Below are 52,995 nucleotides of genomic sequence, written 5' to 3' on the forward strand. Positions count from 1 at the left end.
TGGCCCTCGAATGGCCTTGGCAACATGGTGAAGCCAGTAGCAGGTCGTGACCGGGAACATGTTCCCAGCGGGCCTGATGCAAATCCTGGCAGATGTGTTGTGTGCCTGGATGATTTGCGGCATGCCACTCGACCGCAACCGGCCAGTGGTTGGCGGCCCAGAGAACCTCGACACCCGCATTGCGGGCGCCTGTGGACCATCCGCCGAGACCGGAGAACAAATCGATAGCTGTGGTCATGTTATTCTGCTCTGCTGTTTAAAAGGAGTTTTGTAATGGCAAAAGTTTTGGCTTGGGTAGGGGTGATTGCGACCACTGCCTATCTCCTGTGTATCTGGTGGTTAGTCGGTGACCGCATCCATTGTCTAAAGGTCATGGAGTTGAACGAGGTTGGTGATTTTCTGGCCGGTGCGTTTGGCCCGCTTGCGATTCTCTGGCTGGTACTAGGCTTCTTTCAACAAGGAGTAGAGCTTCGTCAGGGTACCCAGGCTTTACTTCTGCAAGCTAAAGAACTAAAGGAGTCTGTGAACCAGCAGACTTATCTAGTGGAGGCACAGAATCGCAGCCTCCAAAATCACGAGCAGTCTCTAGAACCTCTTTTGTCGCTGACTTACGTTGGAGAAGTTGGCGGGGAAGGCGAAATGCTTGAGCGTTTCAAACTGACCAATGATGGACAGTATTGTGAGGCGATCACGGTACAAGCGAGCGCTGGGGAAAGAGAGTGTAAAGTTGCTCTAGAACCGCTTATTAAGGGCGAGAGCAGGGAGTTCTATTTGGATTACGAGATGGGGTCAGAAATCAATGTCTCCGTGTACTACAACCGCGGGAGCGGCCGACAGGGTATGCAGTTATTTACACTTACATTGGATTATGATGGAGGAGATTACTGGTACTCCGTCTCGAAAAAACCAACCCAGGTATTGATTTAATATTGAGCTATACAGCTAAGCTCGACCAGCTTACGTGTGTGTTTAAATCGTAGACGTGGGGGGGACGCTAAGCGCTAAAAAGGCTGAGCTGCTGTTCTTGCAAGTGCTGCTCTTGCTGCTGGCGCTGACTCTTTGCTTTGGCGTAGGCGATTCGTGCAGTGGCGATCGCCATGTACGCGGCGTCCTGCTCGATCCCGATGAAGTCGAAACCCTCGAGTACTGCTGCCTTGCCGGTACTGCCCGAACCCATGAAGGGGTCAAGCGCTTTGCCACCTGGTGGAGTGACGAGCCGGAGCAGGTAGGCCATCAGTTCCGTGGGCTTTACCGTGGGGTGGTTGTTGCCCTTTGTGTCAGTGGTTTCGACCTTTCGAAGTGTGGTGCCCTGTTTGAACTGTGGGCCGGGATCGATAAGGCCTTCGTGGCGATCTGCCCGACTGGTCTTGGCGCAGTAGTAGAAGCGGGCGGCGCTGCCTGTATCGCCGTGAAATGCCCCCTCGACGCGGGAGTACTCGCCATACGTGTACTTGTCCGGCGAACTGCTCTCTGTTCCTTTAACTGGCGCTGCTGCTCCCGCCTCGGCTGGGAACATGGCGACAACCACGTCGCTTCCGTCGTGGATTAGGTTCGCTGGCCATCGCCCTGGCTTCATGACTCCAACGAACTGGACATCCTGCTTGTAAGATCCTGTCGCGTTTACCACATGACCCGGTGCCATTCGCTTTTGGGAGTACTCGCCGCCCTTGGCGTCATCCGCGTGAATGCGGCATGCATCGATGTTAATTGCGCCGGTTCCGTGCTCGGCCACGTTGGCAGCGGCAGTGCCGGGGAACGGCTTGCGCGCCATGCAGATCGGCTCATGTGCTGGCTTGAGTGCGGTGCCCCAGCCTGCGCGATCGCCTTTCAGGTTGTGCGACTTCGGAAAGCCGGAGCCGAAAACCCACATGATCTGGTCGCGGATCTCAAACCCCGCCATTTCGATGCCCACCGCCATGTGGTGGTAGGTGCGTGCTGCGGCGAAAGAAAGCAGGTGCCCGCCAGGCTTGAGCACTCGCAGCGCTTCGGTGGCCCATTCAAATGTGAAGGCTTGAAAGGCGCGCATGCCCGCTGGCGTCAGGTCATATTTACCAGCCTCCGCCGCGATCGAGCGGTGACCGCCATTCGGCCCGCAAGCCCCTGCGTGTGACGGCATGCTTGCCCGGTAGTTAGCGCGGTCCTCGATGTCTTGGCCATCCCAGCTTTTGCCCATGAATCGGATACCGTAGGGCGGGTCCGTTATAACGCTATCAACCGAGTTTGCGGGCAGTCCGCGCATCACCTCCAGGCAGTCGCCCAGGTGCAGTTCGTAATCCATGGTCGATCTCCATGCATGCGCCGCCCTCCGTGTTCGGATACGACATAGTGGCTATTTGGATTGAGTTGAGGTATTACGGGGAACCGGCATGGAGCCGGAAATTACAGGAGCTGGATTGTGAGAGCTGACACGCCGAGCATTGAAGACTTGATGATGTCGTTGCAGTACTACGTCCCTACAGGAACCGCGGAGGGTGAGAAGTACATTTTGCAAGAGGCGTTTGTACAGACGCATGAATATGCGGATATCATCGCTCCTCCAATTGGCAGTCCTAGGCTCCTTGTTGGGAAGAAAGGCTCTGGCAAGAGTGCAATTCTTGATTTCACACTCCGATTTCTCAAGGATGCAGGTCTACCAGGTCTCCTGATCAAACCTCTAAACCTAGAGTTATCGGCGATGGGCGATAATGCGTCCTCCGGAGAACTGACGCGTATAGCTTACAATGCCATTATGAAGGCGGTATCCGAAGAGATTGCTAAGCAATTACCTTTAATGGTTACCGGAGAAAATGCCGAGCTATTGGAGTCGGCTATTGCCTCCGGCGTAGTCAAACCCGACTTTGTGTCGAAATTCGTCCGTGTTCTTAATGGATTTTCAAAGCCGTTCACTGGTTACGATTTTTCGTCGTTACTGCCCTCAGCTACAATCACTAGCTGTAAGCGGCTTGAGAGGTTAGTGAAATCTAATATCGATACATCGAAAGAAGCTTTTTATATTCTAATCGATGATACTGATCAAGTGGCAAATCCGGGAACAAAGAATCATCTTAATCGCATTTGGGCATGCATTTTAGCAGCCCGAGAGCTTACTTTGAATAACGATAGGATCCGCTGTGTCATCACCCTGCGAGATGAGGTTTGGCGAGCTCTTGAGAAAGAAGGGTCCGGGCAAAGAGATCAGATAGACCATTTTCGCCCACTAGTCTATCAGGTAAACCCCTCGCTAGAGCACGTACAAAGCATAATCGAAAAACGACTTATATTGGCTGCCAAGCGCGCTGGGCACGAAACAATAGACGCGAACTACTCACTTTTTTTTGAAGGCGACATGCCCAGAATGCCTTTCAGTGAAAAGCGAAGTAGCTGGCCTGATCTAATTAGATCTCGATCGCGTGAAAGACCAAGGGATGCAGTGCAACTGGTGAACATGATGGTAAAGGTTGCGCTCAAAGACGACGCTAAAAAAATTGATGATGATATTTTGTCAGCTGTGATGCCTATTTATTCTAAGGAGCGAGCTGAGCTTGTGGCCGGTGAGTACGAGGCTGAGTGTCCCCAATTGATTCACGTTATACGTTCGCTCCATAAAATCGACTACAAACATGGGTCTTTTTTAGCCGATACCGAGGCGGTCAGGACACACTTGATCCAAATGCAAAGCGGTTTCACGGTTGTGATTAATGGAGTCGCGCTTAAGCCGTCACGTGAAGAAGATGTATTATCGCTTTGGTCGCTTCTATTTCAAGCAGGTGTCTTTTACCCCCGAGTTTCTGACTCTCGCCAGAAAGAGGGATATCGTTTCGTGTTCCCCCATGAGGAACCTGGGCTCGTGACCAAAGCCCGATGGAATGATCTTCAACAAATTTTATGGGAAATACACCCAGCGTTCCGCGACTATCTGATCACCGAACAAAAAGAGCATGGCGCTCGCTTTGGCTTGGCTTCCAAGCCTAGTCGGTCAAAGGCGAAGCGTTAAACGATATTCTGCCTGACAACCGCAGCACTCGGCCACTGCAGTTATGCAGTGGTTGATGTGACTTGCTCTCGGTATAGAGGGAGTGTCTATACTCGGATAATCATTGCAGTACATCGTTCCGCGAATAGTTCCTTTCCAAAGGCTAAATCGTTCGTTGGTGCTGACTTAGTTATGTCCAGCGTGAAAAATACTCATATGTGTAATCTCCCACAGTGCGGTGTGATTCGGGGAGGTGACCTGTTAGGTGTGAGACCGACGCCGCTCCGGAATAACCGTTATAGCCATTAGGTTTAATGCGCAGCGCACTGCCGTTCTAAGCTCATATCTCAACCCAGGAGGGCATCGAGATGGAAGACATACGCGTGTACCAGTTGAAGCAGGCGCTGCTAGCTGTGTTCTCTACAGCGGCGAGCATGGGTATCGACATAGACGTGCTGGTCGAGGAGGCGGTGAGCAACCTGGTGGACGAGGAGCATCTGGGGTGGTTCGACATCTGCCCGTCCGGCGCGGTGTTGGAGCTGCTTTACTGCCGCGACCTGGTAGAGGGGGATGTGGATTAAGCAGCTTTGCGCATTTCCAACACTGCTTGCCGTGCTGCCTGAAGTTCGCTTGAAAGGATCTCTTCTGCGCCCTCGATTGATTCGCCGTCCGGTTTGAGCTGAAAGCCAAGGTGCAGATACACGATACCTTCGTGCTCGAAGAACACACCGCCACTGAGCCACACGCTCCCCCAGTCGACCCCGAGCAACTTCCACACATCGTCCTTGCTGATGCGTGGTGGGCAGTGTTCTTCCCACATAGCGGCGAGGCGGGCGTGCTCAACCTTGTATGCCGAGCGGGCCTCTTTGGATGCGCCTTTCTCTGGCTTGGCCGCGTTACGCAAAGCTCGGTACCCGTAGTCATCCGGCCGACGCCAGTAGACATCCAACTCGCGGCTGTCGCTGATCTTCACGCCACCGACATAGCTATCGTTGCCCGAGGACATCGGCGATCCATGGCCGCCGAAGACATCCTTTAGTTTCATGCGCTTTGCATCGAAGTCAGCGCGTTTCGCGTCCCACGCCTGGACGGCGGCCAGAACTGAGGGCGCTGTGGATTTGTAGAAGTAATCGCTCATGTCAATCTCCGTGCATATGGCGCGCCCGTCTTAACGGGTGCGATACTAAAAAATAATGATGGCGGATTGCTATTTTTGAATGGGCAGTGTTAGCATCAATGGATGTGGCCAACACTTGGCCCAACCGAGTCGATGCAAGCGGTTTTCAACGTGAAGTCCATCGATGTGTTATCTGTTCTGTCTGGCCTCGTAACCTTGTTTGTTTTCATTAATGACAATGCTTATTGGGGGATGTTTATGGCAGTACTACCAATGTTGACCTGTGCTGGGGCTGTGCTGCGGGACCATGCAATAGCAGAGAAGTATTGGCGGACGAATCGTTTTGCTTGATAGATAGCCACCGGGAAACCGGGCCCCGCGCCACAAATATGAAGGGCTGACTTGTTCAGCCCTTTTTTATGCTCGCGATTCGGCGCCTCCTCATCCGTAACCGGTTGCGAGACAGTGGTTACTTTGTCTTGGGTAGGCTATCTGTCGTTTAGAAAGACATCCTGCTAGGAGCAGAAATTGACGATAGAAAATATGGTAGTAACGTTGAACCGAGTCCCGGAGATACGAGCAATAGTGGATACCGGTACAGACTGGACGGTCGTGTTCGGTTTCGCGCTTACTGCAGTCGCGGTACTGGTAGGTGCCTGGGTTTCGATATATACATTCAAGCGCACCGCGCGTAGCCAGATGACACTCGCGAAAGCCGTGGCGCTCAAGGAGAGCCGTCAAGCTTGGATCAACGAACTGCGCGAGACGTGCGCTGAGTTTATAGCCACAATTAGTGCGATGCAGGCTCACGCGACTGGTGCTGAGACTCACGGGAAATTCATTCAGGCCGTAAAAGAGCACGATCAAGCGGCCGCCGCGGGTTTGAAAGAGTCGTGGGAAGCAGAGAAGAGAAAGCTATTGATGGCTGCCTTTTCACTAAACGCGAAAATACATCTCCTTTCCAATCCGAGCGAACCAGCCTTTCAGCGCCTAAACGCCGAAGCACTCAAGGCTTTAGAACTTGCCAACTCTCCAGGAAGCGATGCTTACCTGACCTGCGGAAGAATTGTCGAATTAGCTCAGCAAATTCTGAAAACCGAGTGGAATCGTGCAAAAGAGATGCAATGACCAGCCCTGACGACTAGGCTGGCCTTTCGATTTCGTCATCTTCATCCTGATCAGGGTTGTTCGAGATGCATCTGACGCCGTGATCGTAAATCTCACGCGCCACGGATTCGCTGACTATGATTTCGTGGCGCGGATATTTCAGAAACTGCGAAAGATCCTCATCACCCATCAAGTCCATCTTCAGGATGGCGACCTGCAGAAGCTCACTGGTTTCGATATCGTCGGCGCGAGCCCTGAGCCTTTTCAGGGCCTCCTCAATGCCAGGCCGAACCCTGTGGCGCAGTTCCTTCTCGGCGAATTTGGCTCGCTTGGCGGCGAGCTTCTCGTTCCGCTGGTTCTGATCCATAGCCATAACCTGACTCCTTCAAACCGCTTGGCGGCAGATGTATATGCTGCTGACGCAGGCCGTGCCGGACGCGAGATTTAATCCGCTTCATGCTGCTTTCACCTGGTGCCAGGCCCCGGCCGTGTAGAACAGACTTGCCGCCCGCGCCTCGTCCAGTAAAACCTGAGCAGGTACAGCAATCCAACCCGATGCCACCAAGTGGCTCTGATTGCAGCTATCGCGCAGCTCCAAGTAATAGTGCTCGATCGCATCCGTCAGGCTCTCGACCTTGTAGATGCCCTCGGGCGATATCTCTACTGACTTCACATACTCAACGCCGCGGTCGTCCCGACACATGGCGCTGATGTAGATCGTCCAGCGGTAGGAGAAGTCGAAGAGCGCGTTCGCGATCGCCAGACTGCGGATCTGCTTGTGGCTCTTCCAGTTCACCATGATCTGCAGGCCACTCGGATCGATGTTCACGACGGCGACATGGTTTGTGTTGACCAGGGCGCGGCAACTGCGCTCGGCGCGTGCAAAGCAGTTATTCGCTTTGCGCCGTTTCATATCGAGGCCGCCATCTTGCGCAGCGTGCCTCGCTCAGTGCGGCTGAGCCCTGGCTTCTTCCGCTTGAGCACCGTCTCAGGATCGATGGTGCTCTTTCGGATTGGGGGAAGTGGATGATCCGGAACGCCCGGGCCGATCTGCATCTGACCACCAGATGCAAAGAAGGCAGCTTTCGCCGCCTCCAGTTGAGATTGCCGCTGGTTGGCGGCAAGAATGAAGTTGTCTGTCACGCTGCCACCTGCTCCAGGGTTACCCCCGGCATTTTGAATTCCGAGCCTTGCGACTCGACAAGGTCGTCGAGGTTCTGCCAGTTGACCGTGAGGACCGAAATAGGGGCTTGCCCAGCGGCCACGGCTTTTACCAGTGCCTCCAAGTCAGTTACACGTGCTTCGAGGCGCGTAGGCTTGGGCTGAACCTTGGCGGATGGAACCGCGCTTACTCGTGCAACTGGCGGCGACTTTTCAACCACCGGTGCTGGCTTGGTAGCCACCGCTGGCTGAGCTCGCTGAGCGGCTGCTTGGCGCTGAGCCTCCTCATCGTCAAGACGTTTCTTCTCTTCTTGGCGGATTCGCTCGCGCTGGTCTTCCTCTTTCTTTTGCTCAGCCAGCTTGTGTTCGTTAATGCGGACCTTGATCAGGGCGACCAGGTCGTCATTAGCTTTCAGCACCAGTTGCTGGATGTCGTTGAACAGAAAGTTGTAGTCAGATGCGTGTTCGGCAAGGCTGGTCAGATTTAAGCGGATGCTGTCGGCGCGCTGACTTGCATCGATCTTTGCCCGTGAAAGCTCAGTGTCTACAGCGTCCTGCAGGCTCGCGATGGTGCGCTTGTTCTTCATTGCGCCCGCGAAATCGACCGGCGTAACTGGCAGAGTCACCCGCCCCAGAGTCTTGTTGATTGCGGCGATGTGATCAGCCAAGGCAAGCTCGGCTTTCTGCTTAATGCTGGTTTTGACCAGCAGTTCTTGGGCCTTGACCAACTTGTCTACCTTAAGCCGGGTTTCCCTGGCATGGCCGCTGATTCGATCCAGCGATGAGAAGAGTTCGGCAATGGTCGCGGTTTGTGACAGCGCCTGCTTTTTCGCCGCGGTCACAGCCTCTTCGACATCGCCGCACCACTTCACAGCTTTTTTTGCGTCCGCGAAGTCTTGATCGGTTTCCAGTGTGGTTTTCACCGAGTCGATGACGGCGAGAGCCGACTCTTCGAACACTTTGAGGTTGCTGGCGGTAACCATGCCTGTCAGTTCGATTTTCAACGCAGGCAGTTCGTCTGGTGCTTTACCGACAACTATCGATGGTGTGTTTGCCAGTTCAAAGCTGGCCAAGTCCTGTTCGAACTGTTTCCAGCCATCGACCAGTTGCGCAGCTCGGCCCGGCACCGGTCGGTACTCCATTGAGACGAAGTTCTGCTCCGTGCCGTCCGAGCAAACGAAGATGACGCGCTCTGCGCCGCTCACAAGCAACTGTTGCTCGAGCTGCCAGTAGTAATGGGGAGCTAGGTCTCCAGCGCGCACTTGGGCAGCCAGCGATTCATTCCAGAGCTTATGCTCGAACAATGTCTCGCCCATCATCGTCGCGCCGTCCATTGAGGCCAGCAGGTTGCCGCTTGTGCCCACGACCGGGTAAAGCTCTTCGCCGATCATGACCTCTACCAAAGGTCGGGCGAGGGCTTCAGTCGCATGCCCCTTATCGAAGATCCGCTGCGTCTGCGGCGTCACGTCCGGCGCAATACCGGTCTTCTTCAGGGTCAGCAGTTCGGTGCGGCTTTGATACTTGGAAGCACCCATCATGGCTGGCGCTTCTGAGGCGGTGAAATGCTCGGCGCGAAGTGCGAGCCACTCGGCGGAACCTTGCGCTACGTTATGGATTTTCATGCTGCGGCACCTTCGAGTGGATTCAGTTGATTGATGGCGTCGGTCTGCTCGTCAGTAAGCGTGTACTTGCTGCTGACGGTTGCGATTAGGTGTTCAGGTGACGATCTGCCTGCCTCGACGGCCAAGCGCCACTTAGGCAGGTTCTCGGCCAGTTTTTCGTCGGGGTAGGGTGGAAGGTCGCCGGGCTCAGCACCGCGTGTCGGCGATACGTCACGCACCCGCGGTGCGCTTTCTTCCAGTTCGTCAGGGCTGTAAACGCCGAGGATCACGTCAGGGCAGTACAGTCGCGACCAGCGTTTGGTTGCGAGGTAGGCGAGTTGCTGGCGCGGATCGTCAGCCCAAAGGGTGCTGTTGCGCGTCCGGGCCTGAGCGAGCAGTAACTCCAGAACGCGGGGCTCATCTTCGCCGCGGAACGTTGCCCAGACCTTCACGCCAAGGCCTTCTTCGTCGGCCATCTTCCAGCCCGGCTGGCGGTATTCGCCTTTGTCGCCAGTTTTGATAATGAATTTGCCGGTCACCTTTTCCCAGGCACCAAACCATTCGTAATGAAGGCGATCCACGACTGGCGCGCAGGTCGTGATCACTGCGTTAACCAACTGAGCTTCGTAGCCGAGCACGCCATTCACCAGGTGCGTTTTCTGGGCGACAGCGAAGGGATTCATCTTCCATTGCATCGACTGCATCACCACCGCGAGGCAGTCTGCCGAATTGCCGTTGAAGTGCTTCGGCAACGTTGCACGGCCCAGCGCCATGACTTCAGCCAGGCGCATCATCTTGTCGAGACTGTCGCCGTCGAGAACCAAAGCACTGGTGCTGGTTGCGGCATGAGGAAGCACATGGAGGTTCGACTCATGCATGACGGGTGCAACGTTTTGTGCAGACATACGAAATCCTTGCCGCGCTATACGCAGCCTGTTTGATTGAAAAGGGGACTTGAAACTGAACACCGCGCGCTACGCGGCCTGCGTCTTTGACGGTTGTTTGATCAGCCGGTGATGTGCCCGGCGTAAGCGCTGGCGAGCATCCAGATGGTTGAGCCCGTGATGGCGATGGCTGAGCCGCGCCAGATACAGATGCGACGGGCGCGCTGCAGGCGTGTCATCCCCAGCCCTTCATTGGCCGACGCTTCAACCAGTCCGCTTTGATCGGGTAGGGCAGATCGGCGACACGCATGCCGCGGGGCGGGGAGAAGGTGCCGCGCACTTGAGCGGGCTGGGCACGAGCATTGACCTCTTCGATCTGCTCGTCGATCAGCGACTTCACAATTGGCTGACTCATGCGCACCTCCGCATTCTTGCGAGCAGCTCTTCATTTGATCGAGCGCGGATAAACATCAGGCACTGGGTGTAGCGCGTGTACTCTTTGCATTCGATAGCGCTGAGTGCATACGCCATTTCAATCGCCATCTGCGTTTCACAGTGCAGGCTGTAGTCGTCGGCGTTTTCAATCAGCTTCTGAATCCGCGAGTCGATCATGCCGACCGCAATTTCGTACTTGGTCACGCGGCACCTCCTTTTGGTGGGCATATCAGCTCCATCTGAGCGATGCATGCCTGGATGTTTGCTTTCAGCTTCAGCCGACGATCCAGCTCGCGTTCGCGGCGGGCTGTGCGGTCGATAGGGTTGTCGTAGTCGTGGGCGAACTCGTCGTAGCGAGGCTTTTCGTTACCCCACTCATCACGACTGCGCACAGACGCCCGGCCCTGGGCGCTGTCCTGATAACGCTCAAGGTCAAAGTCGGGCATGGTCGCCTCTGTTGGTTGGATCAAATTCACTCGCTCAGCCCTCGGCCGCTCGCTATTGCCGGTGGGCGCGAGGGGAGGGCTGACGAGTGGATTCGGGATGGGGGTAACAGATGGCCGGAGCTGATCCCGGCATGACTATTAGCGGCCTTAGTGACACCGGAGTTTCACCGGGGCGAAGGTTTCAGCCGCTTATTCTTGGACTAGCCGTGGCCATCTGGGCGCTTACTCACTTTACCGGCCACGATTCCCGCGATCCCTCAGGTCTTACACTCGCCCGTCAGCCCGGGCATTCATCTGCTTTGTTGCGTTGATGCAGGGGGCCGCTTTCGCGGTGTGTACTCATCCGCATCGGGGTGTGATCTGCGCTTGTCATCGCAAGGACGCCCATTCAGTACCGGCTCGAGGCCTCAACGCGCTGACAACGCGCCCGGTATGGAGTCGCCTTTGCAGATCACACTCCGATGCAGCCTGGTTAGCATTGAGGCGTTCCAAGGATCGGGCAGTTAACGTCAGGCTGACGTGGCGCTGGTTGTTCATACTGCGGCTTTGCAGTCGGCAGCGGTCATGCGTTGACCGTCTTCCTGTTTAACGACGTGCACGCTGCTGACATAGCCGCGCTCAGCGTTTAGCCGATTGGCTTGGCTGATGCAGATGGCAAGGCCGTCATCGGTAAATACCTGCAGCTCGCCGCGCAGGGTGATGCGAAGGACTTTGTTCATGCTGTGACTCCCGTTGATTTCCAATGCCGCCTCTTAGAATCGGCATCAGTAAATCGCACGCACAAAAAAGCCCGAGCGGGTCGGGCTGTTTGTTATGCAGACGTTCTCAAAAAACTACAGCGAACTTCACCATGCACCAATCCAGATGCCAGTTCCATGCACCGCAGCGACGGGGAAGAAAATTGCTCCGGCAATCAGGAACCCCCAGCTTGCAGTCTTGAAGCAGACAACCACATGGGTAAGCCAAGATGCGACCAGCCAAATCATCGGTGCTACGTAGAATATGCCTTTCATGTGATTTCCTTGTGAGACGAACCGGCAATAATATCATTTTGATAGCTTCCCCATGGAACAGCTAAATGCCGATTTAGTGAAATCCGAAGAGTTGATTTCCCGTCAGCCCCTCGTGAGAAGGGCTGCCAGTGAAATCTGTTATTGCTCACTCCAAGTCGCCTATAGATGTCCTTTTGGCTGGACCTTTCAGGGAGACGGCTTTGAGCGCGCCCCTCGGCCTCACTCGCGTGGCTGATCCTGTGTTCCTGATCTGCTGACGCTTGCTCGGCTTCGAGTCGGCGGGTTCTCCCGCGATATCCAGTTCCAGAGCTGGCATGGCATCGACTATTTGTTGCTCGCACTTACCAGGTGATTCCCGGGGTAGTCGATGGCGAGGTTCTTGAGTTGTTAAAGAGCGGGCGGGCCTTTTCAGTCCCTGTCGCTGTGTTGCTGCGATGGATGAACAATACCGGCGGTATTGCATGTGGTCAATACCTCCGGTCATATATTTCATCGAGGGCGTAAAAAAGCCCGCAACGAAGGCGGGCAAAGAGGGAGTCTAATCAGTCTTCTTTCGGCACGGTCCAGAACAGCTGGATCAGGCCATCGTCCCGATGGGCAATGGTCACGTCATCGTTCTCGGCGATCTCGTCCAGGATGCGATCCCAGTCGGCTGGGTCGTCATTTGCGGACCGCTCCAGCAGTGCTGACTTTGACGTCTGCGCTTTGGACGTGTTGATTGCGCGCTGGATGCGCATCCCCAGCAGCTCGTAGGAGGAGGGTGGTTTCTGTGCTGTCTTCGCTTTCGCCATGAGAGTACTGTCCCGCTATTTCACTGTGTGCATAGACAGTATTTCATGTGAGGCATATAGGCAAGGTAAAAGAGTACGGGTGTACTCTTCTGGCGTTTTAGCAAGAAAAAGCCCGCGATGAGGGAGCGGGCTGACGCCTGATAGTGCCTATGACCAGGGCACGTGGCTGAGTTTGAAAAGTGCGTAAAGAAAGAATGAGAAAACCCTGCGAGTGGCCGAGCGTGCTAAAAAACAGCATTGCTTCTTTTCATGAACTCAAGGAAATCAACGCATACCACTGGTGGTTTTTTTAGATTGCAAACGGCAGGAATTTTGTAATTAGCCATTAGCTTAGGAAGGGATATTTGAATCTTCTCATTGGACACAAGAATGAGCCCATTACAGTCCGCCGAGGAGATAATGATCAAGTCATTTTCACCTACCCCACCACCGTAATGATCGCCATCGATTCCTAGTAAAGACTTAATCCGCGCAGCGGTCTGCAGTATCGCTGTGTTGGGGTGAAGAACATTCACGCCTCTTTCGCTAAGCCATTGCCCGCAATCTGGTGTTTTGTGAGTTATCTCGTCGTAGGCAACAAGCGGCACCGCCACGAGACCATGCGATATTTGATTACCCAACCAATTCCAAAGTCCTGGAAATTGTTTGAAGGGATAATTATCCCAGGCGTAAATCATCGAAGAAGCATCAAACGCCCACATAATATCCCTTAAGGTTGTGTATATCCTTTACCTTGATCCCATCAAGGTAGGTACTTGCCTTGGCTAACGTGATGTTCCTGGCTGTAAGAGAGTCCAGAACTACTCTTACAAAGCCATCTCCGAAAATATGTTTCGGCTCACGATACCTGTACCCGCGGCTTCCGCCACTTTCCTGCTCTGGAACTTTAATGCCGCTCCGCCAAGTTCGGTATGCGCCGTATTGCGCATCGCTCAACCTTCCCGAATCCAATAGCCGCCGTAGAATCACCTCGCCGCTTACCCCCCAGCGCCTTCGGTATGGCGTAAGCCATTCATCGTATTCTTCAGCATGCTCAGGCATGCCCCGATCATTGATCGTGTCTAAGTGGCTATCAGGCACCAAAACAAGGCCGGCAAATTCATTCGCTTCACGCTCTGAACCGCTGCCGTGATGAAGATCTGAATCATCATCAACCGAGCTCATTTTGTGCAGCAGAATATGCCCCAACTCATGCATCAGCGTAAACGTTTGCGAAGCTTCCCAGTATTGTTTTTTCACTAATATTAACGGACATTTATGGTCATAAAGTGAAAAGCCAAGAACGGGATTGTCTTTCGCTATCTGCCATTGCCCGTTATAGCCGTTACTGCGAAAGACCAAAATACCCTTGCGCTCAACAGCCGCCCGATAATGGTCGAAATCATTTTCGTTCGACAAGCCAAGCCAGCGCCTGGCAACGCTGGCCGCCTCTTTAGGGTTGCGGGGAAGTTGCGGCGGATCAAATTCCAGCTCGTCGTCCGAGCCGATCTCATTTCTCAGGCTCAGATAAATGTCTCGTTGGCGCTCTGCGCGCTCGATCAGAATTCTGAGTTTGGCCGAAATGTCTGGTTTTTGATTGGCAATACTTCTGAAGGCAGCTGTGTGTACTTTCGCAGGGTCCGCCGGCCCGGGCTCCATGAAGAAAAGTACGCCTCGCCCAAAGTGGTCGGCTATTTTCTTTAGCTGATTAAAAGTTAAGCCTCGTTCGCCGGACACGGCTTTATCAAGAGTGGCCTCAGACACCCCAGTCTCTACAGCGAGGTCTGACAGCGTTATCCCGCTGTCTTCGCAGCACCAGGCGATCCTGCCTTGATTGAAATCTATTCGCTCCATGTGCCCAAACCCTTCGGTAAGCCCCCATCAGTCTTACAGTTAGTCTACGTACGCTGTCGGCTCCGGTCGAATTAAGTCGACCGCCGACACCCTACAAATCCCCGCCGCGCCATATCACCTTACCGATGATTCGATGCTCATTCACTTCGCTACGGGTTAGCATGACGTCTGCATAGTCATCGCAGTCGTCGTTATCGCTGCGGATGATCCATCCACCCAGTGGTGTTTTGATCAGTCGCTTCACGATCGCGCCTTTGTCAGCGCTTGTAAGCACGAACACCTGGCCATCAGCCGGTTCAGTTTTGGACGTGTCGAGCAGCAGGACGTCGTGATCGTTGATTGTCGGATACATGCTGTCGCCGTCGGCGGATATTGCAATCAGATGCTTCGAGTTCAGCCCTTTCGCGCGAAGCCATTTCCGCTTAAAGGCGAGGGTAGTTACTGACTCTACGTGCGGGTTTTCATGGCCGAAGCCTGCCGCTGCCTTGGCGGTGTACTGAGGAATGAACGCGAAGCTTTCATCTTGTTCGTGATCAACCTCACCGTCTAACGGGGAGGGCGTATCCGTCAAGCTCTTGATCTCACCGGCGAGTCGAGGACTGAATTCCTCGATTGGGACCTTCAAGTGCTTGGCGAAAACTGAAGCCGCCTTGATATTCAGCGCGGTCCGACGATTCATGAAGTGGCTGACAGCTCCCTGCGATACACCCTCACCAAGATCCGCAGCGATTTTGTCTTGAGTAAACCCAAGCTCCGGCTTCTTGCGCGCATAGATAGCCTTCAGAAGATCGCTTTCACGAATCTGCTCTTCGGTCAGGGGTAGCTTTCGGCTTTCTTTTTTCATGCCGCGATCTTATTACCTGCGGTAATCAATTAACCAATAGCGGCGGTATTGACTGTTAACAATACCGGCGGTCATACTTAGTCCGTGTATTCACCTCGAGGGCGTCACCATGCGCCGTATCACGCTTACAGATTTCGCAAAAGAGCACGGCCACACAAAGGCCGCTCAGATGCTTGGCTGCACCCAGGGCGCATTGAGCAAAGCCATTAGGGTAGGTCGCGACGTGGTCGTCACCTTCAACGAAGACGGCACGCTATCAGCTCAAGAGCAGCGTCCTTTTCCATCTCAAAAATCAGCCGCTTAATCCCATTCCAACCACACAAGGAAGCCTTAGATGGCATACGACGATTCGCGCCACGTGAAAGACCGGGAGATCAAGTCCCGCTACGACGATGAGACCTATGAAGCGCTCAAGGCAGTGGCACGGCTCCACAAACTGCAATTGGCCGTATTCGTACGCATGTGCGTGGAAGAGAAGCTGGAGAGCATCGTTGAGCAGGATGTTAACGACAAACACCAGATGGCCTGAAGTCCCTGAAGGAGGCCAACGTGCCCGAAAACACGATCTGCCACGGGATCGACGGGAAGCTCTACGAAAAGCTTGAAAGGCTGGCAAAGGCTGCGGGTATGACCCCGGATGAGTACGCCACAAAGCTTGGAGCAGAGCGGATCTTCGAAAAAACCAGGCCCAAGGGAGCCGGAAAAATCCGACACCTGCCCACAACACGGCGTGACCCGCCGCAGGACTTAATAGGCCCTGAAAAAGGAGGGGCTGATGAAGGCTCCCAATAGCAAAACCCGAATTGCAGGCACAAAAAAGCCCGGCGGCAACCGGGCTTTTTCAACTACGTATTTCGTACAACACTGTGAGGCCGATTATGCATACCTCTAATACCGATGTACAGGCCCTCAATAATCCCGCGCCACATTTTACGAATCACGAAAACGTGGCGCGAACTATTTCAATGCGCAGCCTCGAATTGGCCAATTTGGTCGGGAAGGCCTGACATGCAATACACCGTCACGATTAACCAGGCGAAGGCATTGGAGTGGGGGCTGAATGCTCAGCAAGCTCTGCTGTTTGCTTTCGTCTATGAGTGCCCGAGCTGGGCCAATCCAATCAAGACGGATACCGGGATCTACTTCGCGTTGAGCAAGAGCAAAATCGTTGACGAATTGCCGTTGCTGACTGATAAGCCTGACACCGCTTACCGACTTCTGAAAGCCCTGCGAGACGCAGGTTTGATTGAGCTTTCCAGCACGTCAAGCATCACTTTGATTCGTCTCACTGAGAAGGCGAAAGAGTGGAATCGGAAACTGGATGGGTCGGAAAAATATCCGACCTCAGATGCGATTGATGGTCGGAAAAAAATCCGATCTACCTCGGAAAAATCTCCGAGCAAGGTCGGAAAAAAATCCGAGCCAGGGTCGGAAAAATCTCCGACAAATCAGGATACCAATAATCAGGGTACCAATCAGGTAACCAGTAATCAGGATTTGCAGGACGGCTCGGACAAGCCGAACCGGTCCAGCGGCTTGGTGCTGGTTGGCGGCATCGAAGCCCCCCGAGTTGAAATCCCCGCCGATATGCCCGGCCCCAAAGATCAGTCCTGCAAAACCTTCAAGACCTGGGCGAACTACGCCATGTCCTACCGCAAGCGCTACAAGGCGTGGCCGGTCTGGAACGCCAAGGTGGGAGGGCAGGTCGGGCTGTTGATTGGCCGTCTCGGTATCGATGTCGCTCACAGCGTGGCTGCGTACTACCTTGGCATCAACGACGCCCAACTGATCCGCAAATGTCACAGCCTCAACGAACTGCTGGCCAACGCTGAGGGCTACCACACCCAGTGGGTTACGCAGACCCAAATGAACGGCCGGACAGCCCGCCAGCAGGAAGACACACAGGCCAACATGAATGCGGCGCAGGAAGCTGGCCGCAAGATTCGTGAGGGAGGGCCGCGCAATGCTTTCCTCTGACAAGGTTGCAGAACTGGCCGGTGCGATCTGCGCCACTGCCGAAACTCTTGGGCAAACGATCAGCGCGACTGCTGCTGAGCTGATGGCCGAAGACCTGTCGGTGTATCCGCCCGGCGATATCCGCAAAGCACTTCAGTCGTGCCGCCGCGAACTGACCGGCCGCTTCACCCTGGCTGCTGTGCTGCAGCGTATCGAAGCTGAGGATGGCCGTCCGGGCAAGGACGAAGCATGGGCGATCGCCATGACCACCAACGATGAATTCGAAACGGTAGTGCTCACTGACGAGATCCAGCTCGCCCTGGCTGCCGCCAAACCTGTGCTCGATGCAGGCGACAAGATCGGCGCACGAATGGCGTTCATTAGCGCTTACGAGCGTCTGGTCAGTCAGGCCCGCGAGGATCACAAGGCGGTGAACTGGCACGCGTCTATCGGCTTTGACGCGAACCGCCGTGTGCAGGCCATCACCAAGGCTGTGCAGATGCAGCGCATTCCTCAGGAGCGCGGGCAGTTGTATCTGGCCGACCTCAACGTCGTACCAATCTGCCAAGACGGCCAGGCCATCGCAGGCCTTCTCACCGGGCAGGTGACACGGCCGAGCGCAAACGTCCGGGAAAGGCTCAAGGCAGTGAAGGACAGCATGGCTGAAATGAGCCGAGCGAGCGCTGAGCGCCGGACCGAATTGAAGATTCAAGCAGCCAATGATTTGGCTGACCGTCTGGCATTGCTTCAGCAGCAGGCCGAGGATTTGGAATTGAAGAGGGCTGCGCGATGACCGACAAGATCAGCGTCAACTGCCAGGCCAAACTGACCGAGGCAATAACCAGCCTGACCACCATGTTCCGCGACAAGCGTTTCGTGGTTGTGTCGATGCGCCCAGGCAGGGACCGCACACTGGATCAGAACGCACTCTGGTTTGCGATGTACAAGCGCATCTCCGAGATGACCCAGATCGGCGATCCAGCCGAGGCGCGCAAGTACTGCAAATTGCACATCGGCGTGCAGATCCTGCTGAACGAAGACGCCGGCTTTCAGGCTGACTGGTACCGGGTCATGCGTCACCTGAACTACGAAACGAAGCTGGACATGATGGGAGGGTGCCATTTGTTCGGGCCGGACGGCTTCCCGGTGACCAGTCTGTTCAATCGGGCGCAGGGCATCGCCTACACCGACCGCATCGTCGCGTACTTCTCCCGTCACGGCGTTGTGTTCTCGGATCTACTGGGCGAGGTGGCTGCATGAGGGAGGCCAAATCATTCACGTTCGCCGAAGCGTTCACCAAGTGCATAACCACCTGGTTACTCAACGATACGGCGATCATCAAAACGGCTGAAGACTCTCCGCCTAGTGTGGGCGAGACATTCCGTCTGGGCTTCAAGGATTACACCGTTGTCTCGGTGTGCGGGCCTTACTCCTACGAATACTGCTACGCGGTGATTGTTCCGAAGGAGGCTGCGCCATGCGTGTAGCTATCAAAGAGCGCAAGCAGAAGAAGTGCCGCGTCGAAATGTGCGGGGCCTCATTCGTCCCGCAGCGACTAGGCCAAGCGGTGTGCAGCCCTGCCTGCGCAATCGTTGATGCTCCCGCCAATCTAGACCGCGCAAGTAAAGCTATCGCCCAGCGCGACCGGCAGGAGATCAAGGTCCGCAAGGAGAAGCTGAAATCCCGCAGCGACCACATGCGCGACACGCAGCAGGCATTCAACGAGTGGGTGCGTGCTCGTGACGCCGATCTTCCATGCGTCAGCTGCGGTCGTCATCACCAAGGCAAGTATGACGCCGGGCATTACCGGACAGTGGGGAGCAATCCCGCGCTGCGCTTCGAGCCGCTGAATTGCCACAAGCAGTGCTCACCGTGCAACACCCAGCTATCCGGGAACATCGTCAATTATCGAATCGAATTATTGAGACGGATCGGTGCTGACAAAGTGGATTGGTTGGAAGGGCCCCATGAGCCCCAGAAATACACCGTCGACGAATTGAAAGCGATGACCGCCGATTACCGGGCGAAGACCAGAGAACTCAAGAAGGGGCAGGCAGCGTGAATATCAACTCAGCACGTCAGGCGTGGCATGACTGCACCTACAACCCTGCGCCCGGGCAATCATCGGACGTCGTTCAGTTGGGTGTGGTTGTACAGGCAACGGAGCGCGGCCCCACAGCAAACCATGCGATGCACAGCGCACTGGCCGGTCACATCCAGTCGGCGATCGCCAAGCTCCACCCGCAAGTGCGTGTATTCGGGGAGTACATGTATGCAGCCAACCGTGACGACGACATCCGTGAGGCTGCCGAGGAGCTGGTATTCGGCATGGTCGTGTCGAAGTCCAAGCGAATGACAGCTACCAAGCGGGAAAAGCTGGAGTTTGTGGTTAAAGGGGTGATGCGCCGTTATCAGTACATGCATCAGGGCGGTCAGTCGGCTAATAACGATCCGCTGGCGAGTGCCGAAAAGTTTCGAAGCTGGTTGTGGGCCGAGTATGGATGCAGGATTGAATCATGTGCATGGGCTAGGGACTGGGAACCGGTTATCGCTCTTTCGTTTGAATGCTGTGAGGACCTTGATCGAATGGCGCTCAGTCCGGTCGGAGCGGTGATTTATCAGATGAAAGCGGCGGCCTGATGTACCGTTTCGTCCATATCAATATCAGTGCGTATCTATCAGTTGACTTCCCGCACGGCTGAGGGCATCATTTCGCCACGTTGAGTATTTTGCCTACGGCAACTTGCTCCAAGAAACCCGCCATTCAAGCGGGTTTTTTTGTGTCATTAAATATCAGAAACCCTTCGTGGTTCGGGGGTGTTAGCGTTGCGTGCTACCTTGTCGAGTTCAACCACCGAGCATGGACTCAGGAATGTCAGCGCTAGCCAGAAACCTTGTATTTATCTTATTTCCCGTTTCACTTGCGGCACTGGGCTACTCCGTTCATGGATTTAGAGATAATCCGGCGGATGCTTCAAATATTTACGGACTCCCGCCAGTTGTAATGTATTTCGTCATGCTAATGGCAGTTGGTACTTTTTCACTCTGCGTTGCTGGGCTTGGAAAGCTACTGGAGCGTCAGTCGACACCTGGTAGCGGTAAGAAAGTGGTGCTGCGGCTGCTGTGCTATTCGCCGTTGTTGCTGTCTGCCTGTCTGACCGCTTTAGTGAGCGCGACATACGCCCTGAACTCTCCGGCCGGCTTCGCTGCACTTGTTCTTTCTCTGATTTCAGCAGCAAGCGTTTTGTATTGGCTATCACGTGGACCTGCTGCGTTTCAGGGGTAGCTGATTAGCGATCGTTTTGTGATAAGCCCGGCCATAGCGCTGGGCTTTTCTGTTTATGATCTCCGCCCGTCGGGCGCTCGGCACTTAGCCACCGGTAAGGCTCTCCCAATTAAATGCGCAGACTCCTGCGCCCTATCTGGAGAATCATGATGGCGATCGAGAACAATGGGCCAAAAGCCGCATATCCAGGTCCAGAGGAGAAAGGTGTTGATACCGGCGCTGACCACGACTCTGGCCTTGATCAAACATCCACCGAGCCGAAGCAGGGTGCAGGCGATAAGCCGGAAGACTGGAATCCGCCAGCGGGTAACCCCGGGTCGGATCAAGATGCTCAGACTGGTCGCAAAAACGGCGGTGCCTAACGCGGCCAAGGCAGTCGATTTACCGCTCGCAAGCCCAGGCACAAACCTGGGCTTTTTCGTTTCCGCTCACTTACCAACTGCTCCCAGTTGGGAGCGCTGCCGTATCTGATTCAACTTCTCTCGGAACCTCTGATCGTGACGTTCAGCGAGGGCCTCTTCCGTCCCTGTTGCTCCCTTGGCCGCATCCCCGCGGTCCTATTACTTTGAGGTAAAGATGGACCCTACCGACCTTGGCCCAGGCACAGTCACCTGGCTGGGCGGTACTGGCACCGTATTGCTTGCTGGTTTCCTTTGGCTACGTAAGTTTCTCTCGCGCGATGCAGCAGATCGGGCGATGGATAACGCCGATATCGGCACCGTCCGCCGACTCAACGAACTGCTCGATTCCGAGCGTGTGGCCCGCAAAGAGGCGGAGGCCCGCGCTGACCAATTCGCCAAAGAGCGTAACGAGCTCGCTGCAGCAGTCGGCCGGATGGAAGGGAAGATTGAAGCCCTCACCAGTCAGGTCGCCCAGCTCACTGACAAGGTAACGACGCAGAGCGAAGAGATCGCGCGCTTGCGAACCAAGTTGGGAGGAATCAACTGATGGACAGATGCTCAATGGAATTCATCGCTCGCCGCTGGTGGCGTCGTATCGAGATCTGGGTCATTGCGATCCTGCTCGCTGCTGGGTCGTTCTCGATGGGCTTTCAGGTTTCTCAATGGGCCCTCGGCGACTGGTACACCAAACAAGTGGCAGAAGTGCGCCGGGGCTACGACGAAGCAACCGCCCAGCGCGACCTACGTCTGGGCAAGCTTGCCGATAAGACGACTGAGGCGGCCGGGAAGGTTGAGGCAGCTTCTGCCAGCGCGGTACAGGCCGCAGATACAGCGAGCCAAGCGGCCGACAAGGTCAACAAGGCGGTGGAGCGGGTTAGCCCGTAGCACGCCACGGTTTCATATAGCTCAATTTCGTGGCGCGAGGAATCGATCATGACCAAACGCAACTGGTACGTATCAACACCGGGCCATGGCACCTTTCCCATGATCTTGCTCAGTCAGGCCATGGATCACGCATCGGCTCTGGCCTTTGCCCGTTCGATCTGGCCGCAATGCACAGTGGAGTGAAGGTGAGATGTGCCGCAGGTGAGTGCGACACGGATGGGTCAATCGCGGTACGTTTCAGCTCTCTGTGGCATAGCGGGGAACCATAACCACTCACCGTCCTGTGTTGGAGTGTTGAAGTTACGTTTAACCTCGAATACGCGATCATCACCGTTGCTGCCGGTTACTGAGAGGATGTGTGTCGATTGCCAACCATTGAATGGTTGGGTCATAAGGCCAAGCCAGCCCGCACGGACCACAACGCCACCGGTATTGTCTGACCCGGTGTAAATGGCTCGCTCGCCCGGGTTAAAAGTGAATGGTATGCCCGTCAATCGAAATGGTTCGCCATCAGACGTGAAGACGTCTACGTCAGCAGTTACTAATCCCACGATGCGACTCCTTGCGTTTAGTTGATCGTCACCATTACCGGCAGCTCAACACTATTTCAAGCACAAAGGTGTGACAGTGGACAGACCAATGCCTCCCGCATCGTTGCTTGAGATAACTGACCTGTCTGACTTCGGCATCCGCCTGACCCCAGCTCTCGAAGTTTGGGAATGGCTCCATGCCGAGATACTCGCCGACACCGGCAGTATTCACAACGAAGACCATGCCCATCTGATAGACGCTGACATCCAGGTCATGTGGGCATCGTCCAGTTACGGCAAACAGGGCCGCACTGTCCTTGGCCAAGCTGAGCAAGTCATGTTCCGAGCTGGGGGCTGGCAGAAAGCCCGGATGGAACAACAGATGCGCGACTGGTTCGGAGATATCCCGGCTTACATCATCACGCTCGCCGCTGACTACTGCGCTCAATGCTCGGATGAAGACTTCTGCGCACTGGTTGAGCACGAGCTGTATCACATCGCCCAAGCCAAAGATCAGTACGGCGCACCCAAGTTCACGCAGGAAGGACTGCCTAAGCTTGAGATGCGCGGTCATGACGTTGAAGAGTTCGTCGGAGTGGTTCGCCGCTACGGTGCAAGCCCTGACGTTCAGGCCTTGGTGGATGCAGCAAACAAACCTGCCGAGGTAGGCAAATTGAACATATCGAGGGCCTGCGGAACCTGTCTGCTCAGATCGGCCTGAATCTTGACAGGCCCTAGACGGATGAAAATTTATGGCAGCCCTGAAAAATGAGGTGAAGAGCTTCATCGTTCAGGCGTTGGCATGCTTTGACACCCCTTCTCAAGTTGTGGAGGCGGTCAAGAACGAATTCGGCCTGGTTGTGAGTCGTCAGCAGGTAGAGACGCACGATCCAACAAAGAGCGCAGCAAAGGGCCTCGCAGTGAAATGGGCAACCCTGTTTCACGACACCCGCAAGCGATTCCGCGAACAGACGGCTGAGATACCGATCGCCAATCGTGCATATCGGCTCCGAGCCATGAACCGGTTTGTAGAGAAGGCCGAGACGATGAAGAACATCGTGCTCGCTATGCAGATCTTGGAGCAGGCAGCGAAAGAAGCCGGTGACATGTACGTCAACCGGCACCGGAAGGAAGAATCCGGTGATGAACCGGTAATTCCAAGCCGCATTCAGGTTGACGTTGTGGATGCGAGGAAGCCGAATGCCGAGCCTTAACGTTCCGCAGGCGACATTCCTACGCATGGAGCACAAGTTCCGGGCGTTTGTTGCGGGGTTTGGCTCAGGCAAGACGTGGGTAGGGTGTTCAGCGCTATGCAGGCACTTCATGGAGTGGCCTGGCGTCAACGCAGGCTATTTTGCGCCGACGTACCCGCAGATCCGGGACATTTTCTATCCGACGATGGATGAAGTGGCCTACGACTGGGGTTTGAAGACCAAGATCAACCAAGCGAATCACGAAGTACACATCTACAGCGGCCGCCAGTATCGCGGCACTGTGATCTGTCGCTCGATGGAGAAGCCGCAGACGATTGTCGGTTTCAAGATCGGTCACGCTCTGGTGGACGAGCTGGACGTGCTTACTGCGATCAAGGCGCAGCAGGCTTGGCGCAAGATCATTGCGCGGATGCGTTACAACGTGCCCGGGTTGAAGAACGGCGTAGATGTAACGACGACACCTGAGGGCTTCAAGTTTGTCTTCCTGCAGTTCGTTAAGCAGCTTCGCGACAAGCCGTCGCTGAATGAGATGTACGGTCTGGTTCAGGCCAGCACGTTCGACAACGAACTGAATCTGCCGGATGACTACATTCCATCACTGATGGAGTCGTACCCCGAGCAACTGATCAGGGCTTATCTGAATGGCCAGTTCGTCAACCTGACATCCGGCTCGATCTACCACTCATACGACCGCAAGCTGAATCAGTGCTTTGACACCGTTCAGCCTGGTGAGCCGCTGTTCATCGGCATGGACTTTAACGTCGGCAAGATGGCTGCAATCACCCACGTTAAGCGCGATAAAGGTATGCCTCGGGCTGTTGATGAGCTTATGGATGGCTACGACACGCCAGACATGATCCGGCGCATCAAAGAGCGCTACTGGGGGCACGACGGCAACAGTTTCAAGAAAACGTGCGAAATCAGGATTTATCCGGATGCATCGGGCGACTCACGCAAATCGGTGAATGCCAGCGTGACGGACATAGCCATGCTCAAGCAGGCGGGGTTCGCGGTCATCGCTCCAGCGGCCAACCCGCCTGTGAAGGACCGCATCAACGCGATGAACGCCATGTTCTGCAATGCGCAGGGCGAGCGTCGTTACCTGGTCAACCCGTTTACGTGTCCGACATACGCCGACGGCCTGGAACAACAGGTTTGGGCAGCCAATGGCGAGCCCGACAAATCACAAGGCAATGACCACGCCAACGACGGCGGTGGTTACTTTATCCATCGCGAGTACCCGATTATCAAACCGGTCACCTCTCTAAAACTGGGATACGCCCGATGAGCAACGACGTTTCCTTCAAGCGGCCCGAGTACATTGAGGCGCTGGACCGCTGGCTGACCGTGCGTGACGTCTGTGCGGGCCAGCACCGAGTGGTCGACCGGCTGCCGTACATTAACCGGCACGATAAAACGGAAGAGAACATCGAGCGCAACAAGTCTTACCGCGAGCGTGCTGTGTTCAAGAACGCTACTGGCCACACCCGAAACGGTTTGATCGGCCTGGCTTTCCACAAAGAGCCGACGCTGACTGTACCCAAGAATCTCGAATACTTGCAGGACAACGCCAACGGCGCAGGCGTGAGCATCTACCAGCAGTCGCAAGGCTCACTGGAGAAGGTACTAGAGGCGGGGCGGCATGGTCTGTTCGTCGATTTCCATGAAGACAGCGGCATCGGTGGACATGCGGTCATCCTCACGTATTCAGCTGAGGACATCATCAACTGGCGCACCGGCATGGTCGACGGGCATAACGTCCTGACCATGGTTGTGCTGCGAGAGATGCATGAAGAGCCTGATGGTTTCGGACTGAAATGTACTGAGCAGTTCCGTGAGCTTGCGCTTGGGGACGGTGGCAGCGAAGACGGCGGTCTTTATGTCTGCCGTGTGTGGCGTCGCAAAGGCGTGCGCGGCGGTGGCCCTCTTGAGGTTGTTGAAGAGTACCGGCCGGCCGGTAAGAAGGGGCGACTCAAAGAGATTCCGTTCACCTTCATCGGCGCCCAGAACAACGACCCGAGCATTGACGAGTCACCACTCTACGATATCGCCATGATCAACCTCGGCCACTACCGTAACAGCGCAGACTATGAAGACAGCGTCTTCTGGTGTGGGCAGGCGCAACCGTGGATTAGCGGTGTCGATGATCAATGGCTTGAAATGGCCCGGAAAGAGGGCGTCTATGTCGGCTCTCGCGCTCCAATCCCTGTTCCTGCTGGTGAAACATTCGGTTTTGCCCAGCCGCAACCTAATACCCTCGTTAAAGAGGCCATGGCCGACAAGAACCAGATGATGATTGAGCTGGGCGCACGCATGGTCGTTGCTTCACTCGCTGCGAAGACGGCAACAGAATCCCGCGGTGATCAGTCAGCATCGACGTCAGTGCTCGCTATCTGTGTTTCGAACATCAACGAGGCCTACACCCGGGCGTTGATGTGGTGTGGCGAGTTCATCGGCGCAACTGGCAAGACTGCCTACCTGGTTAATCAAGAGTTCGTGGAGCTGTCGGCTGATCCGCAGATGATCACCGCTCTGGTCCAATTGTGGCAAAGCGGCGGGTTCGCGAAGGCTGATCTACGCGGCTACCTGCGCAAACTTGGTCTGATCGCACCGGAACGTACTGATCAGCAGATCGATAACGAGATCAGCGAACAGACCGATGGCCTCGGCCTCGATGATGAGGACTTGAACGATGGCCGCCAACCAAGCGCTGCTTGATGCAACGATTCGGCATGCGGTCTTTCTGGAGCGACTGAAAGCGGGGGAGGTGCAGAAGTTTGCACCGTTCCTCAAGGAAATTGACCGGTCGTTGCGTGATCGCCTGACCCAGTCGGATATGACCAGCTACACCCGCAAGGGTCTTGAGAAACTTCTCGATGAAGTGGACAGCCTGCTGCTGGGCATCTTCACCCGGTTTACTGATCAGCTCACGCTGGACCTGATCGACCTGACTACCTATGAGGCCCAGTTCGAGGCGACCAGTCTGACCAAGGCCGCGCCGGTCGGTGTCAGCTTTGAGGCTGCTGTGCCGACAGCCACCGCGATCCGTACAGCGGTGCTGAGCAACCCGCTCAGTGTTCGTGGTACTGACGGTGGGAAGCTGCTCAAGCCATTCATCAAGGACTGGACGACTGCCGAACGTAACCGCATCACAGGCGCGATTCGCCAAGGTTTCTTCGAGGGGCAGACTAACTTCCAGATCATTCAGAAGATTCGCGGTACTGCAGCGCTCAAGTACGCCGACGGCATTCTGGCTACAACGGACCGCAATGCATCGACAGTTGTTCGCACGGCAATCCAGCACGTTGCCAGCCAGGCACGGATGGAAACAGCCAATGCGAACAGCGACGTGGTTCCTGAGATCGAGCTGGTTGCCACACTGGATAGCAAAACCAGTCAGGTATGCCGCAGCTTGGACAAGCGGCGGTTTCCAGTGAATTCAGGGCCTCGGCCGCCATTTCATCCAAATTGCAGGACCACCTTTGTGATGATCACGAAGTTCAGCGAGCTGTTCGCTCAGGGCGCAACAAGAGCTTCACAGAACGGGCAGGTCAGTGCAGATCTCGACTATTACCACTGGCTTGAACAGCAACCAGCGTCCTTTCAGGATGCAGCGATTGGCCCTGTGCGGGCCAAGCTATTCCGTAATGGTGGGTTGAGCGTTCAGCGATTTGCCGAGCTGCAGCTTGATCGGAACTTCGCGCCATTAAATCTGGCGCAAATGAAAGCGCTTGAACCGCTGGCTTTTGAAATGGCAGGCCTCTCTAAATAATGGCACTCTGCTCGCATGTTAGATCTCAGCGAGGAGAGAGCCATGGAGTTTCAAAAGGAAAAGCGCCATTACCTAACCGATGCATTTTTAGGCACTGATGAGGGTTGCGGTATCTTCATCCCGGCTAACAAGGCGCTGTATAGCTTTGTCAGGGAGAACCCAAGCCATACCGATCCAGCTCAGGTTGCGTCTAAGGCACTAATCATTGGCCGAAGCTTGGCAGCGTCAGTGGAGCGTCGGAAAAAGGATGACGACGATGACTATGAGGGATCAACGGCAGGTTTCTATGTTCGTCTTGCAGAATCAATTTGCAGCTCGGACTTAGCTCTCGAAGCATCGTTTTTACCCGTCGGCCAGAGGCTGACTGGAAATCGGGCGACTGCGGTTAACAAGGTTCATTCCCGGCTTTGTGATGCAATAACCAATGTGACAAAAAAAGATGCCAGCAGCTTTGCTTCCAAATATCTTCATTTTCACTACCCGACGTTGTTCCCGATGGTCGACTCGCGCGCTCGCGAAGCCCTCAAGTGGATAGCTGATGAGGAGTCCATGTTTTTTGCTTCTACAACAGCGGGTATGTCAAAAAACTACGCAGTTTATATAAGTTTTTATTTGCAGGTTCGCGATCTTTTTGAAGACGAACTCGGTCATGAAGTCAGTCTTAGGCAGATGGACAATGTTCTGCTCAATCGCTACGACAGTTGGATTTAGCTCAGAAAAACAAATAGACCCGCTTCGGCGGGTTTTTTTATGCCTGTAAAGCGGGCAACTCATACCCAAGGGGTGCATCACCGTGGCAGAAGAAAACGAAATCGACCTGGAAAATCCGGCAATCAAGGCCGCTATCGCGACTGCCGTTGAAGCATCCGTTTCGGGTTTGAAAACCAAGAACTCCGAGCTGCTGGGCAAGCTGAAGGATACGTCCACCAAGCTGACCCAGTTCGAAACCCAGTTTGAAGGCATCGACATCGACGCCGTTAAAGGCCTACTCAGTCGTGCCGGGCAGGACGAAGAAACCAAGCTGCTGACAGAGGGCAAGGTGGATGAGGTCTTCAATAAGCGCACTGAGCGCCTGCGCGGCGACTTCGATAAGCAGTTGAAGGCAGTCAGCGCGCGTGCTGAAAAGGCCGAATCATTCGCCGCCAAGTTCCAGGGCAAAGTCCTCGGCGACTCGGTACGCGGCGCGGCTCTCAAGGCCGGTGCACTCCCCGAAGCAACAGACGACATCATCCTGCGCGCCAAAGGCGTGTTCTCTCTGAACGAAGAGGGCGAAGCAGTCGCCGTCGATGATTCGGGCCAGACCATCCTCGGCAAAGACGGCAAGACCCCTCTGACTCCGCTCGAATGGGCGGAATCCCTGCGCGAAAGCGCTCCTCACCTGTGGCCAAGGGCTTCAGGAACGAATGCCCCGGGCGGGGGCAGCGGCCAGGCTGCATTGAAGCGCTCCGAAATGTCAGCCACGCAAAAGCGCGACTACCAGCGCAAGCACGGCCAAACCGCATTCCTGCAATTGCCCAAGTAAGGGGATTCACCCATGGCTACAACTGTTAACAGCGATCTGATCATCTACAACGATGAAGCCCAGACCGCGTACCTCGAGCGTGTTCAGGACAACCTGGACATCTTCAACGAGTCGTCCAACGGCGCGATCATCCTCGACAACGAGCTGATCGAAGGCGACTTCCGCAAGCGCGCCTTCTACAAGCTGGCGGGCTCGCTGGATCACCGCGACGTCAACTCCGAAGCGAAGGTCGTTGCCAAGAAGATCAGCGCCGGTGAAGCGGTCGGTGTCAAAGCACCGTGGAAATACGGCCCGTACGAAACCACCGAGGAAGCGTTCAAGCGTCGCGGTCGTCCGGTAGAAGAGTTCTCCCAGATCATCGGTCAGGACGTGGCTGATGCAACGCTGGAAGGCTTCGTGCAGTACGCAACTGCGGCCTTGCGTGCATCTATCGGTTCCAACCCGGGCATGGTGGTCGAGGCCAGCATCGAAACCGACGGCAAGAAGACGCTGACCCGTGGCATGCGCAAGTTCGGCGACAAATTCGGCCGTATCGCGTTGTGGGTCATGCACTCGTCCGCTTACTTCGACATCGTTGATGAAGCGATCACCAACAAGATCTACGAAGAAGCCGGTGTCGTGATCTACGGCGGTCTGCCTGGCACGCTGGGTAAGCCGGTATTGGTCACCGACACCGCGCCGGTCGATGTCATCTTCGGGCTGCTGCCTAACGCAGTGACCATCACCGAGTCGCAAGCACCGGGCTTCCGTTCGTACGAAGTCAATGACCAAGAAAACCTCGGCATCGGCTATCGCGCTGAAGGCGTCGTCAATATCGACGTGCTGGGCTACAGCTGGAAGGAAACCGCCGGCGGCGCGAACCCGTCGCTCGCAGCTGTGGGCTCTTCGGCCAACTGGTCCAAGCACTCCACCAGCGACAAGGTCACTGCTGGCGTGATGATCGAACTCACTCCGGCTGCTTAAATCATCCGAACGGCGCGGCCAGCAATGGCCGCCAGGGAGAACATCATGGAACTCGTTTACAGTAATCAGCGCGGTGACTTCGATCCAAACAAGCGCTATCGCAACCCAGATCTTTTCCGGAACGTGGAGCGCGGTGTGACCAAAGTCACTGTGATTGGCGACTATCCCGAGATCGTGGATGCCTACAAAGCGCTCGAAGTCGACGTAGAGGTCGAAACCCGCAAGACTCCGGTTAAGGGCAAGACAAAGGCCGCCGACAAAACCCCTGCGAAGTCGGGCAAAGGCCCAACCAAGCAGCAGTCCAATGGCACCCAGAACGATGGGACTGAGGACGAGCCGATCTACATCCCCAAGCTGGAAGCAGATAACCAGTGGATCATCATCACGCGTGACGGCCTGCGCTTCGGTGATTTCGCTGGCGATGAAGACGCCACAAAGGCAGAAGCTGACCGCCTGAACAACAAGGAATAACCCATGCTCATTGTCGAGGACGGTACCGGTAAGCCGGACGCCGAAAGCTACGCAACTGCTGAGGACCTGGTTCTCTATGCCATGAAGTTCGGTGTGGTGATTCCAGCCGACGCGGTTGCGCAGGAAGCGTTACTGCGCCGTGCCGCCTTGGCAATGGACGGGATGACATGGAAGGGACGTAAATCATCCGGCGACCAGGCTTTGTCCTGGCCTCGTCGGGAGGTTCGCCTTGATGGCGAGAACAAGCCGGATCGCTATCTACCGGCAAGAATTCAGTACGGCCAGATGGCTCTGGCCGCCGAGATCCACAAAGATGATATCGATCCGGTTGATCAGCGCAAAGGCGCGGTGACAAAGGACAAGGTCGATGGGGCTGTAGAGCGTGAGTACGCGGTGATCAGCAGCACAAGCAAGCGATTGTTGCCCGCTGCTCCGGATCGACCGAGCGCTACACAGTTTGCGGATTACCTGTTGAGGCGGGGGCTTTTCGCCGTTCGGGCTTAATACGGAAGCAATTTTTCGTATTCTTCTAGATCCTTTATTACTCTATCTGCTCTGCAGTCATTGGTAGTTATCCAAGCGATCAGTCCTTTCTGGATCGCGTCTTCGAGCTCGCAAATTAGGACTTCTGATCTCTCGTGAAGTGGCTCATCAGCTTTAACCATTCTCATGGCAAAACTTGAGGCCCACTCATGTCGATTCGTGCTCCTAAACGCGTTCGCTATGGCGCTGCGTAGAGATTCGCACTGTCTTTCTAATTTCTTTACGTGCTTTTTAGCTTGATCTTGAATCAGCCTTTTTCGCGCAAGCTCTATTATTGTTTCGGGCGGAAGTGGGGTCATTTCACTCTCTGCAGTCGTAAGGGGCGCTTCTCATGTCAAAATTCTACGACGAAATGGCCGTGATGGCTCTCGACCTTATCATTGAGTTCGGCCAGCCGGTCACCATCCGGGACGTTACGAAGGGTGGCTATGACCCGAGCAAGGGCGCCACTGCACCGGATACCGTCACCGAGCGTACCGCCCAGGGCATCATGCTCGACTTCACTGGCGATGAGTTCCAGACCAATACCCTGATCAAGGTCGGTGACAAGAAGCTGAAACTTGCCGCCAAGGGGTTCGTTCAGCCGCCGACTTTGCTAAGCAAGGTCATCGTTCAAGGCCGCACTTGGACAATCATCCCGCCTCTGAAAGAGATCAATCCAGCCGGGACTCCTTTGCTCTATGAGCTGCAGGTCAGGTTATGAGTAGATACGCAGGCCTCAATGGCAGTTTCGCTGAGCAGATCGCCCAGTTTGCCGAAGGCGCGCGCCAAGCGATGGACGCCAGTTTCCGAGAAATCATCATCGAACTGGGCGGCTCTCTGATTCGAATGTCTCCAGTCGGAAACCAAGAGCTTTGGGCTAGTAACGTGGCCTTCCGAGCCAAGAATACCCGTGCAGCCGACGACTACGACTTTAAGGTGTCCGTCCGTAACACCGTCATCAACCTGACCGACTCCAATTTCACTAAGTCAGGAAACCTGCGCAAGGGTGTTAAATATGCCAAGCCCTTGACGAAGACCGAGCGAGACCAGAACTACAACGTGAACGGCTTGGTATCTGGCAAAGGCTATGTCGGCGGTCGCTTTCGTGGCAACTGGCAGTTTTCTATCGAGGCTCCTGCAGACGGGACGCTCGATATCGTCGACCCGAGTGGAAGTATGTCTCTGGCTCTGCTGAGGGGGCAGGTCGCTTCGCTCACAGCGGGCCAAACAGCCTACATCGTGAACAATCTGCCCTATGCCATTCCGCTGGAGTACGGCCATAGCAGCCAGGCCCCATCGGGCATGGTCCGCGTGACGGTTGCCCGCTTTCAACAGATCGTGGCCGAGGCCATCAGGAACAACCAGGTATGAGCCATAAGATCATCCGCTCGCTGTTCGAGCTGCGTCTCGCCGAGTGGGCGGCCGAACGGGAGCTGCGTGTCGCCTATCAGGGCGTGAACTTCACCCCCGCATCCGATGAGACCTACCTGAGCGCATTCATGCTCCCGGCTGGGACCGGCACGAACACGCTGTCGGGAGACCATCGGGTCTACACCGGCGTATTCCAGATCAACGTGGTGACGCCAGTCGGTAACGGTACCGGTGACGCTGAGGGCATAGTTGATGAACTGGCCGAATTATTCCCGGCATTCCTCAGGCTCAAGCGTGATGACTTCGAAGTAATGGTGCTCACACCGGTCGAGCCGGGTCCGCCAATCACTGGCGATACGACGCTCACCGTCTCCGCTTCGTTTCAGTACCGCTCTGACACCAACTAATTCGCCCGTTGGGCAACCCTGAACCCGCCATTGAGCGGGTTTTGTCATTTCTGAGAAGAGGAAACACCAATGGCGTTCAAGCTCCCCAACGGCGCGATCATGGAAATCGCGTCGGTATTCAGCGCTGCCGTGCTGGCCACTGCCATCAGCAACGCGCAGCCCGCCGTTGTTCAGGCGGCAAGCCATGACCTGGAAGACGGCGACATCATTGTCGTGACCTCTGGCTGGACCCGTCTGAATGACCGCGTTGCCCGCGTTGACGCTGCGCTGGCTGACTCGTTCGCACTGGAAGGCATCGACACCACCAAGACCAATGTCTACACGGCCGGTGCCGGTGTTGGCTCCGTTCGCACCGTCAGTGCCTGGGCTCAGATTGCCCAGATTACCGAAGTGGCCACCAGCGGCGGCGACCAGCAGTTCACGACCTTCGGCTTCTTGGAAGACGATGACGACCGTCAACTGCCGACCACCAAGTCGCCAATCAGCATGACCATCACTGTCGCGGATGACCCGCTGCTGCCTTACGTGCCGATCTGCGAAAGCGCAGACGAGGACAAGGAAGCCCGCGTTGTGCGCCTGAAGCTGCCGAATGGGTCCGAGATCTATTACAACGCGTACATCTCGATCACCTCGACGCCGTCGCTGTCTCGCAACAACATCATGACTCGCACCATCACTCTGTCGCTGGCCTCGCGCCCGACTCGTTATCAGGCGGCGGCGTAACCCATGGCGAAGATCAAAATTGCACAGGCCCCCACCTTCGATGCGAAGGTCGCTATTCCCCGCGTCGGTGGCAAGCCTGAAGAGGTGGGGTTCACCTTCCTCTACATGAACCGTCTGGACTTGTCGGCACTGTTCGACAAGTGGAATCAGGCGCGGGACGCACATGCCGCCAAGGTCAAGGATGAAGAGATGTCGTGGCAGGAAGCGACGGTGGCCGAGATTGAGCTGCAAGTTTCCCAGATCAAGGACATCGTGACCGGCTGGACCTTCGACGACAAGTTCGATGATGAGGCAATCACTGCGCTGGTGACCACATGCGTCGGCGCACCTCAGGCAGTGCTGGAAGCCTATCAGGGCGCATACAACCCGGCCCGACTGGGAAACTGACGCAGGCGGCCCGGGCACTGTATGAGCCTGGGCCGTCAGATGCTGACCTCGCAGCCTTCGGCATGACCAAGGCTGACATCCCCGATGTTGAGTTCGAGGTGTGGCCAGATATCTGGCCCGCCTTCCTCCTGTTCGAAGCAATGTCCACGCAATGGCGCGTCGGTATGGGTGGCCCTATCGGCCTGGACTACACCGCAATCCCCGCCGTCGCCCAACTGTTGGGCATGAAGAAAACCGACACCACCAAAGCATTCCAGGACATTCGTGTCATGGAGGCTGAAGCCATGCTCGTTATGAGCGAATCGAAGTAACGGAGCGCGCATGACAACCATTGCTGAACTCGGCATCAGGGTTGATTCGACCGATGCCGCGCAGGCGAGCTCTGACCTCGACAAACTCACGGCGGCAGGCGGACGTGCGGAGAAGGCTGCCGAAGGTGTAGCCAAAGGCGCTGAAAAGGCCACGACGTCCATCAAGAAGCAAAAGGACGAACTGGCTGACCTGCTGGGTGAGATTGACCCGACAGTTAAGGCGCTCGGCCGTCTTGATGAGATGGAAGCCAAGCTTGCGAAGCACAAGGGTGTCGGGCTGGATGCCGCAACGTTCAGCGAATACCAGGCGAAGATCGATCAGTCCCGCGCGAACCTTGGGCGGTTTGATGACACCCTGACCCGCACCGGCAACACTGCCAAGCAGACAGCGGCTGCGCTGCGTGGCGTTCCTGCTCAGTTCACTGACATCGCAGTGTCGCTGCAAGGTGGCCAGGCTCCGCTGACTGTGCTGCTCCAACAAGGCGGCCAGCTCAAAGATATGTTTGGCGGCATCGGGCCAGCGGCTAGAGCACTGGGCGGCTATGTCCTCGGGCTGGTTAATCCATTCACTGTCGCAGCGGCTGCCGCGGCGGCTCTGGGGTTGGCGTATTACAAAGGCTCTCAGGAAACCACTGATTTCCAGAATGCCCTGATATTGACTGGCAACGCAGCTGGTACAAGCGCGCCTCAGCTCGCCACGCTCGCGAAGCAGATATCGGCAACCGTTGGCACCACTGGCGCGGCTGCCGAGGTTTTGGTGCAGCTATCGTCATCTGGCAAGGTGGCAACCGATTCATTCGGAGAAATTGCCCGCGCTGCGCTGGCAATGCAGGAAGCAACAGGCAAGGCTGCATCCGAAACCGTCGAAGAGTTCGTGAAGATCGGCAAGGACCCGGTAGCCGCGGCGAAGGACCTGAACGACCAATACGGTTTCCTGACTCAGGCCGTTTACGCCCAGATTGTTGCGCTCAAGTCGCAAGGTGATGAGGTCGGGGCAGTCAAGCTGCTGACCGACACCTACGCGAATGCGGTGCAGACGCGGGCCGGGGAAATCACACAGAACCTGGGCTACATCGAGCGTGGCTGGCTAGCAGTTAAGAACGCGGCGAAGGGTGCGCTTGATGCGACTCTTGAAGTCGGGCGCGACAGCACACTGGACGATAGAAAGGCGGTGCTTGAAAAGGCGCTGGCGAGCGCGACCAATACCGGTGCCGGTCCGCGCGGAGGTGGCGGCCAATCGCGGGACACCATCCAGGCCGAGCTAAACTTTATAAATCTCCAGATCGAAGCGGAGAAGACCAAAGGCCAATACCAAGCCGACAATGTCAGAATTCAGAAAGAGGCCATCAGTGCCGGTATCGCGATCAAGGCTACTAACGATGCAAGCCTCACCAATGAAGAGAAACGCACCAAGCTCTCTGCGGAATACCTGCGCAACATTGAGAAGATCAGGCTCGCAAACCCTAACGCAGCCGAGGTTCAGCCTGCCGCTGTAGCCAAAGGGCTGGCGAACATTGCGGACAAGAACAAGGACCCGAAGACCGCTGGCACGGCTGTAGACCTGAGTGGCTTCAACGACGCCCAGAACCAACTAAAGTCAGTTTCCAGCTATTACCAAAACATCCAGAAGGAACTGGATTCAGCCCAAAAGGCTGGAATGGTGTCGGCTGAGTCGTACAGCAAACAGCGCGTCGCTCTGGTTGAGCAGGAGCGGGTAGAGGTTGCGGCGGCATACGAGGCTGAGATTACAGCTCTTGAAGCCGTTCGGGCGAAGTCCACTACATCCGCCGCTCAGCGCATCCAGATCGACCAGAAGATCGCTGATGCGCGCGCCAGTATGGTCAAGGCTCAGCAGGATGCTGAAACCCAGCTTGAAGTGCTCGCCAATGCCGAAACCGGCCGTATCGAGAAGCAAAAGCTCGCAATCAGCAGCTACACCGACGCACTCAACCAGCAAAACGCCGCCTTGCAACGTGCAGGGCGACGGGCCGCGACTGGCGTCGGGCAGGGTGATCGCCAGGCGTCTTTGACCGGCTCGCTAAACGGCATCGAGGACCGGGCCAACCAGCAACGCCTGGACCTGGCTCGCGACAAGGCCGACAAGTCGCGCAACATGAGCGCCGAGGAATACCAAGCCAAGCTGGAAGCGATCAACCGCAGCGAGAAGGATCTTGCCGAGACCACGCTTAGCAACTACGAGCAGATGTCGGCAGCGCAGAGTGACTGGCGTAATGGTGCAACGTCCGCCTTTAGCAATTACCTGGAGTCGGCGCGTGACGTAGCGGGGCAGACCAAAAGCCTGTTCACCAATGCATTCACCGGCATGGAAGACGCGATCGTCAACTTCGCCATGACTGGCAAGCTGTCGTTCTCTGATCTTGCCAAATCTATCCTGGCTGATATGGCCCGGATTGCTACTCGGCAGGCAAGCTCTGCGCTACTGAGTTCGCTTGTCGGTGCTGGTGTGAACTACGTAACCGGCAGCGGCACCCCCACTTCGGCCGGTTCCACATCTGCAGGCTACAGCGGTGCCGCGCTTAGGGGCTGGTCTGGCGTTCAGCAGGCTAAAGGCGGTGCATGGAGCGGTGGCGTGCAGATGTTCGCCAATGGCGGTGCGTTCACCAACAGCGTGGTCAGCAAGCCGACAGCCTTTGGGATGTCAGGTGGGCAGACAGGCCTGATGGGTGAGGCTGGGCCAGAGGCGATCATGCCTCTGACGCGTACTGCGGGTGGCAAGTTGGGCGTGATATCAGTAGGTGGAGGCGTTGGCGGTACCCAGATCAACGTTGAGGTTCATATCGACGGCGATGGGAACGCAACATCATCGTCTGATGCGCCTGGCTATGAGCTGTTCGGCAAAGAGTTAGCGACGTTTGTTGAGCAGAAGTACCAGCAGTTGCGAAACGTCGATATGCGCCAAGGCGGCGTGATCAGCAATGCAATTAAGGGGCGCTGATGGCTATCGAACGATTCACCTTGGCTACAGAGAAGGGCGCGGATGGCGATGTCACCCAGCGCGTCCGGACTAAGCAGTTCGGCGATGGGTATGCGCAGTCGGTAGAGGATGGAATCAACAACCAGTCCGAGTCTTGGCCGGTTGTCTTCACCGGCATGAAAGATCGGATATTGGAGATCAGACGTTTCCTTGACCGCCACAAGGGGGCAAAGGGATTTCTCTGGACGCCGCCTCTTGGCGTGTTGGGCCTCTACAAATGCACTGGCTATAAGCCTGTGCACCGCGGCGGCCAGGTCTACGCCATCACCGCCACCTTTGAGCAAACCTTCCATCCCTGAGAAAACCGCCCATGGCACTGATCACGGACATACAGAAGCTGGAGCCCGGTGGCGAAATTCGCCTGTTTGAAATAGATGGGACTGAGTACGGGGCGGATTACCTGCGGTTTCATGGACACGCGATTCCGCACACGCCGGAAGAGCTGTTGGCCTACGAGAAATCGGACGAGGATCTGCCAGCCAAGTCCATATGGTGGCAGGGCGAGGAGTACGCCGCATGGCCAGTTCAGATCGACGGGATTTCTTCCAGCAGTGATGGTACGGCGGCGCGGCCGACATTCGCTGCGGGAAACATCAACGGCCGAGTCACGGCGCTTTGTCTGGCCTTCGAGGACATGCTCAAGTTCAAGCTGACTGTGCGCGAGACCCTTGCGCAGTACCTGGACGCCGCCAATTTCTCCGACGGCAACCCGACTGCTGATCCGACTCAAGAGGCGCTGGAAATCTGGTACATCGACCAGAAAACCAGCGAGGACGGCGAGGCCGTGGCCTGGGAGCTTTCGTCTCCCGGCGAGATCGACAGTCACGGCCTTCCGGGGCGGCAGATGACGACGTTTTGCCACTGGGCAATGACAAACGGTTATCGCGGCCCCGACTGTGGATACACCGGCCAGGCCATGTTTGACGACGAAGACAACCCGACTGACGATCCCTCGAAGGACGAGTGCAAAGGGTGTTTGTCGTCCTGCAAGTTGCGCTTCGGCGAGAACAACGAGCTTTCGTTCGGCGGTTTCCCGGCCGTTTCACTCATCGCGCGGAGTTGACCATGTTCAAGTACATCCTTGAAAGGGTGCGGGCGCACGCTGCGGCCGAGTATCCGAAAGAATGCTGCGGCCTGTTGCTGGCGGTGGGTCGCAAGCAGCAATACTTCCCATGCGCGAACACTTCAACCGATCCGACTGAAGAGTTCCGGATTGATCCAGAGGATTACGCCCGGGCAGAAGACATTGGTGATGTAATCGGCATCGTGCATTCACATCCAGACGCAACCAGCCGGCCTTCACCACGCGACTTGGCGATGTGTGAAGCGACTGAGTTGCCCTGGCACATCCTGAGCTGGCCGGAAGGCGACCTACGAACGATTGTGCCGACCGGCAACACGCCGCTGCTTAAGCGACCATTCGTTCACGGTGCGTGGGATTGCTGGCAGATCTGTGCGGATTGGTACAAGCGCGAATGGGGGCTTGAGTTTGAGGCTTTCAAGCGAACTGATGGCTGGTGGGAGAGCAAAGACAGCGTCAGCTTGTACGAAGCCAACTATGAGGCTGCCGGTTTCTACCAGGTTGATACTCCTCAGCGCGGCGACATGATCGTCATGCAGGTCGGCCGGACAGAGCACCCGAACCATGCGGGGATTTTTCTCGGGTCAGATCCGAAGCTGCCGGACGAAGACGCGGCGACCTTCGGGCCGGGGCCTTTCCTGTTGCACCATCTCTACGGGCGTCCGAGCGAAATAATCGTTTTCGGCGGGCCGTGGCTTGATCGAACGCGCCTTATCCTCAGGCATGAAGATGCACCATCCACTATATAGCGCGGCATGGCCGCTGGAGAAGGGCATGCACGCCACGCAGCGATACACTCTGACCATTCGAGACCTTTTCACTGCTACCGAGTCGGGTATCTGCGGGGCCGAAGCTGAGATAGCCATTTTAGATAGAGGCGTCGAGGTTGGTCGCGTGAAATTCTCCGGAAAGTGCCAGAGCGAAGGCGGGTATAGCCGCAGCTACAGCGGCAAAGCGGGGCTTAACGCGCTGGTTGCGTCAGGACCTGGTCGGATCAGCTTTCAGGCGGCGTAATTCCGCTTATGAAATCATCCGAGCCGAGTCGGTGTGATCCATACCTGACGGTATATCCGTCGTTCAAGCGCGCAGCCTCGGCCTCGGCAATTTCCTTACTCGCGTACACATCGACCAAATGCCAAGCGGCAGGTTTATCCCTAAGCACCGCCCAGCCCAAGACCCAGCCCTTGTTGTCTGGGTCGGCCGGTAGGTTCTGCGAAAGACTTCTAATTGACATGACCGCTCCTTGGTTAGTGAGGGCTCAACGCTACTACGTCGAACTCAAAAGCAGTTACTGGCATTCCATCCACGCTGGATGGGCGCACCGCCCCATGCTGCAATCTAGATTACTCTGTGGTGAAATCCTTTGGGGCGCAACTGTTGTCGATCTGGCACTTGTTGACTGGTAATAAAGGGCCTTCAGGTTTGACTGAGTTCAGCCAGTGCATGGTAAGTATCCCTGCATGGTAGCTACCCTGTACTCCCGGGAAGCTGGCCCTGTCACCATCATTAAAAATGCCATCGTATATCTCGACAATTTTGCCGTCTTGAGGGGTCAGAGAGACTGTCAGTCGGCCAGACGGCCTGCAAGTAATGTGCACGATCGCGTTAGTCTGATGATCATCAGACGTGTCGTCAAAGTTCCGTATGACCTGGTGTTTGCCTTTAAGGCATTGCTTTGCAGGAATAGATGCGGAAAGGCCTTCACTTGAATGTCCCTTCCTAAATTCTGGAGGGATATAAAAAACCAGGTTTACTCCGATAAGCTCGTCTTCCGATATCGGATCGAGCACATCCTCTGCGTAATGTCCTACGCCGTAAAGCCAAGGCCACAGCTGCTCTTTCAGAAGGTCTGTAGAGGACCCTAAAATAGCGCCGCCTATAGCGCAGGTAGTTCCAAGCAATGCCTTTTTCAAATACTGCTTCAAAATCTGCAAATCCTTACTCCTCCTTGAGGACGTTTGAACTGTCTTGCCAATATCATTACAACAAGTTCAAAGATAGATGAAGGTTAGCGGAGCTTACTTTCCAGCCATATCTGGCTGACGTAAGCTCCCGGCGTTCCGTCCTCCACGATACAGGTGATACCCTCAACCATCATCTATGAGGGAACATCATGCGAATTTTGATTGGGGCGCTGGCTGTGGCTATGCTGGCTGGGTGCGCATCCTCGGCGATATCGGTGAGAGAGGCTAAGCCAGTCCCGTCGGACGAGTTATATGCCTTCCAAACTAAACCGTCCGGTGAAAACGGAAGGATAACCGTAGTGCGGGACTCCGGTGCGGTTGGCTCTGGTTGCGACATCGTTGTGTATGTCGACGGGCGCAGAGCCGCAAAAATTGGCACAGGTCAGCGCGCTACCTTCTATCTTCCTCCTGGATCGCCAAATCTCGGTGCGGGCCTGGCAGGATCTGGACTTTGTGCAGGCGCTGCAATTCGCACCATCGCGGCGACTGTGCAGCCTGGCAAAGAGAGTCTTTACCGAATCAGCGGCGATATGGCTGGCTTCTATATTGGGCCATACGTCGACTACAACTGACATCCAAACATCTTAAGCCGCCTCAGGGCGGTTTTTTTACGCCTGGAGAAAAGCATGCAAGCCTCAGCTATAAACTACCATCCGATGACAACGATTCGACTGCACGGGCAGCTCCGGCAATTCGGGAAAACCTTCAGGCTTGCGGTTAATTCTCCAGCCGAGGCGATCAAAGCCCTGTGCGTACAAATCCCTGGATTCGAGCGTTTTCTGTCTAACGCGAAATCACGCGGACTTGAATTCGCTGTGTTTCGCGATAAGCGCAACATTGGTGAGAAAGAGCTCAACTACAACGGCGCTGGCGAAATCCGCGTTGCCCCTGTGGTGGTGGGCAGCAAGCGCGGCGGCATTCTTCAGACGATTGTCGGGGCTATTTTGATCGTCGCAGGTGTCATCTTCTCGGCTACTCCTTTTGGCGCGCCGCTCATAGGTGCAGGTATCGGCCTCGTCGCTGGCGGCGTAATCCAAATGCTCAGCCCGCAAGCTGGGGGTCTTAAGACCAGTGCTGCACCGGAGAACACGCCCGGCTACGCATTCGGCAGCGCCAAAAACACGACTGCATCCGGTAATCCTGTCCCTCTGTGTATCGGCGAACGTCGATGGGGCGGCGCAATTATCAGCGCCGCGATCTACGCCGAAGATCAGATGTAGCCACAGCTCGAAACACCGCAGCCGCCCTTGAGGCGGTTTTTTATTGCCTGGAGAAAAGCATGGGCGCAGCAGAAAAGATCGATATCTACGGCGCGAAGGGCGGCGAAGACAAGCCTAAAACGCCAACGGAAGCGCCAGATAGCCTGCGCTCAATTGCTATCGCCAAAATGCTGATCGCAGTCGGGGAGGGTGAGTTCGAAGGCGTTCCCACCGCTCGTGACATCTACCTCGACAACACCCCGCTGCAAGACCCTCAAGGCAACATGAACTTCCCGAATGTGAAGTGGGAGTGGCGCAGCGGCGCTGTAGACCAGACTTACATCCAAGGCATTCCATCGGTTGAGAATGAAACAACCATCGGCACTGAGCTTCGCAGCTCCACGCCATGGGTCAGGTCGATCACTAATACCCAGCTTTCGGCAGTGCGTGTCCGTTTTGCGTGGCCAGCTCTCCAGTCCGTGGATTCCAGCGGCAACATCAAAGGGTATCGGATCGCCTACAAGGTTGAAGTAGCAACCGACGGCGGTGCTTATCAGCAAGTTCTGAGCGAAGCGGTTGATGGCAAGACAACCAGCACCTATGAGCGCACCAGGCGTATTGACCTACCCAAGGCGACCTCGGGCTGGCTGATGAAAATCACTCGTCTGACCGTCAACCAGAACAACAACAAAATATCCGACACCATGCAGATCGCGGGTTTCACGGAGGTCATCGACGCAAAGCTTCGCTACCCAAACACAGCGCTGCTGTACATCGAGTTCTCCGCTGAGCAGTTTCGCAGCATTCCTGCTGTCACCGTGGCGTGCAAATCTCGAAAGTGGCCTGTCCCAAGCAATTACAACCCTGAGACTCGGACCTATACGGGCATCTGGGATGGCACCTTTAAGGAGGCGTACACAAACAACCCTTCTTGGGTAACGCGCGGCATCACCATTAATGATCGTTTCGGCCTTGGTCGCCGTATCAAGTCGTGGATGGTGGACAAGTGGGAGCTGTACCGGATTTCCCAGTACTGCGACCAACTGGTGCCCGACGGGAAGGGCGGTATGGAGCCGCGGTTCATCTGCGACTTGAACCTGCAGAGCAAGGCTGACGCCTGGTCTCTGCTCCGTGACATCTCGGCAATTTATCGTGGCATGACCTACTGGGCTCAGGGCCAAGTCTTCACGCTCTCGGACATGCCTCGCGCTACTGATTTCGACTTCGCCTACACCAGGGCGAACGTCATCGACGGCAAGTTCACCTATTCCAGCGCCTCGGAGCGTACTCGCTACACCCGGGCGCTGATCAGCTATGACAATCCGCTGAATAACTACGACACCGATGTGACGGCTGTCACTGATCCGAAGCTTCAGCGTCGTTATGGCGATAACCCACTTGAGGTCAGCGCGATTGGTTGCACTCGTGAGTCGGAAGCGCAGCGGCGCGGTAAATGGGCGCTGCTGACAAACTCCAAAGACCGCGCCGTCGTCTTCAGGGTAGGGCTGGACGGAAGGATTCCACTGCCAGGCTATGTGATCCCGATTGCAGATGAACTGCTCGCCGGACGCGCTGTTGGCGGCCGAATCTCTGCCGTGAATGGCCGAGTCATTACCCTTGACCGGGACACCCAGGCCAAATCCGGCGACCGGCTGATCTTGAACTTGCCTGACGGTAAGTGTGAGGGTCGTACCGTTCAACTGGTGGGCGGTCGTCAGGTCACTGTCACCACGGCCTATTCGGTCCAACCTGAGCGTGAACTGGTCTGGGCGCTGGATGCGGATGACCTGGCTATCCCGCTGTACCGAGTAGTCAGCGTGGCCCGGCCGGAAGCCGGCGTTTTCGAGATATCGGCCGTTCAGTACGACCCGAGCAAGTTCGCCCACATTGACACGGGGGCGCGCCTTGAGCAGAGGCCTATTAGCGTCGTGCCGGTCACAGTTGTTGCCGCTCCGCTTAGCGTGACGCTGACTGCGACCTCATCGATTGTGCAGGGTCTGTCAGTAGCCACGATGACAATCAGTTGGCCCACCGTGACTGGTGCAGTCAGCTATGACGTGGAATGGCGCAAAGACAGCGGCAATTGGATCAAGCTTCCCCGCACGGGAATGAACAGCGTAGAGGTGGAGGGAATTTACGCGGGCGATTACGTGGCGCGTGTCCGTGCGGTAAGTGCATTCGATATCTCGTCGGTATGGCGTGATTCAGTACTAACCACCCTAAGCGGAAAGCAGGGAATTCCACCGGCAGCAGCGTACCTGACGGCAACGCCTCTGTTGTTCGGCATTTACATCAAGTGGGGCTTTCCAGCTGGTGCCGAGGATACTCAGCGTACCGAAATCTGGCACAGCCCATCGCCTAGCCTGGATGCGGCCATAAAGCTGACAGATGCGACCTATCCACAGTCCGACTTCTCAATGCTCGGTCTGCGCGCCGGTGTCACTTTTTACTTCTGGGCACGCTTAGTGGATCGAACGGGGAACATCGGCCCCTGGTATCCGCTGGGTGTTGGTGTTCAGGGGCAGTCCAGCGCTGATGCTGCTCCCATCCTGGAAATGATATCCGGGCAGATCGGCGAAACCGAGCTTGGCCAAGACATCAAAGACAAAATTGACAAGATTGATGACCTGCAGGAGCAGCTCGACGCGCTGGACGGGCTGAAAGCCTACGACCCAGAGCTGACTTACACGAAGGGGCAGATGATTGTCGTGGCGGGCAGGATCTATCAGGCGGAGCAGGATGTACCGATTGATACGCCACCGCCAAATCTCTCGTACTGGGCCGACGTGGGTGACTTGCTAGAAACCGCGAACGGATTCGCGGAACAGATCGAGCTGAACACCACATCCATCCAGGAGATCAATGGCGTTCTCACCTCTCAGGCTACCGCGCTGCAGTCGCTGAGGGCGGCAAGCCGGGACGATAACGGCGAAGGCGACATGATCGATGCGTTGCGAGGCTGGACCGCCACGGCCAGCTTCGCAGAAGAGGTCAAGGTCCGAACGGCTCAGAACAGCGCTCTGGTTCAGCGACTGACTGAGTTGAATTCTGAGGTCGGCGAGAACGTCGCGAACCTTACCGAGCTGACACAGACGGTGGCGACAGACAAGCTGGCAACGGCACAAGCCATCTCCCAACTGACTGCCACGGTCGGCGATAACACCTCAGCCATACAGGAGACCGCCACTGCGGTCGCCGACGTAAACGGCAAGGTCACAACGTCGTGGTCCGTCAAGATGCAGGTCACTGCCGACGGCCAATATGTCGCGGCCGGTGTGGGCCTTGGGATCGAGAACGGACCAGCAGGTTTGCAAAGCCAGTTCCTGGTATCGGCAGACCGGTTTGCGATTTTGACCACCATGGCTGGAGGGGCGAGCTTTGTTCCGTTCGCCGTTGAAGGCGGGCAGGTGTTCATGAGGTCCGCCTTTCTTCAGGACGGCACCATCACCAACGCCAAGATCGGGAGCTACATCAGCTCTACGAACTACATCGCTGGGCAGCAAGGGTGGATCCTCAACAAGGACGGAACGCTGGAAATCAATGGGGTTGTGCCTGGCGGTGGCCGACTGTCCATCACCAACCGTTCCATTCGCGTTTACGACCTTGAAGGTAACAAGCGGGTGCAGCTTGGAGACCTTACTGAGTAAGGCCGGGCCGGGGTGCGGGCTTGTCTATCGCCTCGCGCTTTCCCTGCAAAGCCGTTCGCCAGGCTGAGCACTCAATAACCATATCTAGGGCTTAACTAATGAGCTGGTACAGAACCGGTACGGTTTCCGTCGTTCGAAATTCAACAACTGTCACGGGCAGCGGAACGTCCTTCGCAGCCAATAGCAGGGTCGGCGACGGCTTTAAAGGGCCCGACGGTCGTGAGTATGAGGTGACTAACATCGCCAGCGCTTCGGTGCTCTCGATCCTACCTGCATACATAGGCGACACATTAACGGGCGGCAGTTACGCGATTACCCCCATTCAGGGATACAACAAGGATACTGCTGATGCTCTCCGCGCAGTTTCGCAGTCCTTTGTGGATGTGACAGAGAGCGCCGAATCCGCGGCTGAGTCTGCTGCGGCTGCTCGCGAAGATCGAATCACGGTAGGGCTGGCTGCAACTCAGGTTGGCTTGGACCGAACGGCGGCAGAGCAGGCGGCGGAGGCAGCCGGGGAAAGTGAAGGAATCGCTACTCAGGGCGCTCATACAGCGTCGCAAGCTGCTATTTCTGCGGAGCAATTCAGGCAAGCGGCTGAGCAAAGTGCGATTGATGCTGCGAGATCCGCACAGGAGGCGGAGAATGCATCCGGCGGGCCATCGAATACTGATCAGCTGAGAGAGGGGGAAACGAACAAGTATTGGACTGGAGCACGAACGCTGGGTACCGCTTTGGCCGGTCTGGTGCTGGATAGCGCCGCCGTCATCGCCGCGACTGACACCGTGCTGAGCGGTTTGGGAAAGCTTCAGGCTCAGATCAGTGCGCACGTGGGCAAGCGCGGTATCGCGCAGCACCCGGTTTCTAATACTGTCGAAGCCGGGTTCATGCCTGTTTTTCCGTCAATCACTGATGGGAAAACCTACGGGTTCAAGAATGGTGTATTGGTTGAAGTAGAAAGCGGTGGAAACGCCGCCATCTTCGGCGAAATTAAGACCTTGCCAAGCCGTACGTTTAATGCCGCCGGTGTGATCCTCGGTGACGGCCAGCTCCTGAGCAACGCTGCGGCTCAATACCCTGACGCATGGGCGGCGCTGCAACTCGCTACACCACCGGTCCCTGTCACAACTGCAGCACTATGGCTGTCCGATCCAACCAAGCGCGGCTGCTGGGCAATCGACACCGCGAACAACCAGATACGCGTTCCTGACTACAACGGCAGACAGTCTGGTTCTATAGGCCCCGTGGTATTCAGGGCGGACGGAACGCTGGGCTTTGCGCCGGGCACCATTCGTCAGGATCAGTTTCAAGGCCACAAAATGCGGCTTCGCGCTGGCGGCGGTTCGAATGCAGGGTCAGGAGCTGAAACCGCCCCTATCATGGGAGGAACGACAGATAACAGCAGCGGCGGTACGGTCGGGTCACTGACCACCCAAATTGTTAGCGACGCTGTTAACGGCGCTCCCCGTACAGGCACGGAAACATTTCCAACTCACGTGGTCGGCGTCTGGGGTGTGGTGCTGTTTGGCGAAGTGATCAATGTAGGTGCTGCTGATGCAGCAGTCTTGGCAACCAGCTACGCAGATCAGCAAAGTCGAATTGCTGCGTTGGAAATAAAAAAGTTTAAGTGGCAAAGGTTGCCAGACATCGCGCTGTCCGCGTCAGCTCCGTTTTCCTTCAGTCATACATTGGGGTTTATTCCTCAGTTTATGAACTATTACTATCGATGCATTTCCGCTGACGCTGGCTATGCGGTAGGGGCCACTTTGTACCCACAGGACCTGAAGTACGATGCGGCGGGCACCACTATTCGGGGTCTGCTAATTAAGGTCCTAAATACCGACACTTGCTCTGGGATAATCGCCAGCACTGGGCCAGTGCTCATAAATAACACTACAAATGCAAACGTAAGCTTGAGCTTTACGAGTTGGGTTCTTGTGATCACGTTGGGAGGTACTTCAGAATGATAGGTGATACACAAGAACTAAGCTCTGAAGTCATTGCAGATAGAGAGACGGCGCTTTACTACATTCTGCCGAATGGTACGCACCTCGGGTATTTCAACTACGTGCCGTCCGACGATGCGATACAGGTACCTAACCCCGCTGCTGTGGATCAGGTTTGGGATTTCGGTGCGCGTACATGGGGTTCTAGCCGCATGCTTCTGGCCCAAATTGAAGATGTGTGGCGAGAAGAGCAAATCGTAATCATAAACAGGCAGCTTGAAGCGCTGGAAGAGGCCGAGGCAGATGTTCCTCCTGATGATCTTCTGCCCGGCTCACGCACTCAATGGCTTTCCTATCGTGGCAAGGTGCGCGCCTGGAAAGAAGGACACCCCGAGTTTCCGGACCTCGCCAAGCGGCCGACACGTCCCTCTTAATATTCAGCCCACGATCAGCAGGCATGTTTTTGCCTGAGCAGATACTAGGATCCTCCAACCTCTGATCAAGGCTTGGGTATGCAACATGGGAACGCAATCTTATGACGTTCGGTGTTAGAACATGGAATGCCAAAGGCGACCTTGAAATGGATACCGATAGTTTTACTTATCAGGTGATCCACAATCAGGTCTATCAGCTAAATGGTACCAACGCTTTTAGTATATCTATTCCGGGATTTAATACCTCCAACTGCGTCGCTACTGTTCTTCCTATATCAAGCTCCAATAGCGGCTTAGCTAAAGGAGCGATGCCCTTTGTTTCAGTCGCATCAGGTTCGGTGAGCGTTAGTTCGAGGAACCCGCAAGAGCCTAACGCCGATTCCGTGTATGGCTCGCAAATTCAGTTTCGGCTGCTGGTGATGAGGTACAAAAATTGACCTACGGCCTAACTGTCCAAAACAATGACAACTACATCCAGATAGATTCCGATACGCCACGGCTTTGTGCCATGTGCAACGGATCATACGCAGCATCAGGATCAAGCGCTGTAACCATTACGTTTCCCAAGCCGATAAAAACAACTGAGCCGCCTTGTATTTTTATCAGGAATGCAAACCAAGGTTCTGTTCTGTACAACGGGATGTACATTCTCGGCTCTCCCGGCAACTGGACTGGGTTTCAGCTATCAGCGGGGAACGTCAACTGGAGGCCTTCAGGGAAATGGTTTGCTGCGGTGTTTGCTTCGCAGTCCTCCGCCCTTTGGGGGTTGCGAATGTGGGATGCAGCCGGGGTCATCATCTATGACTCAGGACTTCCGCCTGTACTGGTCACCAAAGCAACTAACGCTTGGAGTTATCAAGGGGCGGTGCAGCTCGACATAGGTAGGGCGTATTACTACCTATCGGCAGCTGTGGGCGCTTTGGCCACAGATGAGTATTTCATGATCAATCCGTTTTCCAGGGGGCTGCTGGCCGCCCAGCAAACAACGTGGAACAGCTCAGGGGTAAGGTTCGATTATTCATCAAATCGCCTTCAGCTCTATTCGGTAGGGACAACGGCATGGATTAACAACGGCGCGCCTGGTGCTGTTTTTGCTCGGCTTCCTGGAACCTAAGCCTCCACTACGAAAAAACAAACGATACCCGCCCTGTGCGGGTTTTTTATTGCCTGGAGAAAAGCATGACCGTGACTGAAAAAGATCGCGATGTATTGGCGCGCACCCTGTGGGGAGAGGCGCGCGGTGAGGGCTTGAATGGCCAGATCGCCGTGGCGTGGACCATTCGCAACCGCGTCGATATGGACCTCAACAATGACGGCAAGCCGGATTGGTGGGGTGAAGGGTATAGCGGAGTGTGCCTGAAGCCTTACCAGTTCAGTTGCTGGAACAAAAACGACCCGAATTATCCATTCTTGTCCGGGGCCAAAGCGATCCCGTTCCGCGAACTTGCTCAGGCTCGTATTGCTGCTGACCTGGTGATCGACGGCAAGCAGCCAGACCCGACTGGTGGCGCGACTCACTACTACGCAACCACGATGCCGAAGGCCCCGGCATGGGCGGCGATGGCCAAGCAGACGATGAAGCAAGGTCATCATATCTTCTTCAAGGATGTGCCATGAGCCCAGCCACTCAGCTGTACCTGAAGCTGGGCGGCGTTCTCTTGGTGCTTCTGATCATCGCCGGATCGCTTTACGGAGCGTACAGCCACGGCGTGCAAGTTACTGAACTCGCGTGTCAGGCGACATCGGCAAAGCAGTTCGGCGCTCAAGCTCAAGCCGTCGCAACGACAACCAGCGACTACCGAACCGAAGAACAGCGCCGCCAGAACGCGGCCAACCAGGTGGCTAACGATGCGAGACAAGAACAGACCGCTGCGCTTACTGATGCTGCTGCCGCTGACGGTGCTGGCGACCGGCTGCGCGTCGAAGCCGGAAAGCTGGCCGCTACCGCAAGTTGCGCCCCCGGCGATACCGGCGCTGCCGAACGAAGCAAGGCAGCCAGCCGCGCCGCCATGGTGCTTTCCGACCTGCTCGGCCGGGCTGACGCGCGAGCGGGAGAGCTGGCAAAAGCTTATGACCAATCCCGAGTAGCCGGGCTGGCGTGCGAGCGCTTCGTGGATGCGCTCCCCAAACCCTTGATTACCCCTGAGTAACGGAACGATAAAATGGCGACGACCCAGCTGATTCAGAAATACATGGGCCAGACGATGTTGATCGTTAAGGCAAATGGCGGCAGCGTGACCGTCGAAAAGCAGGTCGGTGCAAGCTGGGTGGTGACGGATACGTTCACCCGTGACGGCGGCTACCTGCTGCAGCTCGGTAACTCTTCGACGCGCATCACACCCTCAGCCGGTGCATCCTTCGAGGTGACACGATGAGCCTTTTGGTCAATCAGGCCCCGCGCCGCCAGCCAATCCGCCGCGGGCTGGGGCTGCTTGGTGACAGCTTCTCCGGAAACTGCCATACGATTGCAGCAACTGCGTACGGTACTGAGGCATATGGCTTCGCAGCCATGATCGCGGCGCGCACCGGCTTGTTCCCGAGCTACCTCGATAACCAGGGCAAGGTCGGCGACCACACCGGCCAGTTCATGGCAAGGCTACCGGCCTGCATCGCTTCTTCCACTGCCGATCTGTGGCTTCTGCTATCGCGCACCAACGACAGCACCACCGCAGGGATGACGCTTGCCGACACGAAGGCCAATGTGATGAAGGTCGTCACGGCTTTCCTGAACACGCCCGGCAAGTACCTCATCGTCGGCACAGGCACTCCACGCTTCGGCGGACGCGCGCTGGCAGGGCAGGCGCTGGCCGACGCCATTGCCTACAAAGACTGGGTGATCAGCTACGTGAGCCAATTCGTCCCCGTGGTAAATATCTGGGATGGGTTCACAGAGGCAATGACTGTAGAGGGCCTGCATCCGAATATCGTGGGCGCGGACTTCATCAGCTCCCGCGTCGTGCCGATCATCACCTCCAACTTCGAGTTTCCTGGCATCCCGTTGCCGACGGACGCTGGCGATATCTACTCGGCTATCCGTCCATTCGGCTGCCTCAATGCCAACCCGCTACTGTCCGGAACTGGCGGCACTCTCCCGGCCGGTGTGAACGCCGTGGCTGGGTCAGTCTTGGCTGATGGGTATAAGGCCGTCGGCTCTGGCTTAACCGGTATCACCACCCGGTGGTTCAAAGAGCCTGCAGAATTCGGCGAAGCTCAGTGTATTGAACTGGGCGGCACAATGTCGGCGGCAGGAGGGTACGTCTACATGCAGCCGACAGCCAACGTCGTTACGACAAACTTGGTGGCCGGTGACGTTATCGAAATGGTTTCGGCGGTGGATATTGTCGGCTCGTCACGCGGCATACTGGCGTGGGAGGCAGAATTGATTATCACCAAACCGGTCAGCGGTGCCTCGACCACGTTCTATTACCGGTCGATGGACAAGTACCAGGAGCCGTTCACGATGCCCGCCAACTTTTCCGGAGAGCTGGAAACCCAACGTGGGGTAGTTGACATGAGTGAGACGGTGATCACGTCGCGCATTGGGCTATACCTGGCTGCAGGCGTGGCCCAGAACTCTACGGTAAAAGCTGCTCAGTTCGGGATTCGCAAAGTGTAATGGCTGAACTACTTCACTTCCTCTATTACCTCGCCGCCTTGCGTGCCGCTATCAAGGATTTTTATCAAGCTCTTTACTCATTCGAGGGCTCTATACCGTCGGTTATATCCTTTCGAGCGTTCCTACCCTGTCCTGTATGCGCCATGATGTCCCGTCTAAGGAAGGAGGACGCCATGACGATCGCAAAGCGATTGAAAAGCGAGCGCAAAGCTCAAGGAATCTGTATTTGGGAATTTGCGGTGCAAGCCGGCATTCGCGCCAATGCTCAAAGTAATTATGAAAGAGGGATCCGTTCCCCCCGAGCGGATTACCTCAATGTGTTGCATCATCTGGAAATAGACGTGCCCTACATTCTACTGGGGATACGTACGAAGCATATTTTCACTTGTCACCGAAAAAGCATCCATTGATGCTGATGCTGAGTTGTGCCGGGGCGAGGCTTCCGTCGCGTGATGTGAACGAGCATGGAATTTTTTCAGATGAAGCCGATCAGTTTTTTCGGCTCAAGGAGGATTTCAATCATGCCAAACTCACCACATTACAAAGTCGACTACCTCTATCACGGTGCTTACAAGACATTCTATGTAAGAGCGGATTTGATGAACAACTCAGAAGCCTGGCATTGGGCAGCGGTTGATGCTGGCCTTGGCCAGATTCCAAAATACCGCAGTGACAGAGTTCCAAAGGTCAGTAAGCCCCACGCCGAAAGGCTTGGAATCACCGACGTTGAATGGAGTCAGGCCTAGCGTGGAAGGGAGCGTAGTGCTGCCCTTATTTGGCTATAATGCGCGCTCATCTGCTGGGTAACACCTCATGTCAGTTCTTACTGAGATAATGGTCGCGATTCTTTTCTGCGCCGTATGGATAGCCATCTGCTGGGGCATAGTCGTAATTTATCTATGACTGATTTGTCCGGCCTCAGGGCGTTCCATGCGTGCGTACTGAGGCGCGTTTGCTAAAGTACCGTTTCTCATCCGTTAGTGATCGCCGCGATGCTCAAACCCATACTTCTCGTTGAAGACAATCCCAATGATCGCGAACTGACGCTGATCGCTTTACAGAGCTCTAACCTGGCTAACGATGTGGTCGTCGCCAAGGATGGGGCAGAGGCCTTGGATTACCTGTTTCGTAGAAATAGTTTTGCCGAGCGCGCCCAGGGCAATCCGGCTTTCATTCTGCTGGACCTCCGTTTACCGAAGGTGAATGGTCTTGATGTGCTAGAAACAATCAAGGCTGATAAGCAGCTTCAGACTGTCCCGGTTGCGGTGCTTACAAGCTCCGACAAGGACACCGATTTAGCTGATGCATACCAATTGGGTGTGAACTCCTACTTGCTCAAGCCTGTGGCTCTGGGCTCGTTTGTCGCGGCCGTTACTAAGCTGGGTCTGTTTTGGGGTGTTTTGAATGAACCACCGCCCGAAAGTTTGCCGTTTTCACCTGCCCCCGATAAGGACTGATGTCCGACCAAAGGACAGAACGTCATTTCCTATAAGAGGACATTCGTTAATAAGGGGGAATTCGTTAAATAGCCCCACAGATAAGCCCGCTTTGGCGGGTTTTTTTGCGCCTGCTGGAAAGCAGCCCCCTTGAGACTTGCATTCCGTGCTATACCACCGCGGCCTTTGCGCGAACTGCGCCTTGGATCACGGATATTGTCCCATGACTGATGAGCCCTCGTTGTTGAACCTCCCGGATAACCTGCCTGACAACGTCTATGCCTCGTGGGTCGGCGCACTCACTGCGCTGCGGGAAAGCCCCAATACTGCCCTCGCCAACGAGCGTCTTCAATTTTGCACCGCTTACTTACAGGCTCTGGAAGACGCACAGATAATCGATTATCACATTGGGCGCATGCTTCACGCCGAGGTACAGGCCCTGAGCGTTGCCGTTCGCGTTGTATTGGGCACCCTAGTACCGTGACACGTTCAGTCATCATCAAAGGAACGCTGTGCGCCAAGCTTGAGGTGGGTGCGGTGCAGGAGGTGTCCGTGAGTCGGCAGGGCGAAAAATGGAAGTTGACCATTCGTTCGGGCGGCGCCCGCAGCCGCTGGTTGCCGGTGCGCTCGCGTTGAGAGGCTTGGGCTAGCCTGACAGCGGTGAGCCGCTTTGCCGAGTCGGCGGGTATCGGGCGTCTTAGGCACCATGCCGGTAGAGTTTGAATCCCTATCTCTCGACACTGAACCTGGGGCGTCACGCTTCTTCAGAGAT

Annotated in this window: 75 protein-coding genes (2 of these 75 cut by a window edge); 54 read left to right on the forward strand and 21 right to left on the reverse strand. The window is 55.9% G+C overall.

Annotation, left to right across the window (positions count from 1 at the left end):
- Positions 1-238, reverse strand: the start of a protein-coding gene (locus K3169_RS13895; RefSeq protein WP_263271978.1) for a DNA cytosine methyltransferase. The gene continues 686 nt to the left of window position 1, outside the view; only the first 238 of its 924 coding nucleotides appear in the window; the start codon lies at positions 236-238; its stop codon lies beyond the left edge, outside the window.
- A 35-nt stretch (positions 239-273) separates the two neighbouring features.
- On the opposite strand from K3169_RS13895, the gene K3169_RS13900 reads away from it, so the two are divergent.
- Positions 274-927, forward strand: coding sequence for a hypothetical protein (locus K3169_RS13900; RefSeq protein ID WP_263271979.1), 654 nt, complete (start codon positions 274-276; stop codon positions 925-927).
- Positions 928-994: 67 nt separating this feature from the next.
- Here K3169_RS13900 and K3169_RS13905 read toward each other — a convergent pair whose 3' ends face one another.
- Positions 995-2,278: a DNA-methyltransferase gene (locus K3169_RS13905; RefSeq protein WP_263271980.1), complete on the reverse strand. Its 1,284-nt coding sequence runs from the start codon at positions 2,276-2,278 to the stop codon at positions 995-997.
- A gap of 117 nt (positions 2,279-2,395) precedes the next feature.
- On the opposite strand from K3169_RS13905, the gene K3169_RS13910 reads away from it, so the two are divergent.
- Both K3169_RS13910 and K3169_RS13915 read left to right on the forward strand, forming a co-directional pair.
- Complete coding sequence (locus tag K3169_RS13910; protein ID WP_263271982.1) at positions 2,396-3,973, forward strand: P-loop ATPase, Sll1717 family; 1,578 nt, start codon at positions 2,396-2,398, stop codon at positions 3,971-3,973.
- A gap of 347 nt (positions 3,974-4,320) precedes the next feature.
- Positions 4,321-4,533 (forward strand): hypothetical protein, encoded by a 213-nt coding sequence (locus K3169_RS13915; protein WP_263271984.1) that lies wholly within the window; start codon positions 4,321-4,323, stop codon positions 4,531-4,533.
- On the opposite strand, the gene K3169_RS13920 is transcribed toward K3169_RS13915, so the two are convergent.
- Positions 4,530-5,090: a hypothetical protein gene (locus tag K3169_RS13920; RefSeq protein ID WP_263271985.1), complete on the reverse strand. Its 561-nt coding sequence runs from the start codon at positions 5,088-5,090 to the stop codon at positions 4,530-4,532. The two genes, K3169_RS13915 and K3169_RS13920, sit on opposite strands and share 4 nt — an antisense overlap.
- 564 nt (positions 5,091-5,654) lie before the next feature.
- Here K3169_RS13920 and K3169_RS13925 point away from each other — a divergent pair.
- Complete coding sequence (locus K3169_RS13925; RefSeq protein ID WP_263271987.1) at positions 5,655-6,197, forward strand: hypothetical protein; 543 nt, start codon at positions 5,655-5,657, stop codon at positions 6,195-6,197.
- A gap of 13 nt (positions 6,198-6,210) precedes the next feature.
- On the opposite strand, the gene K3169_RS13930 is transcribed toward K3169_RS13925, so the two are convergent.
- From K3169_RS13930 to K3169_RS13995, 14 genes are all read right to left on the reverse strand, one after another.
- Positions 6,211-6,549, reverse strand: coding sequence for a hypothetical protein (locus K3169_RS13930; RefSeq protein ID WP_263271989.1), 339 nt, complete (start codon positions 6,547-6,549; stop codon positions 6,211-6,213).
- 81 nt (positions 6,550-6,630) lie between these two features.
- Entirely contained in the window at positions 6,631-7,089 is a 459-nt protein-coding gene (locus tag K3169_RS13935) for a hypothetical protein (RefSeq protein WP_263271991.1), read from the reverse strand.
- Complete coding sequence (locus K3169_RS13940) at positions 7,086-7,319, reverse strand: hypothetical protein (RefSeq protein WP_263271993.1); 234 nt, start codon at positions 7,317-7,319, stop codon at positions 7,086-7,088. Before K3169_RS13940 ends, K3169_RS13935 begins: the two co-directional genes overlap by 4 nt.
- Complete coding sequence (locus tag K3169_RS13945) at positions 7,316-8,959, reverse strand: YqaJ viral recombinase family protein (RefSeq protein ID WP_263271995.1); 1,644 nt, start codon at positions 8,957-8,959, stop codon at positions 7,316-7,318. Before K3169_RS13945 ends, K3169_RS13940 begins: the two co-directional genes overlap by 4 nt.
- A complete protein-coding gene (gene recT, locus K3169_RS13950; RefSeq protein WP_263271996.1) occupies positions 8,956-9,843 on the reverse strand; it encodes a recombinase RecT in 888 nt (295 codons plus the stop codon). The genes K3169_RS13945 and recT overlap by 4 nt, the downstream gene beginning before the upstream one ends.
- A 214-nt stretch (positions 9,844-10,057) precedes the next feature.
- Complete coding sequence (locus K3169_RS13955) at positions 10,058-10,237, reverse strand: hypothetical protein (protein ID WP_263271998.1); 180 nt, start codon at positions 10,235-10,237, stop codon at positions 10,058-10,060.
- Positions 10,234-10,461 (reverse strand): hypothetical protein, encoded by a 228-nt coding sequence (locus K3169_RS13960; protein WP_263272000.1) that lies wholly within the window; start codon positions 10,459-10,461, stop codon positions 10,234-10,236. Before K3169_RS13960 ends, K3169_RS13955 begins: the two co-directional genes overlap by 4 nt.
- Positions 10,458-10,703, reverse strand: a complete 246-nt coding sequence (locus K3169_RS13965; RefSeq protein ID WP_263272002.1) for a hypothetical protein — start codon at positions 10,701-10,703, stop codon at positions 10,458-10,460. The genes K3169_RS13960 and K3169_RS13965 overlap by 4 nt, the downstream gene beginning before the upstream one ends.
- A gap of 533 nt (positions 10,704-11,236) precedes the next feature.
- The gene (locus K3169_RS13970) at positions 11,237-11,422 is read right to left on the reverse strand and encodes a hypothetical protein (protein WP_263272004.1); all 186 of its coding nucleotides are present in this window, start codon (positions 11,420-11,422) and stop codon (positions 11,237-11,239) included.
- A gap of 126 nt (positions 11,423-11,548) precedes the next feature.
- Positions 11,549-11,716: a hypothetical protein gene (locus K3169_RS13975; protein ID WP_263272006.1), complete on the reverse strand. Its 168-nt coding sequence runs from the start codon at positions 11,714-11,716 to the stop codon at positions 11,549-11,551.
- A 542-nt stretch (positions 11,717-12,258) separates the two neighbouring features.
- Positions 12,259-12,507 (reverse strand): DUF1654 domain-containing protein, encoded by a 249-nt coding sequence (locus tag K3169_RS13980; RefSeq protein WP_263272008.1) that lies wholly within the window; start codon positions 12,505-12,507, stop codon positions 12,259-12,261.
- A gap of 224 nt (positions 12,508-12,731) precedes the next feature.
- Complete coding sequence (locus K3169_RS13985; RefSeq protein WP_263272010.1) at positions 12,732-13,208, reverse strand: DUF4411 family protein; 477 nt, start codon at positions 13,206-13,208, stop codon at positions 12,732-12,734.
- Positions 13,195-14,340 carry an ImmA/IrrE family metallo-endopeptidase gene (locus K3169_RS13990; protein ID WP_263272012.1) on the reverse strand — a complete coding sequence of 382 codons (1,146 nt, stop codon included), beginning with the start codon at positions 14,338-14,340 and terminating at the stop codon, positions 13,195-13,197. The genes K3169_RS13985 and K3169_RS13990 overlap by 14 nt, the downstream gene beginning before the upstream one ends.
- 91 nt (positions 14,341-14,431) lie before the next feature.
- The gene (locus K3169_RS13995) at positions 14,432-15,184 is read right to left on the reverse strand and encodes a S24 family peptidase (RefSeq protein WP_263272014.1); all 753 of its coding nucleotides are present in this window, start codon (positions 15,182-15,184) and stop codon (positions 14,432-14,434) included.
- A 109-nt stretch (positions 15,185-15,293) separates the two neighbouring features.
- On the opposite strand from K3169_RS13995, the gene K3169_RS14000 reads away from it, so the two are divergent.
- The 14 genes from K3169_RS14000 (at position 15,294) to K3169_RS14065 (ending at position 21,895) form a co-directional block, all read left to right on the forward strand.
- On the forward strand, positions 15,294-15,488 hold the full coding sequence (locus K3169_RS14000) for a Cro/CI family transcriptional regulator (protein ID WP_263272015.1): 195 nt from the start codon (positions 15,294-15,296) through the stop codon (positions 15,486-15,488).
- Positions 15,489-15,518: 30 nt separating this feature from the next.
- Positions 15,519-15,713, forward strand: coding sequence for a hypothetical protein (locus K3169_RS14005; RefSeq protein ID WP_263272016.1), 195 nt, complete (start codon positions 15,519-15,521; stop codon positions 15,711-15,713).
- Positions 15,714-15,733: 20 nt separating this feature from the next.
- Positions 15,734-15,976 (forward strand): hypothetical protein, encoded by a 243-nt coding sequence (locus K3169_RS14010; RefSeq protein ID WP_263272017.1) that lies wholly within the window; start codon positions 15,734-15,736, stop codon positions 15,974-15,976.
- Between the two features lie 216 nt (positions 15,977-16,192).
- On the forward strand, positions 16,193-17,161 hold the full coding sequence (locus K3169_RS14015; RefSeq protein ID WP_231670880.1) for a phage replication protein: 969 nt from the start codon (positions 16,193-16,195) through the stop codon (positions 17,159-17,161).
- The gene (locus K3169_RS14020; protein WP_263272018.1) at positions 17,148-17,933 is read left to right on the forward strand and encodes a hypothetical protein; all 786 of its coding nucleotides are present in this window, start codon (positions 17,148-17,150) and stop codon (positions 17,931-17,933) included. Before K3169_RS14015 ends, K3169_RS14020 begins: the two co-directional genes overlap by 14 nt.
- On the forward strand, positions 17,930-18,400 hold the full coding sequence (locus K3169_RS14025; protein WP_263272019.1) for a hypothetical protein: 471 nt from the start codon (positions 17,930-17,932) through the stop codon (positions 18,398-18,400). Before K3169_RS14020 ends, K3169_RS14025 begins: the two co-directional genes overlap by 4 nt.
- Positions 18,397-18,627 carry a hypothetical protein gene (locus K3169_RS14030; RefSeq protein ID WP_263272020.1) on the forward strand — a complete coding sequence of 77 codons (231 nt, stop codon included), beginning with the start codon at positions 18,397-18,399 and terminating at the stop codon, positions 18,625-18,627. Before K3169_RS14025 ends, K3169_RS14030 begins: the two co-directional genes overlap by 4 nt.
- Positions 18,618-19,202 carry a recombination protein NinG gene (locus K3169_RS14035; RefSeq protein ID WP_263272021.1) on the forward strand — a complete coding sequence of 195 codons (585 nt, stop codon included), beginning with the start codon at positions 18,618-18,620 and terminating at the stop codon, positions 19,200-19,202. Before K3169_RS14030 ends, K3169_RS14035 begins: the two co-directional genes overlap by 10 nt.
- Positions 19,199-19,780 carry a hypothetical protein gene (locus tag K3169_RS14040; protein WP_263272022.1) on the forward strand — a complete coding sequence of 194 codons (582 nt, stop codon included), beginning with the start codon at positions 19,199-19,201 and terminating at the stop codon, positions 19,778-19,780. The genes K3169_RS14035 and K3169_RS14040 overlap by 4 nt, the downstream gene beginning before the upstream one ends.
- Before the next feature lie 232 nt (positions 19,781-20,012).
- Positions 20,013-20,426: a hypothetical protein gene (locus K3169_RS14045; RefSeq protein ID WP_263272023.1), complete on the forward strand. Its 414-nt coding sequence runs from the start codon at positions 20,013-20,015 to the stop codon at positions 20,424-20,426.
- A 149-nt stretch (positions 20,427-20,575) separates the two neighbouring features.
- A complete protein-coding gene (locus tag K3169_RS14050) occupies positions 20,576-20,788 on the forward strand; it encodes a hypothetical protein (RefSeq protein WP_263272024.1) in 213 nt (70 codons plus the stop codon).
- Between the two features lie 214 nt (positions 20,789-21,002).
- Positions 21,003-21,374: a chemotaxis protein gene (locus tag K3169_RS14055; protein WP_099268883.1), complete on the forward strand. Its 372-nt coding sequence runs from the start codon at positions 21,003-21,005 to the stop codon at positions 21,372-21,374.
- Positions 21,374-21,712 (forward strand): hypothetical protein, encoded by a 339-nt coding sequence (locus tag K3169_RS14060; RefSeq protein WP_099268884.1) that lies wholly within the window; start codon positions 21,374-21,376, stop codon positions 21,710-21,712. The genes K3169_RS14055 and K3169_RS14060 overlap by 1 nt, the downstream gene beginning before the upstream one ends.
- Positions 21,713-21,760: 48 nt before the next feature.
- Positions 21,761-21,895, forward strand: coding sequence for a hypothetical protein (locus tag K3169_RS14065; protein ID WP_263272025.1), 135 nt, complete (start codon positions 21,761-21,763; stop codon positions 21,893-21,895).
- A 38-nt stretch (positions 21,896-21,933) separates the two neighbouring features.
- On the opposite strand, the gene K3169_RS14070 is transcribed toward K3169_RS14065, so the two are convergent.
- Positions 21,934-22,263, reverse strand: a complete 330-nt coding sequence (locus tag K3169_RS14070; protein ID WP_263272027.1) for a hypothetical protein — start codon at positions 22,261-22,263, stop codon at positions 21,934-21,936.
- A 76-nt stretch (positions 22,264-22,339) separates the two neighbouring features.
- On the opposite strand from K3169_RS14070, the gene K3169_RS14075 reads away from it, so the two are divergent.
- The 20 genes from K3169_RS14075 (at position 22,340) to K3169_RS14170 (ending at position 38,733) form a co-directional block, all read left to right on the forward strand.
- The gene (locus K3169_RS14075; protein WP_263272029.1) at positions 22,340-22,963 is read left to right on the forward strand and encodes a putative metallopeptidase; all 624 of its coding nucleotides are present in this window, start codon (positions 22,340-22,342) and stop codon (positions 22,961-22,963) included.
- 31 nt (positions 22,964-22,994) lie between these two features.
- Entirely contained in the window at positions 22,995-23,456 is a 462-nt protein-coding gene (locus K3169_RS14080) for a DUF2280 domain-containing protein (protein WP_263272031.1), read from the forward strand.
- Positions 23,443-24,744 (forward strand): terminase large subunit, encoded by a 1,302-nt coding sequence (locus tag K3169_RS14085; RefSeq protein WP_263272033.1) that lies wholly within the window; start codon positions 23,443-23,445, stop codon positions 24,742-24,744. Before K3169_RS14080 ends, K3169_RS14085 begins: the two co-directional genes overlap by 14 nt.
- Positions 24,741-26,174 (forward strand): DUF4055 domain-containing protein, encoded by a 1,434-nt coding sequence (locus tag K3169_RS14090; protein ID WP_263272035.1) that lies wholly within the window; start codon positions 24,741-24,743, stop codon positions 26,172-26,174. The genes K3169_RS14085 and K3169_RS14090 overlap by 4 nt, the downstream gene beginning before the upstream one ends.
- Entirely contained in the window at positions 26,149-27,228 is a 1,080-nt protein-coding gene (locus K3169_RS14095) for a phage head morphogenesis protein (RefSeq protein ID WP_263272037.1), read from the forward strand. The genes K3169_RS14090 and K3169_RS14095 overlap by 26 nt, the downstream gene beginning before the upstream one ends.
- Before the next feature lie 42 nt (positions 27,229-27,270).
- Entirely contained in the window at positions 27,271-27,939 is a 669-nt protein-coding gene (locus K3169_RS14100; protein WP_263272039.1) for a hypothetical protein, read from the forward strand.
- Between the two features lie 82 nt (positions 27,940-28,021).
- Positions 28,022-28,750 carry a hypothetical protein gene (locus K3169_RS14105; RefSeq protein ID WP_263272040.1) on the forward strand — a complete coding sequence of 243 codons (729 nt, stop codon included), beginning with the start codon at positions 28,022-28,024 and terminating at the stop codon, positions 28,748-28,750.
- Positions 28,751-28,762: 12 nt separating this feature from the next.
- Positions 28,763-29,713, forward strand: a complete 951-nt coding sequence (locus tag K3169_RS14110; RefSeq protein ID WP_263272042.1) for an Ig domain-containing protein — start codon at positions 28,763-28,765, stop codon at positions 29,711-29,713.
- Between the two features lie 45 nt (positions 29,714-29,758).
- Complete coding sequence (locus tag K3169_RS14115) at positions 29,759-30,184, forward strand: CTP synthase (RefSeq protein WP_263272044.1); 426 nt, start codon at positions 29,759-29,761, stop codon at positions 30,182-30,184.
- Between the two features lie 3 nt (positions 30,185-30,187).
- Complete coding sequence (locus tag K3169_RS14120) at positions 30,188-30,688, forward strand: DnaT-like ssDNA-binding protein (RefSeq protein ID WP_263272045.1); 501 nt, start codon at positions 30,188-30,190, stop codon at positions 30,686-30,688.
- A 370-nt stretch (positions 30,689-31,058) separates the two neighbouring features.
- A complete protein-coding gene (locus K3169_RS14125; RefSeq protein ID WP_263272046.1) occupies positions 31,059-31,430 on the forward strand; it encodes a hypothetical protein in 372 nt (123 codons plus the stop codon).
- Entirely contained in the window at positions 31,427-32,080 is a 654-nt protein-coding gene (locus tag K3169_RS14130; protein ID WP_263272048.1) for a hypothetical protein, read from the forward strand. The genes K3169_RS14125 and K3169_RS14130 overlap by 4 nt, the downstream gene beginning before the upstream one ends.
- Positions 32,077-32,487: a DUF4128 domain-containing protein gene (locus K3169_RS14135; RefSeq protein WP_263272049.1), complete on the forward strand. Its 411-nt coding sequence runs from the start codon at positions 32,077-32,079 to the stop codon at positions 32,485-32,487. Before K3169_RS14130 ends, K3169_RS14135 begins: the two co-directional genes overlap by 4 nt.
- A gap of 69 nt (positions 32,488-32,556) precedes the next feature.
- Complete coding sequence (locus K3169_RS14140; RefSeq protein WP_263272051.1) at positions 32,557-33,210, forward strand: phage tail protein; 654 nt, start codon at positions 32,557-32,559, stop codon at positions 33,208-33,210.
- Between the two features lie 3 nt (positions 33,211-33,213).
- Complete coding sequence (locus tag K3169_RS14145) at positions 33,214-33,597, forward strand: phage tail assembly chaperone (RefSeq protein ID WP_263272052.1); 384 nt, start codon at positions 33,214-33,216, stop codon at positions 33,595-33,597.
- 62 nt (positions 33,598-33,659) lie between these two features.
- Entirely contained in the window at positions 33,660-33,908 is a 249-nt protein-coding gene (locus tag K3169_RS14150) for a DUF1799 domain-containing protein (RefSeq protein ID WP_263272053.1), read from the forward strand.
- 10 nt (positions 33,909-33,918) lie between these two features.
- Positions 33,919-36,864, forward strand: coding sequence for a phage tail tape measure protein (locus tag K3169_RS14155; RefSeq protein ID WP_263272055.1), 2,946 nt, complete (start codon positions 33,919-33,921; stop codon positions 36,862-36,864).
- A complete protein-coding gene (locus K3169_RS14160; protein ID WP_263272056.1) occupies positions 36,864-37,202 on the forward strand; it encodes a phage tail protein in 339 nt (112 codons plus the stop codon). Before K3169_RS14155 ends, K3169_RS14160 begins: the two co-directional genes overlap by 1 nt.
- Before the next feature lie 11 nt (positions 37,203-37,213).
- Positions 37,214-37,966 (forward strand): phage minor tail protein L, encoded by a 753-nt coding sequence (locus tag K3169_RS14165; protein WP_263272057.1) that lies wholly within the window; start codon positions 37,214-37,216, stop codon positions 37,964-37,966.
- Positions 37,967-37,968: 2 nt separating this feature from the next.
- Entirely contained in the window at positions 37,969-38,733 is a 765-nt protein-coding gene (locus K3169_RS14170) for a C40 family peptidase (protein WP_263272058.1), read from the forward strand.
- 245 nt (positions 38,734-38,978) lie between these two features.
- Here K3169_RS14170 and K3169_RS14175 read toward each other — a convergent pair whose 3' ends face one another.
- Both K3169_RS14175 and K3169_RS14180 read right to left on the reverse strand, forming a co-directional pair.
- Positions 38,979-39,218 carry a hypothetical protein gene (locus K3169_RS14175; protein ID WP_263272059.1) on the reverse strand — a complete coding sequence of 80 codons (240 nt, stop codon included), beginning with the start codon at positions 39,216-39,218 and terminating at the stop codon, positions 38,979-38,981.
- 109 nt (positions 39,219-39,327) lie between these two features.
- Positions 39,328-39,918, reverse strand: coding sequence for a hypothetical protein (locus K3169_RS14180; protein WP_263272060.1), 591 nt, complete (start codon positions 39,916-39,918; stop codon positions 39,328-39,330).
- Positions 39,919-40,097: 179 nt separating this feature from the next.
- Between K3169_RS14180 and K3169_RS14185 the strand changes: the two genes are divergently transcribed.
- The 16 genes from K3169_RS14185 to K3169_RS14260 all read left to right on the forward strand — a co-directional run bounded on the left by K3169_RS14185 (position 40,098) and on the right by K3169_RS14260 (position 52,859).
- Positions 40,098-40,520, forward strand: a complete 423-nt coding sequence (locus K3169_RS14185; RefSeq protein ID WP_263272062.1) for a hypothetical protein — start codon at positions 40,098-40,100, stop codon at positions 40,518-40,520.
- 54 nt (positions 40,521-40,574) lie between these two features.
- Positions 40,575-41,168, forward strand: coding sequence for a tail assembly protein (locus K3169_RS14190; protein WP_263272063.1), 594 nt, complete (start codon positions 40,575-40,577; stop codon positions 41,166-41,168).
- Between the two features lie 59 nt (positions 41,169-41,227).
- Positions 41,228-44,794, forward strand: a complete 3,567-nt coding sequence (locus K3169_RS14195) for a host specificity protein J (RefSeq protein ID WP_263272064.1) — start codon at positions 41,228-41,230, stop codon at positions 44,792-44,794.
- Between the two features lie 230 nt (positions 44,795-45,024).
- A complete protein-coding gene (locus K3169_RS29760) occupies positions 45,025-46,758 on the forward strand; it encodes a hypothetical protein (RefSeq protein WP_263272066.1) in 1,734 nt (577 codons plus the stop codon).
- On the forward strand, positions 46,755-47,171 hold the full coding sequence (locus tag K3169_RS14205; protein ID WP_263272068.1) for a hypothetical protein: 417 nt from the start codon (positions 46,755-46,757) through the stop codon (positions 47,169-47,171). The genes K3169_RS29760 and K3169_RS14205 overlap by 4 nt, the downstream gene beginning before the upstream one ends.
- A gap of 101 nt (positions 47,172-47,272) precedes the next feature.
- Positions 47,273-47,608: a hypothetical protein gene (locus tag K3169_RS14210; protein ID WP_263272070.1), complete on the forward strand. Its 336-nt coding sequence runs from the start codon at positions 47,273-47,275 to the stop codon at positions 47,606-47,608.
- Positions 47,605-48,285, forward strand: a complete 681-nt coding sequence (locus tag K3169_RS14215; RefSeq protein ID WP_164581519.1) for a hypothetical protein — start codon at positions 47,605-47,607, stop codon at positions 48,283-48,285. The genes K3169_RS14210 and K3169_RS14215 overlap by 4 nt, the downstream gene beginning before the upstream one ends.
- Positions 48,286-48,350: 65 nt before the next feature.
- Positions 48,351-48,788, forward strand: coding sequence for a cell wall hydrolase (locus K3169_RS14220; protein ID WP_263272071.1), 438 nt, complete (start codon positions 48,351-48,353; stop codon positions 48,786-48,788).
- A complete protein-coding gene (locus tag K3169_RS14225) occupies positions 48,785-49,321 on the forward strand; it encodes a DUF2514 domain-containing protein (RefSeq protein ID WP_263272073.1) in 537 nt (178 codons plus the stop codon). Before K3169_RS14220 ends, K3169_RS14225 begins: the two co-directional genes overlap by 4 nt.
- A gap of 12 nt (positions 49,322-49,333) precedes the next feature.
- Positions 49,334-49,546 carry a hypothetical protein gene (locus K3169_RS14230; RefSeq protein WP_099268920.1) on the forward strand — a complete coding sequence of 71 codons (213 nt, stop codon included), beginning with the start codon at positions 49,334-49,336 and terminating at the stop codon, positions 49,544-49,546.
- The gene (locus K3169_RS14235) at positions 49,543-50,787 is read left to right on the forward strand and encodes an SGNH/GDSL hydrolase family protein (protein WP_263272074.1); all 1,245 of its coding nucleotides are present in this window, start codon (positions 49,543-49,545) and stop codon (positions 50,785-50,787) included. Before K3169_RS14230 ends, K3169_RS14235 begins: the two co-directional genes overlap by 4 nt.
- 173 nt (positions 50,788-50,960) lie before the next feature.
- Positions 50,961-51,197, forward strand: coding sequence for a helix-turn-helix domain-containing protein (locus tag K3169_RS14240; protein ID WP_263272075.1), 237 nt, complete (start codon positions 50,961-50,963; stop codon positions 51,195-51,197).
- Positions 51,198-51,308: 111 nt separating this feature from the next.
- Positions 51,309-51,533, forward strand: coding sequence for a DUF6555 family protein (locus tag K3169_RS14245; RefSeq protein ID WP_263272076.1), 225 nt, complete (start codon positions 51,309-51,311; stop codon positions 51,531-51,533).
- 246 nt (positions 51,534-51,779) lie between these two features.
- Positions 51,780-52,244, forward strand: coding sequence for a response regulator (locus K3169_RS14250; protein ID WP_263272077.1), 465 nt, complete (start codon positions 51,780-51,782; stop codon positions 52,242-52,244).
- 202 nt (positions 52,245-52,446) lie between these two features.
- Positions 52,447-52,707 carry a hypothetical protein gene (locus K3169_RS14255; protein WP_231674579.1) on the forward strand — a complete coding sequence of 87 codons (261 nt, stop codon included), beginning with the start codon at positions 52,447-52,449 and terminating at the stop codon, positions 52,705-52,707.
- Positions 52,704-52,859 carry a hypothetical protein gene (locus K3169_RS14260; RefSeq protein WP_231674578.1) on the forward strand — a complete coding sequence of 52 codons (156 nt, stop codon included), beginning with the start codon at positions 52,704-52,706 and terminating at the stop codon, positions 52,857-52,859. Before K3169_RS14255 ends, K3169_RS14260 begins: the two co-directional genes overlap by 4 nt.
- A 128-nt stretch (positions 52,860-52,987) precedes the next feature.
- Here the strand turns inward: K3169_RS14260 and K3169_RS14265 are convergent, their stop codons facing one another.
- A protein-coding gene (locus K3169_RS14265) for a hypothetical protein (RefSeq protein WP_231674577.1) crosses the window boundary here: on the reverse strand, positions 52,988-52,995 show its 3' end. 739 nt of this gene lie beyond the right edge of the window; only the last 8 of its 747 coding nucleotides appear in the window; the start codon falls outside the window, past its right edge; the stop codon is at positions 52,988-52,990.

The organism is Pseudomonas phytophila (assembly GCF_025643095.1).
Lineage (GTDB): Bacteria > Pseudomonadota > Gammaproteobacteria > Pseudomonadales > Pseudomonadaceae > Aquipseudomonas > Aquipseudomonas quasicaspiana.

Excerpts from the sequence above, each read along its gene's own strand:
- K3169_RS14175 (WP_263272059.1), bottom strand. The coding sequence starts at position 39,218 with ATGTCAATTAGAAGTCTTTCGCAGAACCTACCGGCCGACCCAGACAAC.
- K3169_RS13900 (WP_263271979.1), top strand. The coding sequence starts at position 274 with ATGGCAAAAGTTTTGGCTTGGGTAGGGGTGATTGCGACCACTGCCTAT.
- K3169_RS14035 (WP_263272021.1), top strand. The coding sequence starts at position 18,618 with ATGCGTGTAGCTATCAAAGAGCGCAAGCAGAAGAAGTGCCGCGTCGAA.
- K3169_RS14225 (WP_263272073.1), top strand. The coding sequence starts at position 48,785 with ATGAGCCCAGCCACTCAGCTGTACCTGAAGCTGGGCGGCGTTCTCTTG.
- K3169_RS14025 (WP_263272019.1), top strand. The coding sequence starts at position 17,930 with ATGACCGACAAGATCAGCGTCAACTGCCAGGCCAAACTGACCGAGGCA.
- K3169_RS13915 (WP_263271984.1), top strand. The coding sequence starts at position 4,321 with ATGGAAGACATACGCGTGTACCAGTTGAAGCAGGCGCTGCTAGCTGTG.
- K3169_RS13905 (WP_263271980.1), bottom strand. The coding sequence starts at position 2,278 with ATGGATTACGAACTGCACCTGGGCGACTGCCTGGAGGTGATGCGCGGA.
- K3169_RS14185 (WP_263272062.1), top strand. The coding sequence starts at position 40,098 with ATGCGAATTTTGATTGGGGCGCTGGCTGTGGCTATGCTGGCTGGGTGC.
- K3169_RS14065 (WP_263272025.1), top strand. The coding sequence starts at position 21,761 with ATGACCAAACGCAACTGGTACGTATCAACACCGGGCCATGGCACCTTT.
- K3169_RS13975 (WP_263272006.1), bottom strand. The coding sequence starts at position 11,716 with ATGAAAGGCATATTCTACGTAGCACCGATGATTTGGCTGGTCGCATCT.
- K3169_RS14090 (WP_263272035.1), top strand. The coding sequence starts at position 24,741 with ATGAGCAACGACGTTTCCTTCAAGCGGCCCGAGTACATTGAGGCGCTG.
- K3169_RS14240 (WP_263272075.1), top strand. The coding sequence starts at position 50,961 with ATGACGATCGCAAAGCGATTGAAAAGCGAGCGCAAAGCTCAAGGAATC.
- K3169_RS14030 (WP_263272020.1), top strand. The coding sequence starts at position 18,397 with ATGAGGGAGGCCAAATCATTCACGTTCGCCGAAGCGTTCACCAAGTGC.
- K3169_RS13980 (WP_263272008.1), bottom strand. The coding sequence starts at position 12,507 with ATGGCGAAAGCGAAGACAGCACAGAAACCACCCTCCTCCTACGAGCTG.
- K3169_RS14050 (WP_263272024.1), top strand. The coding sequence starts at position 20,576 with ATGGCGATCGAGAACAATGGGCCAAAAGCCGCATATCCAGGTCCAGAG.
- K3169_RS14125 (WP_263272046.1), top strand. The coding sequence starts at position 31,059 with ATGTCAAAATTCTACGACGAAATGGCCGTGATGGCTCTCGACCTTATC.
- K3169_RS14220 (WP_263272071.1), top strand. The coding sequence starts at position 48,351 with ATGACCGTGACTGAAAAAGATCGCGATGTATTGGCGCGCACCCTGTGG.
- K3169_RS14250 (WP_263272077.1), top strand. The coding sequence starts at position 51,780 with ATGCTCAAACCCATACTTCTCGTTGAAGACAATCCCAATGATCGCGAA.
- K3169_RS13985 (WP_263272010.1), bottom strand. The coding sequence starts at position 13,208 with ATGTGGGCGTTTGATGCTTCTTCGATGATTTACGCCTGGGATAATTAT.
- K3169_RS14230 (WP_099268920.1), top strand. The coding sequence starts at position 49,334 with ATGGCGACGACCCAGCTGATTCAGAAATACATGGGCCAGACGATGTTG.
- K3169_RS14115 (WP_263272044.1), top strand. The coding sequence starts at position 29,759 with ATGGAACTCGTTTACAGTAATCAGCGCGGTGACTTCGATCCAAACAAG.
- K3169_RS13990 (WP_263272012.1), bottom strand. The coding sequence starts at position 14,340 with ATGGAGCGAATAGATTTCAATCAAGGCAGGATCGCCTGGTGCTGCGAA.
- K3169_RS13930 (WP_263271989.1), bottom strand. The coding sequence starts at position 6,549 with ATGGCTATGGATCAGAACCAGCGGAACGAGAAGCTCGCCGCCAAGCGA.
- K3169_RS14080 (WP_263272031.1), top strand. The coding sequence starts at position 22,995 with ATGGCAGCCCTGAAAAATGAGGTGAAGAGCTTCATCGTTCAGGCGTTG.
- K3169_RS14110 (WP_263272042.1), top strand. The coding sequence starts at position 28,763 with ATGGCTACAACTGTTAACAGCGATCTGATCATCTACAACGATGAAGCC.
- K3169_RS14170 (WP_263272058.1), top strand. The coding sequence starts at position 37,969 with ATGTTCAAGTACATCCTTGAAAGGGTGCGGGCGCACGCTGCGGCCGAG.
- K3169_RS14195 (WP_263272064.1), top strand. The coding sequence starts at position 41,228 with ATGGGCGCAGCAGAAAAGATCGATATCTACGGCGCGAAGGGCGGCGAA.
- K3169_RS14205 (WP_263272068.1), top strand. The coding sequence starts at position 46,755 with ATGATAGGTGATACACAAGAACTAAGCTCTGAAGTCATTGCAGATAGA.
- K3169_RS14085 (WP_263272033.1), top strand. The coding sequence starts at position 23,443 with ATGCCGAGCCTTAACGTTCCGCAGGCGACATTCCTACGCATGGAGCAC.
- K3169_RS14245 (WP_263272076.1), top strand. The coding sequence starts at position 51,309 with ATGCCAAACTCACCACATTACAAAGTCGACTACCTCTATCACGGTGCT.
- K3169_RS13955 (WP_263271998.1), bottom strand. The coding sequence starts at position 10,237 with ATGAGTCAGCCAATTGTGAAGTCGCTGATCGACGAGCAGATCGAAGAG.
- K3169_RS14100 (WP_263272039.1), top strand. The coding sequence starts at position 27,271 with ATGGAGTTTCAAAAGGAAAAGCGCCATTACCTAACCGATGCATTTTTA.
- K3169_RS13935 (WP_263271991.1), bottom strand. The coding sequence starts at position 7,089 with ATGAAACGGCGCAAAGCGAATAACTGCTTTGCACGCGCCGAGCGCAGT.
- K3169_RS14095 (WP_263272037.1), top strand. The coding sequence starts at position 26,149 with ATGGCCGCCAACCAAGCGCTGCTTGATGCAACGATTCGGCATGCGGTC.
- K3169_RS14190 (WP_263272063.1), top strand. The coding sequence starts at position 40,575 with ATGCAAGCCTCAGCTATAAACTACCATCCGATGACAACGATTCGACTG.
- K3169_RS14150 (WP_263272053.1), top strand. The coding sequence starts at position 33,660 with ATGACCAAGGCTGACATCCCCGATGTTGAGTTCGAGGTGTGGCCAGAT.
- K3169_RS14015 (WP_231670880.1), top strand. The coding sequence starts at position 16,193 with ATGCAATACACCGTCACGATTAACCAGGCGAAGGCATTGGAGTGGGGG.
- K3169_RS14005 (WP_263272016.1), top strand. The coding sequence starts at position 15,519 with ATGGCATACGACGATTCGCGCCACGTGAAAGACCGGGAGATCAAGTCC.
- recT (WP_263271996.1), bottom strand. The coding sequence starts at position 9,843 with ATGTCTGCACAAAACGTTGCACCCGTCATGCATGAGTCGAACCTCCAT.
- K3169_RS14140 (WP_263272051.1), top strand. The coding sequence starts at position 32,557 with ATGGCGTTCAAGCTCCCCAACGGCGCGATCATGGAAATCGCGTCGGTA.
- K3169_RS14020 (WP_263272018.1), top strand. The coding sequence starts at position 17,148 with ATGCTTTCCTCTGACAAGGTTGCAGAACTGGCCGGTGCGATCTGCGCC.
- K3169_RS14210 (WP_263272070.1), top strand. The coding sequence starts at position 47,273 with ATGACGTTCGGTGTTAGAACATGGAATGCCAAAGGCGACCTTGAAATG.
- K3169_RS13965 (WP_263272002.1), bottom strand. The coding sequence starts at position 10,703 with ATGCCCGACTTTGACCTTGAGCGTTATCAGGACAGCGCCCAGGGCCGG.
- K3169_RS13995 (WP_263272014.1), bottom strand. The coding sequence starts at position 15,184 with ATGAAAAAAGAAAGCCGAAAGCTACCCCTGACCGAAGAGCAGATTCGT.
- K3169_RS14045 (WP_263272023.1), top strand. The coding sequence starts at position 20,013 with ATGTCAGCGCTAGCCAGAAACCTTGTATTTATCTTATTTCCCGTTTCA.
- K3169_RS14135 (WP_263272049.1), top strand. The coding sequence starts at position 32,077 with ATGAGCCATAAGATCATCCGCTCGCTGTTCGAGCTGCGTCTCGCCGAG.
- K3169_RS14255 (WP_231674579.1), top strand. The coding sequence starts at position 52,447 with ATGACTGATGAGCCCTCGTTGTTGAACCTCCCGGATAACCTGCCTGAC.
- K3169_RS14055 (WP_099268883.1), top strand. The coding sequence starts at position 21,003 with ATGGACCCTACCGACCTTGGCCCAGGCACAGTCACCTGGCTGGGCGGT.
- K3169_RS14155 (WP_263272055.1), top strand. The coding sequence starts at position 33,919 with ATGACAACCATTGCTGAACTCGGCATCAGGGTTGATTCGACCGATGCC.
- K3169_RS14130 (WP_263272048.1), top strand. The coding sequence starts at position 31,427 with ATGAGTAGATACGCAGGCCTCAATGGCAGTTTCGCTGAGCAGATCGCC.
- K3169_RS13970 (WP_263272004.1), bottom strand. The coding sequence starts at position 11,422 with ATGAACAAAGTCCTTCGCATCACCCTGCGCGGCGAGCTGCAGGTATTT.
- K3169_RS14165 (WP_263272057.1), top strand. The coding sequence starts at position 37,214 with ATGGCACTGATCACGGACATACAGAAGCTGGAGCCCGGTGGCGAAATT.
- K3169_RS13920 (WP_263271985.1), bottom strand. The coding sequence starts at position 5,090 with ATGAGCGATTACTTCTACAAATCCACAGCGCCCTCAGTTCTGGCCGCC.
- K3169_RS14120 (WP_263272045.1), top strand. The coding sequence starts at position 30,188 with ATGCTCATTGTCGAGGACGGTACCGGTAAGCCGGACGCCGAAAGCTAC.
- K3169_RS14235 (WP_263272074.1), top strand. The coding sequence starts at position 49,543 with ATGAGCCTTTTGGTCAATCAGGCCCCGCGCCGCCAGCCAATCCGCCGC.
- K3169_RS14145 (WP_263272052.1), top strand. The coding sequence starts at position 33,214 with ATGGCGAAGATCAAAATTGCACAGGCCCCCACCTTCGATGCGAAGGTC.
- K3169_RS13945 (WP_263271995.1), bottom strand. The coding sequence starts at position 8,959 with ATGAAAATCCATAACGTAGCGCAAGGTTCCGCCGAGTGGCTCGCACTT.
- K3169_RS14060 (WP_099268884.1), top strand. The coding sequence starts at position 21,374 with ATGGACAGATGCTCAATGGAATTCATCGCTCGCCGCTGGTGGCGTCGT.
- K3169_RS14160 (WP_263272056.1), top strand. The coding sequence starts at position 36,864 with ATGGCTATCGAACGATTCACCTTGGCTACAGAGAAGGGCGCGGATGGC.
- K3169_RS14000 (WP_263272015.1), top strand. The coding sequence starts at position 15,294 with ATGCGCCGTATCACGCTTACAGATTTCGCAAAAGAGCACGGCCACACA.